The following is a 57,671-nucleotide window of genomic DNA, read 5'->3' on the forward strand; positions in this document are numbered from 1 at the left end:
ACTCCCCACTCCCCATTTACTCAGCCGCCCACTTACAAGACACTCGCAGGAGCAATCGAAACAAAAGATCAATCGCCAAACCAATCAAACCAATAACAATCAGTCCCGCAAAAATTTGATCGGTTTTTAGAAATCGTTGAGCAACACTGATCCGGCGTCCTAACCCTTCTGTTGCCGCCACCAACTCCGATACAATCACTAAGTTCCAAGAGGCTGCCATGTTAACTCGACAGGCATCAATAATTTTGGGCAGAGTAAAGGGTAAAATAACTTGCAATAAAACTTGTAGGCGTTGTCCTCCTAGGGTATAGGTTGTTTCAATCAACTCCTTTGGCACAAATTTCACCGAATCCATGACCATCAGGGTGTTAAAAAATAAAGTGCCGATGAAAATCAGTATAATTTTCGGCATTTCTCCCAGCCCAAAATATAAAATTAGCAGGGGGATGAAAGCAGGGGCAGGCATATACCGCACAATGCCAATAATCGGTTCCATCAGCGCCCGAATGCTGGGAAACGTGCCCATTAAGATTCCCAACGGAATCGAAATAATTGCGGCGAACAGAAACCCACTGAGAACCCGAAATAAACTAAACCCAATATCTTTCGGTAAATCGCCACTCACCCAAAGATTGTGAATCGCCTCCCAAACTTGAGCAGGAGTTGGTAAAAACAAAGGTTCTACCCAACCGGAATTAGAAAGCAGCCACCAAAATACAAATGGCACAATAATAGACAATGCCATTAGCATCCAAGTCAAGCGCTTGGGAATGTCTTCAGCAATGCGCCAAAAGACGGTGGGTTGCAGCATTTGGCGTAGCCCAGAGGTATCAGCGGATGTCAAATACTCCCTAGATTCATTCATATAATTAGTAGAATCCGAGATGGTCTTAATGTTCAGAATGAGTTAAGATTTCTGCTGTTCGGCATAAGCTTTAACGAATTGATCATCAAAGATAGTACTCACGTCCGGTGCATTTTCAGTCAACCCAACATCTACCAAAAATTTGCTGATTTCCTGAGCAGCATGGGGTAAGGACGTCATGTTATCACCGGGTTCAAACGCCTTTAAATTATCTTCAACAGTGAAAAGAGTCGTTCCGGAATTGTAGTCTTGATACTCTTTCACCGACACCCCAGCCCGTTTCGCCATAATGTCAAAGGACTTGGTTTTATTGGTTTCAATGAAGTTGAGAGTATCGAACCAGGTATTCACTAGTGCCTGAATATCTTGGGGGCGTTCTTCAATCATTTTGCGAGTCACCACTAAATGGTCAGGAATTGCACCCGGAAAGTCTGCTGAACTAAACAGTTCTTTACTCCCAGAACGCTGGAGTGCTTGAGTTGTGAAGGGTGCAAATACACCCACAGCATCCACCTGCCCTGCTACAAATGCGGCGGCGGCTGCCCCTGTTTCTAAGGGTTGAATTTTGACATCATCACCGGATAACCCTTCTTTTTGTAAGCCTAACAGTAAAAGGAAGTGGTCAACGGTTCCGGCTTCTACGGCAATGGTTTTGCCTTTCAAGTCAGCGATGCTATTAATTCCGTCTTTGACAATAATTTTGTCGTTGCCCGTTGAGTTATCATTAACTAATACAATAACCTGATCCGCACCCGCCGCCACTGAACTAATTGTATCGTTCAAGGTTTGGGTATTGGCATCTAACTGACCTGCTGCCAGAGCATTAATTGAATCTAAATAGCCGTCGAACCATTTCAAATTTACCTTGATATTGTTCGCTTCAAAGAGCTTTTCCTCTTGGGCGATTTGCCAGGGAATCCAACCGGGCCACGCACTAAACCCCATCTGCACCGCTGACGTGCTGGCTGATGGAGTTGAGGAAGAATCTGACGTTGAAGGTGTTTGAGACGGTGTACAACTAACGGCGAGCGTGAAACTGACTAAAAAAATGGTGAACCCGATTAAAATTTTACGAATACTCATGCCGTTTGCTCTTAATTGGATAAAGTCAGTTTGTTGTGTCAATTAACGCGAACAAGACGAATTTCTGTGCGTTGTTGGCGCAGATCATCTGGGGAAATACCAGACAGGGGTAGATTAAAGCCTTTGCCCTCCGCCACAAAGTTATGCTTAAGACCCAGATTGCGTAAATAGTTAACCACTACCTCAGCTCGCTGTTGGCTCAATTTTTGATTGAAATCAACAGAACCTGTCTTAGAGGTATGCCCAATCACCCGCACGGCAACCGTTTGGGGGTTGAATTCCCGCACTTCGTTGGCTAACTGATTCAGGGTTTGTTTGCCTTCATTCGTCAATGCGGCTGAACCGACGCTAAATTTCACGTCTCCCCGCACGTTCAAGTTGCCGATATTGGGGGCTGTGGTAATTTGTTGGGCAGGGACTTGGGGTACAGCAGCGACGGTTTCCCCTTTGCCTGCCAGTCGGTCTGCCAGTTCTGGGTTATCGGCACGCACGAGGCTAATTAAGGTTTCGGTGTTGCTAGCTGCCTTTGTAATAAACTCAGAGGAATATAAATCCTGCGGGGTTTGCGGAACGTCATTCATCCGACCCGCTAGCACCAGTACAGCGGCTGTAGAACCAATGCGTTTTTCGAGGGTGCCATCGGCAATCCATTGTTTGGCTTCTAGGGCTGTAAAAAAATCAATGCCCTGCAAAACAGCGGTAGCGTCATTCGCTGATAATTCGCCATCTTCCGCAATTTGGGTTTTTAACTGCGAGGGTTCCCGGACATTGGCATCGATGCGGCGGTAGTAGGATTCGAGTAATTCGGATATCTGATCGGGTTGAGACTCAATCAGGCGGTTGGAAGCAACCATCACATCTACAATCGCCCCCGGTGCATCATTACTCGATAGCACCACGGTATACCCCTGCTGTCGTGCTTGGGTGACATACGGCTCCCAAATCACGGCTACAGCGACATTCTGATTGGGGTCTTGTAGTAACTGCCATGCCTCGGATGCATCAGCGACTTTTTTCACTTGAAAATCAGCCAGCTTAAATGCCTCAAATTTAGTACTCAGCACTAATGCCAGGTATTCACTGGGAGTATCGCCAGCAAAGGTAATGGTTAACGGTTGTCCTTGCGATCGCTCCTGCTGTACCAGTTGGCTCAGATCAAGGAGTGACTTGAGATTAGGATACTTTTTCGTATTCAGAACAACAGCATCAGCCCCTACCGTGCGGTCGATTAACCCGACAATTTTTCCTTGCGGTTTTTGTTGGAGAAACTGATCGAGGGTAGTGACTAGTAGATCGGCTTTTCCCTGATTTAATAATTCAGCTCGTTTAGCTTGATCAAACTCATCTTGATAACGCAGTTTGATCCCAACTTCTTTAAGGGCATCCTGAAACGCGGCATTCCGAAAGGTGCTGTAACCACTAAAGGTATCCCCTAAGATAGTGAGTTCACCCGTTGCCGTTTTGGTTTCAGTCTGATTGGATAAGCTAGGTATCCATTCGGGAGCCATCTTGCCCAACACCCAAAGACTTCCTCCGACTAGACCCAGCGTAGCCACTAACGTCAAAACAAGTACAACTGGGTTATCGCGCTTATTCATAAGCCATCAGTGATCTGCCTTATTTCACCATGCTAATCATTACTTTTTTGTATGTTTTGCAACAGTTTTTTTTCGATTTTCTGTATCAGCCAAGCTTTGCTAACGACACACTGGCAGGAGAGCGGGTTAAATTTGCAACTTGACCCCGCACCCAATCTAACCAAATTGCTAATCCTTCGCCCGTTTTAGCAGAGATGGCAATAATATTAACATCAGGATTAATCTGACGAGCATTCGCAGCAATGCGACTCACCTCTATGTCTAAATAGGGCGCTAAATCTATCTTGGTAATCAATAAACAATCCGCTTCTCGAAACATCACTGGATACTTCAGGGGTTTATCTTCACCTTCCGTTACACTCAGAAGAGCAACTTTGATATGTTCTCCCACTTCAAATTCAGCCGGACAAACCAAGTTACCTACATTTTCTACTAGCACTAAATCAAACTCTGAAGGATTGTAATCCTGTGCCAGTTGGTGAATACCTCCCGCTACCATCTTGGAATCGAGGTGGCAAGAACGCCCAGTATTAATCGCAATTACAGGAACACCATAGCAACGCAAACGTTCGGCATCGAGTTCAGTTGTCATGTCTCCTTCAATGACAGCTATTTTCAAGGCGTCACTCAGCGCTGCCAAGGTTCGTTCTAGGAGTACCGTTTTACCAGCACCCGGGCTACTCATAATATTGAGACAGGTAATGCCCCACTCATCAAAATGTTCTCGATTATGGTCAGCTCCTGCTTGGTTGGCGTGGAGTAAATTAATGCCTAAAGCCGCGTCGAAAGTTTGATGCATTTTATATCTCCGTTTGCGTTTTTAAACTACCTGTGCAACAGGCTGAGTTAGCCGTATATTCAATTCGATCAATTTTTAATTCTCGTCCCGACCGAATATCTTCCATCGGCGAATGACAGTGAGGGCAGGCATACTGTAGTCCTATTTTTGGAGTGTAATTTTCTTGACAGCAATGGCAAAAGGCAATTAAAGGAGTTTCTTGAATAACCAGTTGAACTCCGTCTAAAAAAGTCGTGCGAGTTTGTACTTCAAAAGCAAATTGTAGGCTAACGGGTTCAACGCAGGTAAATTTACCCACCTTTAAATGAATACTCTGAATCGAGTAACTTTCTGGTTGGGATTCCCACCAGTCTTTTACTGTCAGAATCAGCGCTTTGGTCATGTCAGTCTCATGCATGATTCGTCATGGTTTATTCGTGATGGTTAGCAGAGGATGTATAGCTAATTTAAATCCACGGTTCAACTAATTCGTGTTGAATTTCTGGGTGAATGTAGGCAGGCTTTTCTTTTCTTGGAAGTTGACCAGATAAGACTAAGTGAGCCATAGTATCGCAGATGACGCGAGTTGCCATCAATGAAGTAATGTCGCTAATATCGTAGGGCGGCGAAACTTCTACCACTTCTAAACCACAAACGGGAGCCTTTCGGACAATTTTGCCCAGCATATAGAGGGCTTCTCTGGGTAGTAAACCACCAGGTTCAGGCCATCCAGTTCCAGGTACAAACCCGGCATCAATACAATCAATATCAAAGCTGACATACACGCAGTCCGTACCATCTAAGGCGTGTTCTAGAGCAAAATCGACGGCGGCATCCAAACCCATTTCTGTGATATCAGTAACAGTCAGAATATTCGATGCTTTTTCCCGGCAAACTTTCACACCCTGACGTGGAACTTGCCAACCGCCTATTCCCAATTGAACCAAGTTTTTAGCGGGAGCATTTTTGAGGTTGGTGGCATGAAACCAGGGACAGGTATGCATCCGTTCGTCTAAGTCGGTTTCTTGAGTATCGACATGGCGATCAAAGTGAATAATTCCGACTTTTTTGTCGCCTAAGTGACGGCATACTGCCCGAACGGTAGGAAAGCCAATAGAATGATCGCCGCCCAAAATAATGGGAAACGCACCGGAACTAAAAACGTGAGCTACCCCTTTAGAAATTTGGTCGAAGGATTTTTCGTTGTTGGCAGGAATCGTAAAGATATCGCCAACATCACAGAGAGTAATTTGCTCTCGTAAATCAATGCCTAGTTCAAAGTTGTAGGGGGTATAAAGGGCAGAGATGCGGCGAATGCCTTGGGGACCAAAACGGGTTCCGGGACGATAGGTTGTGCCAGAATCGTGAGGAACTCCAATAATGGCAACATCGTAGTTTCCAACTTGGCGCACATCTTCTAAGTAGGGGGCTTTGAGGAAGGTATTGATGCCCGCGTAGTGAGGGAGTTCCCCACGAGAGAAGGTGGAAATGGAGCGATCGCGGATGCTTTCAGCCGCTTCTAACCCGTACTCTAAGCCCCTAGAAACCTCCTGTTGCCAACCTGTCATCGGCAACTGCGCTTCTCGTTCTAAGGCGCGACTGGCTTCAGTCAAATGTCCGTTTAAATCAGCATTGGGAGGTTGAAAAAATGGCTGTTCGGTCATACTTTTACCCTGATAAAACCCCTAAAACACCAAAAATTCAGGATTCGAAAACACAAAAAAACCGGGAAAGTAACGATAGTCAGGCAACTATCATTTACTTCTCCCGGGCTTTTTTCCCGCCGTGTCGCCCCTTCATATAGTTTCTGGGATTCACCAAAAAACTCGTGACAAGGTGGCTTGCTTCTCTCGGACCAGCCGCTTAAGTGTTTAGTTCTTAAACCGGAACCCTAGAAGCCATTAATTATTAAGTTTTCCTACAAATTATTGGCTGTTTTTATTTTTATCAGCTCTTCATTTTTAATACTGTATAAAAAGCTACTCATCTATAGGGTTGCTCTATAAGGTGAGATAGAAAGTTTTTGATTTTTGGGAGTGGGGAAGATGGGGAAGAAATGGCAGCAAAGCCTATCCTCCCCTGCTCCCCTGCTCCCCCGCTCCCACTCCTTGTTACCTGTAGCAAGCATCCGCAGGGAAAACCCAACCCTCAAACAAGGAGGGCAAGGGTCATTAGAGATCCCGTTCGCTCAACTCACGGGTCATGTAGTCAAAGGGCTGATCGACAAATACGGTATTTGTGACTCCAGCCTCTGCCACTTGTTCTTTAACAATGTCTTTCATAAGCTGAATGCCCCGAACGGTTGGACCAATTGGCACTCCTAGAGAATTGTAAGTTTCTCGCAGACCTTGTAACACCCGCTCATCCAGTACATCACAACTACCTGCAACTAGGGCATAGCTGGCATAGCGCAGATAGTAGTCCATATCCCGCAAACAAGCGGCATAGCGACGAGTTGTATAAGCATTGCCACCAGGACGAAGAAGTTCTGGGACTTCTTCAAAAAGTTGTGACCCTGCTTGCTTGACAATTGCTGCTGCATTTGAATTAATCGCTGAAGCAGCTACGACTCGTGCTGTACCGCTATCAAAGTAGGACTTGAGCGAATCAATCGCATCGCGGTCTAAATAACGGCCTGTGATATCGTAATTCCTAATGAGGCTTGTAATCGCATCCCTCATGAAATAGCTCTCCCGACAACAATCTGTATTTCTTTATCTATTAATCATCACATAGGCTTGACCCGCAAAAGGATCGATTCCAGGGCAATTTCGCTATTTTAGCCCATGTTACTGTATTTTATAGCTTTTTGACTTATAGTTAATGATGTTTTGTTAATTTTGCTACATCTTAATATTTTTCTCAGAATAGCCAGAAGTTCGGAAAAGATATTCTGTAACTTTTAATACAAAAGCTCCTACTCCCTATCCATAGGATGAGTCAGATGCAGGGGAGCTGGGCTTAAGCCCCATAGCTTGGTTGAGGTAGACCTGACTAGGTACAGCGACACAACTCTCTCTAGCAGAGGGTCTCTGAACTCAAACGTACCTTCTCCCGCTAACTCGTACTTGGGTTAGCAACTGGGGGAATCGCTTCGAGTTCAATAGCCATACCGCCAAAAACTTACGGTTTCCCAATCGACCCAATTTCAGTGCGTGTAACACTTGACTGAATTACCCTCCATCAATCACTATCGTTAAACTATTTGTTTGTTCTTCTTTTATAAACAAGAGTCAAGCTGACAAAAGGAGTCATTCATGCCGGAAACCCCACAAGATGTCTTGAGAATGATTCAAGACGAAGACATTAAGATTATTGACCTCAAATTCATTGATATGCCAGGAATCTGGCAGCATTGCTCGTTCTACCAAAACCAAATTGACGAGAGTTCCTTTGATGAAGGGGTTCCCTTTGACGGGTCAAGTATTCGGGGTTGGAAAGCGATTAACGAATCTGACATGGCAATGGTGCCAGATCCCAAGACCGCTTGGATAGACCCATTCATGAAAGAAAAAACCCTGAGCATGATTTGCTCGATTAAGGAGCCACGCACAGGGGAATGGTACAGCCGCGATCCTCGCACTATTGCGAACAAAGCGTTTGAATTCCTGAGTTCGACAGGAATTGGCGATATGGCTTACTTTGGTCCAGAGGCTGAATTCTTCATTTTTGATGATGTCCGCTTTGACCAAACCGAAAGTAAGGGCTTCTATTATGTAGACAGCGTTGAAGGGCGCTGGAACTCTGGACGGGAAGAAGCAGGCGGCAACCTGGGATATAAACCCCGGTACAAAGAAGGGTATTTCCCCGTCTCACCCACGGACACCCTGCAAGATATGCGTACCGAAATGCTGCTAACCATGGCAGAGTGCGGTGTACCCATTGAAAAGCACCACCACGAGGTCGCCACAGGTGGACAGAACGAGCTGGGTTTCCGATTTGCCCCCATAGTCGAAGCGGCTGACTATTTGATGACGTATAAGTATGTCATCAAAAACGTGGCTAAGAAGTATGGTAAAAGTGCCACCTTCATGCCCAAACCGCTCTTTAACGATAACGGTTCTGGGATGCACACTCACCAGTCCATCTGGAAGGGTGGACAACCCCTCTTCTTCGGCGATGGCTACGCCAATCTGAGCAAGATGGCACTGAATTACATTGGGGGGCTACTCAGACATGCGCCAGCACTGTTGGCTTTGACTAACCCAACCACCAACTCTTATAAGCGCTTGGTGCCTGGGTTTGAAGCCCCTGTTAACCTGGCGTACTCTCAAGGAAACCGTTCGGCGTCAATCCGTATTCCCCTGTCTGGCAACAATCCTAAGGCGAAGCGGATGGAGTTCCGCTGTCCGGATGCGACTTGCAACCCTTATATTGCCTTTGCTGCCCTGCTCTGTGCTGGGCTTGATGGCATTAAGAACGAGATTGACCCAGGCGAACCCCTAGATGTGGATATCTACGACCTCTCTCCAGAGGAACTCAAGAAGATTCCCTCAACGCCGGGTTCCTTAGAAGGCGCTTTAGAAAGTCTGGAGAAGGATCATTCTTTCTTGACCAGCACGGGTGTCTTCACCGAAGATTTCATCGAAAACTGGATTGAGTACAAACTTGATAACGAAATCAACCCGATGCGGCTGCGACCCCATCCTTATGAGTTTTCCCTCTACTACGATTGTTAGTCTCAGCCATTAGCCAAAAAAATAGCGCCGCAGCCACCCCTAGGGGTGGCTTTTTTATGGGCTAAGTTAGGACGAGCTTTTCGGCTCATCCCACAAGAGTTTTAACAACAACAAGAATGGCAACTGGATAGGGTACAGGTATTAGGCTGTACCTTCCATCAAATCTGCCTTTTGACTTATGAATTTCTTCGGTTTTTTTGTTACAATTATTTACAATAAAACTTAACAACTATAAGACCAACTGACAAGTTCTATGTCCGATACCTTCACCCAACTGACTTATCAGGTATTTCAGCAGGGTAAGGCTCTTTTTGCCCTTGCCCACAAAAACGTGAGTTCGCAACTGCTGAATCTTATTGATCCTCCTGTTAATCAGCTTCAAACCAAACCAGTCTCCCCAGAGGTTATACAAAATTTGCGCCAAAGGCTTGATCAAATTCTGGAAACCGATTGGCAGGATGCAGAGCGGGGCGTGTATCCCAAAAGTTTGCTGTTTGATAATCCTTGGGAAGACTTCTTTCACTACTATCCAGAGGTGTGCCTAGATTTGGCAAAAACTTGGCAACGAAGGCACCAGAATCAATTTCAGGAGTTCTCGCCAGAGATTGATACGGAAGACTATCCCCAGTACTATCGGCGCAACTTCCATTACCAAACCGATGGCTATTTGAGTGATGCCTCCGCTAACCTGTATGACTTGCAGGTCGAAATTCTCTTCAGTGGCAGTGCCGACCCCATGCGGCGACGGGTTCTGGCACCCTTAAAGGAAGGACTGGTAGAGACGTTTCATGGAACATCTCCACATTCGGTTTCACCCAAGCAAATCCGGGTTCTGGATATCGCTTGCGGCACCGGTCGCACCTTGAAAATGATTCGGGCAACTCTACCTCAAGCTTCTCTATTTGGTGTAGATTTGTCACCCGCTTACCTGCGCAAAGCAAACCAGCTATTGTCCGAAATTCCAGGAGAATTACCGCAACTCGTACAGGGGAAGGCAGAGGAGTTACCGTATCGAGACAACTACTTCCATGGTGTTACTTGTGTGTTTCTCTTCCACGAACTGCCGCCTTCGGTGCGTCAGCGAATCATCAACCAAGGGTTTAGGGTTATGCAACCGGGAGGAGTCTTTATCATCTGTGACTCGATTCAGGCAATAGATTTTCCCGAGTTGATGCCGATGATGGAAAACTTCCCAGTGATGTTCCACGAACCGTACTACAGAAACTACATCACGGATGATTTGGTAGAACGTCTTGAGGCGGCAGGGTTCGAGAACATTACAACCCAGAACCACTTTATGAGTAAGTATTGGATTGCTCGTAAGCCTCCCGAAGCTACTGTGTAAAGAAAAGAGGGAGTGGGGAGTGGGGAGTAAAGAACTGGTTTTAATTAATAAAACTCATAATATCAAAGATGCGAAGAGGGGCATCCAGAGGCGATACTGAGTCATAAGTACACCCCAAGATGAGTCCCGAGAAAAGCGTATGACGACCCAAAAGCCGAACCCGGAAACGGTTTCTACTGAAGCCCTGTCAACCGAAGAAATAGTCTCCAATGAGTTAATCGAGGATATGGCTACTGCCAACTATGTAGAGACTATTGAAACGGTGATCTCCAGCTTAGAGCAAGACGACAGTGCCATGGTAAGTCACAATGATGAAGGCTATCTGTGGAAGTTCAAGTACGGTAGCGTTGAAGTGTTTGTGCAACTGACGGGTTCTACGGATGAGGATACCTTCACCGTTTGGTCATCGGTGCTTCAGCTACCGGCTAAGAGTGAGGCTCAATTGATGCGCAGGCTTCTAGAAATGAATTGGTCTGATACCTTTGAATCCAGTTTCGCCATTGTTGAGAATCAAATTGTGGTGGTATCATCTCGTACTGTAGCCGAACTCTCCCCAGGAGAAATTTCCCGCGCCGTTACCGTAGTAGCCACGATTGCTGATGACAACGATGAAGCATTGCAGGCTGAGTTTGGTGCAAGTTGACCTGCAATGGAATTGGGATTGCGATCACTTTTTCATTCCCAGTCCCAATTCCATTAATATAAATTTTCCATAAAGACTATATAAAGATTCTGTAAAGTTGTGGAAATCAAAAATTTGTAGAGTCCCTTTTTTTTGACTTTTAAAAAGTAGGAAAAGGTATCAGCCCTCATCCCCATCTTTCCTAAAAACGCTGAGTAAAAATACTTAATAGCTCCCAACCCCCACCCCAAGGAGTGATAACCGAACCGCCGTTCACTTAGCACTCCTTCCCTATGAGTGCTAAATTTGCTAATGGAGTTACGACCAAACAACCTCAACCTATGGCAAAAATCGTTTCGTTTAACGAAGAATCCAGACGAGCTTTAGAGCGGGGCGTCAACGCCTTGGCGGATGCCGTCCGCATTACCTTGGGACCTAAAGGTCGCAATGTGCTGTTGGAAAAGCCCTATGGCGCACCCCAAATCGTCAACGATGGCATTACCGTCGCTAAAGAAATTGAATTAGAAGACCCGTTAGAAAATACTGGCGCTCGACTCATTCAAGAAATCGCGTCCAAAACCAAAGAGATAGCCGGTGATGGCACCACAACGGCTACGGTTCTGGGTCAAGCGATGATCCGGGAAGGACTGAAGAACGTTGCCGCTGGTGCCAATCCGGTTGCCGTGCGCCGAGGCATTGAGAAAACGATCGCTTATCTAGTCAAAGAAATTGAGTCCATGGCACAGCCAGTGGTTGGCGGTGCGATCGCCCAAGTTGCCACGGTTTCTGCGGGTAACGACGAGGAAGTGGGCGAAATGATTGCCCAAGCCATGGACAAAGTGACCAAGGACGGCGTTATCACCGTAGAAGAGTCAAAATCTCTCTCGACTGAACTGGAAGTCGTGGAAGGGATGCAAATTGACCGGGGTTACATCTCGCCGTACTTCGTCACCGATCAAGAACGGATGACAGTGGAATTTGAAAATTCCCGTATCCTGATTACCGATAAGAAAATTAGCACGATTCAGGACTTAGTTCCCGTTTTAGAGCGAGTGGCTCGTGCGGGTGAACCCCTGCTAATTATTTCTGAAGATGTAGACGGGGAAGCCCTGGCAACCCTGGTCGTGAATAAAGCGCGGGGCGTCCTGAATGCAGCGGCAGTGAAAGCCCCTGGTTTTGGCGATCGCCGTAAGCAGATGTTGCAAGACATTGCCATTCTCACAGGTGGACAGCTTATTTCTGAAGAAATCGGTCTGAGCTTAGATACTGCGACCCTAGATATGCTGGGTACTGCCCGGAAAATCACCATCGATAAAGACAGCACCACCATTGTTGCCAGTGGTGAAACGAAAGGAGATGTTGATAAGCGAATTGCCCAAATTCGCCAGCAACTTCAAGAAACTGATTCCGACTACGATAAAGAAAAACTGCAAGAGCGGATTGCCAAATTAGCCGGTGGTGTAGCGGTCATCAAGGTGGGTGCTGCCACAGAAACAGAACTCAAAGACCGCAAACTGCGGATTGAAGACGCTCTCAACGCCACGAAAGCCGCTGTAGATGAAGGGATTGTGCCAGGTGGTGCAACCACGCTGATTCGGTTGATTCCCAAAATTGCCGAGGTGAAGAAGCACATGAATGCCGAAGAGCAAATCGGTGCTGACATCGTTGCCAGGTCATTAGAATCTCCCTTACGTCAGATGGCAGATAATGCTGGTGTTGAAGGTTCTGTCATTGTCGAGAAGGTAAAACAGAGCGAAGGCAACACGGGCTACAATGCTGCCACAGGTAAGTTTGAAGACTTGATTGCCGCTGGCATTATCGATCCTGCCAAAGTCGTGCGATCGGCGCTACAGAATGCAGGTTCCATCGCTGGTATGGTCTTGACAACGGAAGCTCTTGTCGTCGAGAAACCTGAGCCGAAATCCGCTGCCCCCGACATGGGCGGCATGGGCGGCATGGGCGGTATGGGCGGTATGGGCGGCATGGGTGGCATGGGCGGCATGGGTATGATGTAGTCTGCTACCGTTTAGTTATAAATTCTCAAAGCAGCTTGTTTATTTGGCAGGCTGCTTTTTTGGCAATTATTAATTTTGGCTCTTACTCCATCGGTAAGCAGGGTGATTTCATACACAGGAAGAAAGATGAGCAAACGCTGTATTGCCTAATATAGGGTCTGCTGAATAAGTCGGAGAAACACAACTGATGGATTAAGTAATTAATTTCTGCTTTTGTTTACCCCCCTAACCCCCCTTAGTAAGGGGGGAGGATAAGGATAAACTTTTATTCTGGGGGAAGAGGTGGAGTATCTAGGGAGAAAAATAGTAGTTGTTTTCCCTTTCCCCTTTTTCCTTTTTTAAGGGAGGCTAGGGAGGTTAACAAAAACCTTGGTTGTTGGTTGTTTGTATTTTTGGCTCTCTGGCGAGTATCAAAAACTCTCTGGTGAGTATTAGACTCACCGTTCGCTCAAATGGATAGCCCACTAGCTTTATCAGCAGCCACACAGTAGTCTGAGTAAGCAATTGCACCATTTAGGTTAAACAAAAGTTAGTTCAATAGAGCGAGTTTATGTCCGCGAGAGATTGACGCGAACAATTCGACAGTTAAACTCATTCGGGAACTAACACAGGGAGAGTATAAATAGGGCTTGCTGCACAAAGCTCTAATCTTTAGCCATCGGTACTTTGAGCCGCTTTGACAGTTGCTTAGATCCCCGAAAATTTGGTAAAATCCGTCAAAACCCTTGTACTTCCACCAGGGCAAATGTATCGAAAAGTTGAATCAACCCCGACCCCACCGTCCAAGTTCGAGTTACCCCATGGCGTGAAAGTTATCACAGGATAACCGTTGGGTAATCATGGCGGCTCTAGTACCTTGGGATGAATTTGAAGCAGAATACGCCCAGAATTTTTCTGTCGTTCTTTCCCCGACTGACACGCATTCAACACACAAACCGGAATCCCCTTCCCCGTCAGCAACCCCGCCAACTCCGACGCCTCCACCGGATCAGCCTTTCCCTGAGTTTCCCCCTCCAGAAACAGAAACGCCTTCACCCCCTCATACGGCTGAATATCCTCCCGCCCATACCGAGTCTGAAACAGATACCGCTTCTTTTCCACCCCTTTCTGTATCTGTTCATACGCCATCAACGCCCCATAAGCGTCAAAATGGATAATGTGATAGTATCCTGCCCCCTTGTCGTCCAAATGCTTGGATAACGCCTCAAAAGTCCCCGGACGCAGCAACTCCACATTCACCCGTAACCGCGCCGTTTCAATGGCTTCAATCAACGGACGAGAAATCGTGCGATACCCGACATCCTTCTCTTCATCCGGTCGCGCCGTCACTATCAGCAGATTAATTACCGGAAACGGCTGCACATTCGCCTGCACCGGAACAGGTTGCACCCGCTTCCGCAGCATCACACAATCCACCGCCAAGGGACGCGGCAAATCTGGATCACGCAACGCCTCCCAATGCAACGCCTGAAACTCCGGCGTCTGACTCTCTATCTCAATCTGTACCTGAGCTAAATTCCCCCGCAGTTGCCGATACTCGCTATAGGCATCAAAATCACGCTTAAAAACCTGCTCAAATAACTTTTCCCCATACCCCTTGACAGATTCCTCCGCTCGTGCTGCCTGCACCGTTCCCAGTTGCGGAAACACCAACCACTCTTCAAAATACCACTCTAACTGCTGTTCTTCCTTGGGCGTAAACGGGTCAGTAATCGTGATAGGATAATTCACCCGTCCATCAAAACTCAGCGTAGCCCTAAACCCGCTATCCGTTGACTGCTGTTCGCGAATGGTGATGAGAGACATCAGCAGAACTATCGATACGAATTGGACTTATTTTAATCTTACCCTTGGAGTACCTGTTGGTGTTTGAGTTGCTTTGGAGTCCACAGGTGGAAACGGATGCGCTGACGGCAGTGGAGATGGCAACGGAGTATGGTGACTTGATAGCGATCGCTTAGATTGGGGTAATTAGAAAACATCTCCAACAATTAATAACTGAACAGCTTTTACCTTAGTTGGCGAGGCTGAATGACCGATGAACCCGCGCAATCATTTTGATTCAACTCGATGGATTGTGTGACTCAATCAACGTACCATCTGGAGAATACACCTCCAAAGGAATTTCGGCATTATCACTAATCGCTTCTAAGGCTTCTCCTAAGGTCAAGATGTGATTGACAATACTGCTATGAGAATTTGAATCACCCTTCGCTCTAGCACTGAGTTCTCTTTGTCTCACCATTTCAACATAGGCGGGTGTTAGTCGGACTTTGATAGCCTTTTTATCGAGGGTGTAGCTACACACTTGCGGGCTTCCAGAGCAAGTCTGATTAAGATCGCTGCGGGCTTGTTGAAGTTTTACGGCTAACTGTAACTGCCCTTGAGCTTGCTTGAGAGCACCTTTGTAAGGTTCAACCAGAATTCGGGCTTTGCCGTAGTAATAGGTGTCCCTGGGCACTTGATTGACGTAGGTCAAGGCATTACGCCAGTGAATCAACGCCACTGACCATTGACTATCATTCTGAGAATCGGTTGCCAGTTGAGCTAGACGGACTCCCTGATTGTAAGCGTTGGCGGCTATTTGCTCCTGAGTTTTGCGATCGCGGGCACTTGTCATGTCGGGCAGGTACAGTGCCGATAACTCCTGGGCTTCCTTGTAGGCTGTCGTGCCTTGGGGAATCTGCTTGAGGCGCTTCATTATGGTTTGCCAAGTGGCATAAACCAACTGCCAGTCTGCCAAGGTTTGGGCAACACCTTGACGAGCTTGAGCCATGCGAGCTGCTTCTTTCGCCGCTTGCAAATGTCCTTGCGCCTGTCGCTCTTTGAGCAGTCGCTGATTAATTTCCTCTAAATTAGTTTTATATGCCTTAATTTTTTGTTTTGCCAGAGGCTGGAGATTGCTATCGGTGGGCAACTGTTCGAGTTTAGCAATTGCTTCTCGCCAGAGGTTCTGAATTTCGATCCACTTAGATTCTGCATGGGGGGGGTTTTGGCTTTGATAACCTGCCCTTGCTGCCGTTTTCAGCGCCTCTACCATGTCGGCAACGGTTTCTGCCTGCCCTTGATACGCCTCCGATAGCTCTCTGGCTTGGTTGTGATGACTTGACCAGGGCGGAATCGCTTCGACCAATTCAATTGCCTCCTGCAACTGAGCCTGCGCTTCTAGAACCGCTTTTCCCGATTCTGGGTTTTGCAAGGTTTTGGCTGACTTTTGGCTTAACTGTTCTGCTTCAGGAATCGCCCTGCACTCTCCAATCACACAGGGGCGAGTGAGAAGGTAAAGCGTGCCCAAGAAAACCACCAAACTTAACCCTGTACCCGCTGCTATCAATGGCAACCAGGAGGCTTTCAATCGGGTTTTCACCGATGGGGGGGTTTTCTCCGACGACTCATCCACTTCTGGGTTGGGAATCGGTTGATCCCAAGGGTGAGGCGATGTGTCTGCCGTTCCTGAATCCTGAGAGGGGGGTGGTGATGGAGCGTCTACAGCATCCTGTCCCTTGTTCGTTGCCTTAGCAGGGGAAGGCTCGGACTCCTTGAAGGGCGTTTCCGGCAATGGCTCAATCGGAGTAGCGTCTGCTTCTACGGGTTCGACAGGGAACGAGTGGAAGGCATAGGGCTGCTTTTGCCCTACTTTTTTCAAGTACAGTTGTATCTTTTTGCTGGCAGGGGGATTGTGGAGATGGATGTTTTGTTCGATGAAATCAAAGACTTGTTGTTGTTCTGGTATGGCATCCTCTGGATGTTGTACCCAAATCGCCAATATCTCATCTTTAAGCTGACAGCGAACCTGAACGGGAATCGACTCTGGCAGCTTTGACTGTAAGCCTTCCTGGAGACGGTTCCCTAATCGCTCTAATTCGTCTGGGCGCGTCGCTGTTTTCATCGGATTGGGGCGCTAGCGCTATACTGATACCTCAAACCCCATTTTTACACTCTCCTGCTATAATTCTGGCAGTTAGCAAGAGATTTTTTAGAGATTTTCACTAAAAAAGGCAGCGTGAGTTAGGTTAGACAGGCATCCTGCCTGTCCTACGGGATTATTTAGGGTTTGGAGTTCTCGTATTCCCTTAAAACTGCTCGTTTCCCCATCCAGGAGCTGTTTCTGCAGCTCTGAGTACGAATGCCGCTAACTTTTCAATTTGCTCCTGGGGCATCCAAGTTTCCGGCACTTGACGGCACCAAAAGCTTTCTTCGCTGCCATCGTAGGTCATGGGTTGTCTGAGGAACGTCACGATGCCGTTGATATTATCACGGGGAGGGGTGGCACCTGCCAGGGTATCGAGTGCTAGAGACTCGGTTGGGTTTGGCAAGGTTGATCCTCCTACATGGCAATTTAAGCAATGATTTTCAAATAGGACTTTTCCTTCCGATAAATCCTCCGCAGAAAATTCCTGGGTATGTCCTTGTCCGTCCATATCTAGAGCGACTGGATCTAGGGCTTTCAGGTAGCGTTTGACGTAGCTATCGATATCAGCGTAAGCGGGTGAGCTGACCGTAAACACTATTACTACAGCAATCAAAGCAACGGCTAAAAAGCGAAACGAAATAAGACGATGCTGTAATGAATGCCACCATTGAGCGATCTTAATGAAATAGGTCAGCATTAGTTCTTTGTCCTTCTTTCTTGCATCTCTCCTTCTTTGAAGGGCTGAACGTTAGCGGATTGAAAGTTGAACGTTCAAGCGCTACAGCCTTCTAACCTTCTAACCTCCAACCCTTCAGTAAAGTTTTTAAAAAAGCTCGGTCGTTAGTTGTAAACCTTGCCACCTCCCCACATAACGCCACGGATTTTGGGCTGGATGAGAATATGACCTGCGATCGCTTTCAGGTCATCTTCGGTCAAGTTTCTCATTTCTGGATAAATATCAGCACTCTTGGTACTGGGATGTAATTCAGAAATTTCAACTTCTCCATCATAGGTTGTGGGGTTTTGCATATAATCGACCAACGCCGCGATATTATCCCGTTCTGGCACAGCACCAGCCAGATCGTCTAAACTTAAACCCACATTGGGGTTAGTTTTGGTTCTGCCTCCCGCATGACATTGACTACAGGTATCGTTAAAGAGGCGTTTGCCCCCCTCGACTTCGGCGATGCTCAAAACAACGGTATCACCCGCTTCATTCAACTTGATTGTGCGAATATCCTTGTCTAGTTCGACGGCTGCTGCACTGGCAACCCCAATTTGAAAAGCAAATAATACACTCACCACAACCAGCACGATCAATCGCTTCATTCTTGGTTCTCCTTGGAAAAATTGGCTTATTCGTTTTAGGTGCGTTAGCAAAAAGCATTGACTTAATCTCTCGGCATTGCAGCCAACCTATATATAGGTCTATTAAGTCGCTTCAATATGAATATGATGCCACTCTAGGGACGCCTTTCCCTACATTAGTTACCGGATGGGGATCAATCAGCACTTCTGACGGTTAGGGTCATCGCTTCTGGTAGGGAAACGACTGGCGGTGGCGCTGGCAGGGGTTGGTGCAAGCGAATAAACTGGGCAAGGGTTTTCTTTAAGTGGGTGCGGGGTACGATCGCATCAACAAAGCCATGTCCCAGCAAATATTCTGCCGTCTGAAAATCGTCGGGGAGCTTTTCTCTGAGGGTTTGCTCAATGACTCGCCGTCCGGCAAACCCAATGGTTGCCTTGGGTTCTGCCAGAATAATGTCTCCAAGCATGGCAAAGCTAGCCGTCACGCCGCCGGTTGTGGGATGAGTCAGAACTGGGATGTAAAGCAGTCTGGCTTCGCGATGCCGCTCCAGCGCCCCAGATATTTTCGCCATCTGCATCAGGCTTAACATCCCTTCTTGCATCCTGGCTCCCCCAGAGGCGCAAACGATGACAACGGGCAAGCGCCGTCTTGTGGCTTCTTCAATCAGGCGAGTCAGTTTTTCACCCACCACAGAACCCATACTGCCGCCCATAAAGCGGAAATCCATAACCCCCAAAGCTACAGGTAAACTATCGAGCTGACCGAGTCCGGTTTGAACCCCATCGACAAGCTTCGTTTTTTCTTGGGTTTCTCGTAAGCGATCGCTGTAGGATTTGCGATCGCGAAATTTTAGGGGATCGGTAGGACGAAGTTGATCGTTTAGAGACATCCACGTATTGACATCAATGAGCTGGCGAATACGTTCGTCGCTATACACGCGCATATGATGGTCGCAGTCCCGACAGACCATTTGGTTAGCCCTCAGGTCTTTGGTGTAGGTGACAACCCCGCAAGCCTCACACTTCGTCCACAGACCATCCGCAATCTCACGTTCCTGTCGCTGTTGATGAATCGGTTCTGATTTTCGTCGATTTGCAAACCAGTCGAATAGAGACATGAAAAGTTTTGATTCCTTAGTTGTTATCCGATACGCCTGCTTGCTCCTCTGGAGAACTTAACAAAAGTAAAGCCGTCCATTGATCCTGAGAGCGAACTTGCAGCGCAGCCGGACTACCCGCACCAAAATAGGGACTCATTCCCCGGTCAATAATCCGACTGGGGATGTCGTGGGCTGCTAGCACCTGCTGCATTAGTTCAGCTTCCCAGCGAGCATTCGTTGTTTTCAGTGTTATCCAGGTAGTCAAAAAAAAGCAGGATATAGCGTTATTAGAGCTATCTTACTCTTTATCTGCGCTCATCAGAAGACCGTGGAGGTTATAATACGTGACATCCTCTAGACACCGATCTTACAGGTACGTTGCTGGTGCCATTATGAAACAAAATCCTTATTGAATGGCAGTTTCATGGGGCATCGTTGGCGCAGCCTGCCGTAGGTGTGCCATAGCGTTAAAATTTTATTCAATTCAGACGATGTAGATCGGTGCTTTGTTAATATTGATGGACTATGATCACCCTCTCCCCTTTGCCCCTAAACGCTATTGGTCAGCATTCTGCATCAGCGGTTTAGCCTAGCCGGAGAATACCGAAACCATGGCTGCAAAAGATCGTTTTCACAACACCGTTAGCCGTTGGTCAATGTTTCAGTTATCGAATTGCGTTAAAAGCACAATAACCCGAACGTAAACTTTACTTAGCCGTTCCCATTTTCGCCGCCCGTTTACCCAGCAAACGATTCAAGAAGCACAATTAAATATTCTGGTTTTCAATCCAATTCAAGAGACAATCATCTTCACCAATTAACGTAAATGCTGCCCAATCTCTGGGGTTGGGATGCTGTTTCATTGTGGTTAACATCGCTTGGCGTAAAGCTTGGGCTTTGTCGGGACTTTGCTGTAGCTTAGGCTTAATTTTTCTAGTTGGAATTTTGAACAAATCTAGAAATGCGATCGCTCTCCAGTTGCCTTGCTCTAGAGTAAGCTGTTGTGCATCTAATTGGCAACTCTTTACTCTCTCTCGTTTCTGTTTGATATCATCACTATTTTAAGAACCAATGGAAGCGCTAAAATAGTGACGATATAGATTACAGCTAGGCATCACCTGACTCCCTTGCAGATGCACTAGTCCCATACTGTGCAATTTTAACGCCTGCACCCGTTCTAATTCGATGGGGGTCGGCGAACTTGCAACCTGAGCAAATGCTTCATAAAGTTGGGGATGCTGTTGTAAATTCGCCAATTGCTGACGCAGGTATTCCCCATAAATTCTGCCTTTTTTAACGTATTGAGGCAGCAGGTGTTCTAGGGTAACATCTTGATGCCCAATGTGGTAAAGTGCCTTGTGGATCAGATAGGGATGACCCCCGACTAAAGACATGAGTTGTTCAACTTGAGAAGCATTCCAGTTCAGTCCCCGACGTTGTGCCAACTCGTGTACCTGTTCTCTGGTGAACTCTGGTAATTTAATCAAAAGTCCGATATTAAAGGGTGAGCGATTCCGACTTGAGGGTACATCCACGTCTGTAGAATAGACAACCACGACTCGCAGTTTTTGCCAAATCGCACTGCAACTATTTCCATATCTGGCTATTTCATGCCAGGTTCGTAGCAGGCTGAAAAAGTCTGAGGCAATGTCGGGGTATTGAAATAAGATATCTAATTCATCTAAGCCGATGACGATGGGACTATTCAGTTCAGCTAAGAGATAGTTCTCGAAATAATCAGTACTGCTAGCATTACTGCCGAGAATATCATCCCAATAGTCAGCTAACTGATTGGGTAATCCGAGGCTTTTCCCGACACTAGCACAGAACCATTGTAAGAATCTATCGAGGCTAGTAAAAACACTTTTCTCAGCAAGGTGCAAGCTTAAGGTAACAGTACGATAGCTTTGCACTCTCGCCTGATGCAGAATTCGTGCCATCAGAGAGGTTTTACCCATTTGCTGGGGAGAATGAATGCGAATTAAAGCTCCTGGTTGCAATATTGTGTCATAGCAGCGTTGTTCGATGGGGGGACGTTGGATATAGAAGGGAGAGTCGAGAGGAACTTGTCCGCTAGGTACTTCGGGGAGTGTGGTGGCAACGGTGGCAACGGTATTGAAAGCGGATGTAACGGATGGGTGGTGGGTGCAAGAGGGTATTTCTGGAAAAACCGATAACTTATCCGCTACATCCGTTACCCCATCCGTTGCCACATCTGTTGCCCATTCTTTCGCTTTGCGCTCCAGAACGACGGAAAAGTTCTTTTTATTCACTTTTGTACCCAGTATTTGGGAGAGAAAGTCCCATAACTTAGCGCCAAAAGTTTTAGCGTGGGCACTGGAAAAGCAGTAGGTTTCTGCTATTTGCTCGTAGGTTTGATTTTCCCAGGCTCCCCGCAGAACGGCAATTTGCAGAGTATTCAAGTGCTGGCGGGTTTGGGTAGACACGAAGAATTGCAGAAGTTCGAGTGCTTCCTCAAGACGCATGAGTATTTTTTCACTCCTTTAGACACACCTGTGGGCAAGTTGACCTGAACTTCATAAAACCTGCCTACCGTTTTACACAGGCTTGATAAATTCAACCTACTTCTTTATAAAAACTTCACAAAAGCCTGCCTACTATTTTACAAAAGCTTCATAAATGGGGTGACTGCTTCATGGAAACTTTATAAAACTCCTCTGGAATGTTCCTACTTTTTCCTACTGACAGCACTGAAGAGACAGCTTAACTTAAATATCACAGCGCATCCAAAACCTACGGAAGTACTAGTCTTTACCTTTTTAAGTAACATGAAAAATTCAAGATTTGTTTGCTCAACAATTATTGCTGCATCTTGTGGGCTATCAGTTTTAGCCTTAGTACAAGAGGCTAAAGCTATAGACACAGTAGATAACGGTGCCTTTGATACTGATATTCTTAGTCCTTTTAACTTTTCTTCTGGTACAACCATACCTCTTGGTGGATCTTGGCAGGAATTTTCTTTTACGAGTGCAGGTGTGCTAGCTATGGGATGTTCACCAGCAGATCCTAGTGGTCTAGGATGTGCGCCTAGTTCAGCAGGAAATTCTGTATTTGTGGGCTCTCCTAGCTGGAATTTTTTAGCACCATCCTCTGGCGTGAAGTTGACAGTAACTGATGCATTTTTACGTGGTGATGTATTTGATATTTTCGATTTTGGTAGTTTTATAGGAAGCACATCGGATGTATCTACAGGGGGAAGTTGTGTACCGAACGAAACCAACCCTGATGATTGCCTAGTAGACCCACTTACCAGTTCAGGCACATTTCTTCTCGAATCTGGAGAACATGAGATTACAATTATTCCTAAGGCTAGTCCCTTTGGTAGTGGTGCGGCTTACTTCCGGGTGGATGCCAGAGAGTCAGTTCCCGAACCCGCTTCTGTACTCGGACTCCTAGCCGTCGGCACTCTCGGTGCAACATCAACCCTAAAGCGCAAAAAGAAAGAGCAGGCATAGGATAATAGTCAAAAAAATAGAAAACTCAATCCAATAACTGCTGTGTCTGACTCGAATAGACACAGTTATTTTTTTTATCAAAGGTAGATTTCAGCCTTAACGCGATCGCTATTCTGCTTAAGTCCAAGCCCGGAAAAAGGTATTATCTTCCCAACTAGCAGCAGTGCGTTGCTCGATTGCTGCCAATTCCACCTCATTAAGAGGTTGGAATCCTCGCGCCACTTCTACATTCGACTCAAGTTGAGCAACATTTTCCGCCGCAATTACAGCACAGTGAACCCCTGATTGCGAGAGGGTGTATCCGAGGGCTTGGTGCATCCCATCCAGAATACCTGGTTTAAATAGACGCCCGTAGGCGGGGACTTTCATGGCAATGACACCGACTCCCTGCTGGCGGGCGACGGGTAAAACGGTGGGGATAAAGGGGCGGGGGTGGTGTTTGTCAGCGGCATTAATGCAAACGAGGGTAGTGTCGAAGGGATAGCGCTGCAACCCTTGGGCAATAATATCGGGTTCGTGATGTCCGGTAATACCGCTAAAGCGAATCAGTTTCTGTGCTTTGGCTTCTTCTAGGGCGCGGGCGGCTCCATTTTTACTGAAGATGGTATCAAGTTCTTGCTCAAAGGAGACGTGATGGAGTTGCCAGAGATCGAGATAATCAGTGTTGAGGCGTTTAAGCGATCGCTCTAACTCTCTCCACGCCCCATCGCGATCGCGGGCGGCGGTTTTCGTGGCGATAAATACCTGCTGTCGATAGTTAGGAAGTACTTTACCCAAATACTTTTCAGAAGGTCCATAACTTGCTGCCGTATCGAAGTAGCGGATACCTAATTCTAAAGCCCGTTGGATAATTGCCACAGCTTCAGCATCATGGTTGCCCCAGGATAACGGCGTTTTTCCCGCACCCCCCAAACCCAAAATCGGAATAGAAACGCCGGTGTTACCTAACTGGCGTTCTGGCATAGCTGTGGTTATTGGCGATCGCTCTTTAGAGGCAGAGATACGATTTTGTTGCCATGCTGCACTGCTTGCAATTCCACTTGCTACGGCAACGCTGGTTAACAGAAAGGTTCGCCTGGTTGTTTTGCCACTCATACCCAGTTGCAGTCAAAGATAGTACACTTTTGTTGTTCAGACGCGGTTACGCTTATAGCGTTTCTCTATCTGGTGAGGTACACCCTGATGAAGGCAGGGAGTGGGGAGTAGGGAGTGGGGAGTAGGGAGTAGGGAATGGGACTGTACCTCATGTACGTGATAAACGCTATATCTTTCTAAGGTTGTGTAATTCTGGTAAACGCTGCCGGAGAGGATAGAGTAACCCCATTCGGTGTGGTAATACTCACGAATGCAGTTGACGGAACTCTCGTGGGTAAATTTTTAGACTGCCAAGCATCTGGCGTGTAAATAAAGAAACCCAGAAAGGTGGTACTAAAAGGATTCGCCAGATTAAAATTACTGAAAGTATCAAAAATAATAATATCCCCACCCGGTCTACCGGGTGCTTGGAAATTATCTGCTACCACCATTGAGTTGGATGAACCCCGGAAGACTTTACCATCCACAGTGATGCTGAACGATGAACTGGCATTACGATAAAAACTCCCTTGGGGTGTTGCGATCGCTTTTACAGTCGGGTTGAATGTAAAACTACCACTCACCGGAGTTCTCGTCCCTTGATCATTGAAGGAAAATTGGAAATTATGGGACACTGCTTGTGCAGGCGTTATCCCCACCGTTGCCACGGCAATAGCGGCGGCGCTAGCAACCACCGATACCTGCTGCATCACTGAATTTGTCATATTAGATTCCGTTGAAAGAGCAACTCCTGTAAAATTTTAGGCTAATTTGTCCAAACCCCGTCCCAATTTTCAGGGGGAGGAGATTCTAACCAGTGCAAGCAACGCTGAATGTGTAACCGCGCTGCCCTATCGCTGTTGTCTATTTCCAACACTTGCGAAAACTTTCTCATCGCCAAAGCAAATTGGCGTTCTAGATAATACTGACGCCCTTGGTGGTGATGTTCAATAAGCTGCTGTTGCTGTTGAGAAATAGATTCTGAACGCAGCCCGATCAGTTCGTAGATGGCTGCAGGTTGGTTTTTCTCTTTGACGTGAATGCAGTCAAGTTCTCTTGCCCAAATGCGATCGCTACATTTTTGATAAATCGTTTCGCTAATAATAATATCACACTTATAATCTAAGTTAGCACGTTCTAACATAGAAGTAAAGTTAATCGATTCACTCAGATAACTTTGACTAGAATCCTTGGGATTAGGTGTTACTTTATCCGCATGAATGCCAATACCCATGCGCAGACAGTATTGTTTTTTAGGGAAGTGCTTGGTATTAAATTCTGTCAACCGTTGACGCATTTCTACGGCGGTTTGGATCGCTAACCATGCCTGCCCGTTTGGTGATAAAGATGTTTCAAAGATGGCAAGCAAGGCATCACCAATATACTTATCCAACGTACCTTGGTACTTAAATACCACCTCAACCATCAATTCAAAGTATTGGTTGAGTGTGGCAACAACCTTTTGAGCGTCCATGTCTGCAATCAAGTTGGTGTAGCCCCGAATATCGGAACACAAAATTGAAATATCCTTTTGCGGTGACGACTTAGACTCAAGTCCTTTGAGTAACTCTTGGGTCAATTCTTGACTAATTTGTCGATAGGAGTTGCGCTTGGAGTTTTTATCCTCGCTAACTTCCTGCAACCCGACTAAAAATCCTAAGATATTGTTGGCGTTGCTACTATCTGCGATCGCATTAATGGATAAATCAATCGGGTATTGCCGATCAGTAGCCATTAACTCCTGTTTAGAGTGATATTGCTGATGATTGCCAGATAAAGCCTCTTGAAACCACTCGATAAAATCACTGTCTTTGAGCTGAATTAAATCCCAAATCCAGCAACCTTCTAAGGATTTATCCTTACTACTATTTAAGAGCTGCTTGCCTTTTTCATTCAGCGTAATCACCCGACCTTCTAGATCAGTATAGATTGCGCCGTTATCCAAATTGCGGAAAATGTGACGCTGGATTTGTTCCTGTTGCTTGAGAGTGGTGAACAATTTGGCATTCTGCAACGCTATCCCCACTTGCAAACTAAATGCCCCCATCAGTTGTTGATCGGCTTGGCTAAAACTTGCTTTAAAGCCTTCGGGGGGTACGGGCCAGTTGTCTGGATCGTAGTCAGGAAAATGTCCCTGTTTCTTTTTATTGACTAATTCTATCACCCCCAGCAACTCACCCCCTGGACTGAATACAGGCAGACACAACAAGCTACAAGTGCGATAATGGTTCTGGCGATCCCATTGTTTCATGCGATCGGAATCGGGATGAATATAAAAGTCAAAGGGAACGTTGATAGGTTTGCCAGATTTCGCAACTTGCCCGACAAAACCAACACCGATGGACAGATGCAGCTCTTGAAAAGAACCATCGGCTATTAGTATTTTTGTACACAGTTGATTGCGTTCCCGATCAATTAGCCATAGCCGAGTGAGAGCGGCATTCATCAACTCTTTGGTTTCATCGACAACTAAAGTGAGGGTAGCGTCTAAATCTAAACCCCCCTGACTGATGGCGTGAATGGCTTTAATAAAGGCTACAACAGCCCGCTGTTTCTTAATTTCTGTGTAGAGAGACTGACATCGCTCGATTGTTTTTCGCATCGAAGCTACAGCTTTAGCGAAGCGTTTCTCATCTTGTTGAGTAAAACCATTAAGATCGACTCGTTTAGATAGTAAATACTCAGAATTGGTTTCGGGATTTAGTTTATTGAGAAATTGCACAAAGGCGATCGAATAGCCCTGGGAATTTGAGATGGGTAAGGCTAGCAGGTTATAGGTAATGTAAGACGTTGAAGATTTCAGATATTTTTTGCAGGACGCTGGAGAGAGTTTATAAACATCAAAAGGCTTGCCAACTATTTTTTCTAGACTAGCAACTTGATCAAGTCCAGGCTGAACTGGAATTCTCATCTCAATCAAATGAGGTGAATCACTGCAAAAAATTAGGCAGCATTCCAGATTCTGCTGATCTAGCAAAAAAATCGTTGTTCGATCTGTCCCAATTATTCGTTTGAATCCTTGGGCAATTTCCTTCAATATTTCAGTTAAAATTACATCTAAATCCTGGTGTTTTGCCATTGTTATAGTTCCTCAAGTCCCCTTACCAGGTAGTTGCAATTCACAGCGGTTTAGGAGAGTTTATCAGGTCAGACTAGGCTGAAATGGGACTGTCTGACTTAATCTCATACTAAATACAATCTTGACACGACCTCGAAACTATTTTCCATTTTGTCAGCTATTCTCCATATAACCTGCCTTGTGCGTCCTCAAGTGTCCTGTTATTTTAGGGAGTAGGGAGTAGGGAGTAGGAAATTCTAGAGGAATGCCTAGAACCTGTCCTGAAGAGGCGCAGAGAAAGCTCAACGGACAACACCCAGGCGCAGAGGGGGCCAAAATCGTTTTGATGCCTTACCAATTAGGTTTTTGCTGGGAAGGAAGCCCCAGTCGAAACTATCGTAACTGTGGTTGCGGTTATCACCCAGAACCATGAAAGCATTAGCTGGTACTCTGACGGGTAGAAGCTGGTATTGGGGTGCTGATGCAAGATAATTCTCTTGTAGAGGTTGGTGATTGATAAAAATCCTTCCCTGTTTAATTTCAACCTCTTCTCCAGGTAAACCAATTGCTCGTTGGATGAAGACATAGTGAAAATTGTGTTCCTCCAAGGTTTCGGTTGGAGAAAACGCTACAATGTCTCCCCGTTGGGGAGATTTTGAACGGTAAATCTGTTTGTCTACTAGTATGTGATCGCCTTTTTGTAAGGTCGGTATCATTGAGTTATCAGGAACATAATGAGCGTCTACAATAAATGTTTTCATCAAAAACACAGACATGGCTATACCAATAGAGGCACTAATGGATAAAATAGAAATAACAAGAATGGGAATTTGTTGTCTTTTTCGAGTACCACATGAAGCCATGTAAACGTGATAAATAATAAAAGATTGTAAAAGAATTGGAACAAGTTTAACTAATAAAGAACTAATGAAAAAAGTAAACAGTAAAATACTTAACCAAAATTGATTAATGTACAAATGACCTGCACCGGGAACGAATCTCGACAAGAATACAGCTAACCAAGGGTCTTTTTTTTTGGTTCTCCGCTTCTCAAAATGCAGACTGTTGGTTTGCTTGGCGCAGTGGTAAGAGTCAACAATCGTCCAGATACTTAAAAAGAAAGTTACCAGGAAGATGAGCAAACCAATGATAATATGTCCCGTCGGACTTACAATCAACCACCCACTCAACCCGTATAGCAAAAGTTGAACAAGGATTAAAAAAAAACCTTTCAGAAAATGACCGACATAGATTTGTCCCAGCCCAGGTAAAAATAAGGACAGATTTACGGCTAACCACGGTTCTTTGCTAGAGGAAGATAGAGTGGGATTCCGCTCGGATTGAGAGATCATTGTTTATTTTTTGCAGCAAGAAAATGCAGAATTTGCAGGTGCCAAACATTGCAGACGTTCAGGCTATTTTTTAGCCAGCGGGGAAAATAACAAGGAGGCAAACCCTGCCTTGTTCAGTAAAGCATACAGAACTTTATATTTAAAGTTTTATCCCTTTATGGCTAGGGAAATTCAGAACTTCTACACGTCTGTAGTCTGAACTCTTACAAGTATTCCCCGAACGTTAAGCTAAGTAACAAGAGCTAGCGCCAAACCCAAAATTTTCTTGAAAAGCTGACCCAATAATAGGTTAAGAACGTTTATCCGTCAAGGTCATTACTATTCCGAAGGAGTAAAAGGACTAACCTCTCACTCCGTTCTCCATAGTATCCTACAATCCTACTCAATTAACAGCAACCGTCTAAGCGAGGAGAAGACAGGGAAGCCGTGGGCAGTGTTAATTTCAATAGAATCTGCTGGCGGTAATTGGAAATTCATGAATCCAAGTCACATCAGGTTCTTCATTAACTTGGCGACGCGCCCTTATAAATAATCCACCAATGACATAAATTACGAATATAACAATAATTCCTAGGACGACTTGCATCAAGATATTGCTTGGTCTTTTTTTCATCAGTGAATCTCCCTATTCAGCCTTGGTTTTGTTGAAAATTTAAGTATTTTTATTGTTCAACTAACTTGCATTCGGTTCATCCATTTTTGTCAGATTTTCTTGTATCTTTTCCACCTCATCTAATCTCATGTTTTTTATTTCTCCAGACTTAGGGACATCTGCTTTCATTGTGAGTTTGACTAAGCCACTAATACCCAGACTGACCTCTAGGGCTACATTCTCAGTAGGTATCGTTCGTTCTCTAACTCGTTGACTGGCAAGTTGAATAACATCAATCGCTTGATCAACAGCCGTAGTGATTGCTTCTTCAGTGAGTTCTGAAACTTTTCCCTGAGTTGTGGCAGTAATCTTATCTTTTAAATCCTTTCCCTTTTCTTCAATGGCATGAGTTACCTTCTCTACTGCATTCTTCCCTTTTTCTTGAACGTTTTGTAAATTCATGACGATTTGTTTCTATCAAGACTAATTTAGTATTAAATTTAATGTTGAAGCTTGTCATTTTTTTTTGCATCACTCTAGAGTTATACTGAGATATCTAAAACTATTCCTTATTCCCTATTCCCTATTCCCTATTCCCTATTCCCTATCCTCTACTCACGAATCCCCTAAACTGGCTATACTGACGTACAGCAAAGAAATAACAGAGTGAATAATGAGTTCGTGGCGCGATCGCTTCAATCAATTGAGTGGTAAAACTCGAATAGTCGTCTGTCGGCTATTTGTTCATCTAGCTAGTGAAGAGGTGGCACCTCTATTAGGCATTCTCAATCGCGCGGCACGAGAGGCTGTCGAAGCTGAAGGAGAACTTGAGGTACTCGGAGAAGGACTGGTAGACATTTGCCAGAACCTTTTGCAGTACAATACCTACTGGCAATCTGCTGCCAATGAAGGAAATGTATTCTGGGATGAAGGTGAAGCGGGCGATTATGTCAACGAACTATTTACAGATTCCGCCGAACGCTATCTGAGCGAGCCAGACTTCAGTTCCCCTTTACCAGAACAAGAGGATCGGTTCTCCTTACCCATCACTCAGAATTTGGTTGTTATGATTACAGTAGCGTTTGAGGGAGATGTTCCAGAACTCGAAACTGATCTTGCCAGCATGGATGCACTCTTATCCGGTCTGAGAGCTTTGATTAATCTTCACTATCAAGAACGATTGCGAGCGATTCAAGTTCACTTTTCTCCAGCACAGTTGGGCGATCGCTTAACCACCGAGCAACTGTTAATCAATTTCCCAGAACTTATTCCCCTCTAGAGCATAGAGTTTCCCACAATCGCCAACAAAGAGCTAATCATTGTTTAAAAACGATCGCTATAATTCCTCAATTTATGCTACGCAAATTTATCATCCTTTTCATGTCTTTGGCACTGTGTGGGACTACCTTAGCCTGTAGTTCTCCTGCCCCAACCCAATCTCAAACTCAGAACACCAATACAACCTCTGCGCCTACCTCATTAAGTAATGGGAAATATCCGGTACAGCAGGCAACTTACAACGATGCCAATGGGGAATACACCCTCATGCTGCTCAATACCTCACCAGGTACTCCCCCAGTATTTCGCACAACAGATTTGCGGATGGCTCGTCTAACCGATGAAGAAATGTCTGCCGATGAAAAAACGTATCTGGCTGTTGAAAATGGTCAGGCAGATATGCACCTGAGTGAAGACTTCCGCATTGAATACGTCCATAACGTCACAGAAACCCAAACCAACCCTCAAACAGGTCAACCCCAAACGGTGATTGTGCGTCAACAATCTAGCTTTTGGACTCCCTTTGCTGGAGCATTAGCCGGTCAAGCTGTGGGTAGCTTGTTGTTTAGACCGAGTTATTATGTGCCACCCGTGTATCAACCAGGTGTGGTTCTAACGGGTTATGGCGGCTATGGCAACACCTACTCCCAGGCAGTTAATCGATACCAAACTCGTCATCAAGAACCACCACCTGCTGTTAAAAACCGTCAAGTTCTCCGAACCACAGGGGCTGTGAGAAAGTCACCCTCAAATCAACCGACAGCCGAGCGCAAAGCTTCACCGAATAGCAACCGCGCTACGGGTTCAGGTTTTGGTTCCAGCACCCTGCGCCAATCCAATCGCTCACGTCAAGCACCAGCTAAGACACCCAGTGGTTTTGGGAGTGGGCGCTCTAGGAAATCTAGACGCCGTTAAAATTAACGACCGATAATCCCCCTTTATAAGGGGGGATTAAGGGGGGTGAAAAAGGATTAAAGGTTTTTAACCCCGTTTATTTATTTCTGAATTTGTCTTTGACATTCTCCACTGAATGTCTAACTTGGGCTTCAACTTGTTTAGCTTTTCCTTCAGCTTTATCTTTTGGATCGCCCGTGATTTCACCCATAACTTCCTGGGCTTTTCCTTCAATATTTTTGGCAGTGGCTTTAATTCGATTTTCCATAGAATCATCTTTTCTGTTTTCCACTGAATGCCGAACATTCGCTTCAGATTGCTTCGCCTTTCCTTCTATTTTGTCTTCAGGATCACCGGTAATCTCGCCCATCGCTTCCTGGGCTTTTCCTTCGATGTTTTTAGCTGTGGCTTTCATTTTATCTTCAGTACTCATCTCAAGTCACCTTCTATAAACTGTATTTTGTAGTTACACGCCAGAGCAAAGGCTGTAAATTTTTTAAACAGTCTCGCTCTTTAGTTCTAAGCATATAGATAGATTGACATGTAGACTTCTATCGCAAGGCATAATCCTGCAATTTAAGTTACAGAGTTGGGACGGGCTTTTCGGCACATCCCCCAAGAGTTTTAACAACAACAATAGTGCAAACTAGATGATGTGGAGCAGCTTACCACTTCAAAAATGCCGCGTTTGAGCCCTGTTCACGCCGAATCTTCCCATCCTGCTCAAACCAACTAATCACCTGCTCAGGCGTCAACTCTTCAACGGCAATACCTGTGTCTTCGGCGATATGCTTTAACAGTCGCAGAGACGAAATCGTTAAGCGAGTTAAAAACTTTTCATGGGAAGAGAGTAGAGCTTTGTCTACATCCCCTGACTCTTCGAGCGTCAAAAACTGCATACCAGGTTGCTGAGATTCAGTCATTCGTCATTAGCCCTTAGTCATTAGACATTCGTCATTAGTCATTCGTCAGTAACCCATCCGCTACCAAATCCGTTACCAAATCCGCTGCCACTCACTATGATTTAATCAAATAACCGCACTGATGTTCCCCATGATTAATCCAGTGGGTACGCTCTACCGTACAATCGGGCAGTACTGCGGCAAACATTTCCAGTTCATGTCCACAGACACTAGGAAATGATTCGGCAACGTTGGAAATAGCACAGTTATGTTCTTTCAGGATAAACTGAGAACTGGCATTGTGGTTTAACTGGCTAGTTTCCACGGCATACCACTCTGCCATATACCCTTCGCTTCTGCGAATTTCTACTAGTCTGGCAACCCGCTCTTGCACAGAACCCGTTCCCACGCGATCGCGATATTCCAAGGCTTTGCGCTGCCACTGCTTGTGCAGGATAGTGCTAACTTGTTCTCTGCCGACCGTTTCTTCCAAGGTATCCAGCAGCGAAACCGCAAACTCGCCGTAACGATTGGGGAAGCGATCGCGTCCTTTGCGACTCAGGTGATAGACGTGTTGGGGACGCCCCATTCCCACCGATACCGATTGATAGTCTATCAGTCCTTCTCCCTCCAAATCCTTCAGGTGACGCCGAATAGCTTGGGGGCTAATTTCAAGAGCTTCAGCCAGTGCTTGGGCTGTCGCTTGCTCTTGCTTGAGTAAATGCTGCAAAATATCTTGCTTAGTAGAAGGGTGCTGAGTGGTCGTCATCGGTTCTGCTGTGAAATCAGTAGGGAACGGCGCGGGAAAAATCGAACTTGACTTTGACAACATCTTAGTTGTTAATATAACCTACAATAGAGTTAAACAACAAAAGTGTTGTTTTAGTTGGTCTTGCCAGTCAACCTGACGATACCCCTAGCTTAGACAGCTTTCAACCACCTCCCATCCTTAATAGAGATTCACGTTAAAAGCCAAAGAGAACACTAAAGTCAATGACTGCCACCGTTAAAAAGTTAGTCAACCAGCCCTACAAGTACGGCTTTGTCACCGATATCGAAGCCGATACGATTCCTCGCGGCATCAGTGAGGACGTAGTCCGTTTGATCTCGGCTAAGAAGAATGAACCAGAATTCATGCTGGAATTCCGTCTCAAAGCCTACCGACAATGGCAAAAGATGACGGAACCCACCTGGCCTCACGTCGCTTACCCGCCGATTGACTACCAAAACATTATTTATTACTCTGCCCCTAAAAAGAAAACCGAAAAGCTCAACAGCCTGGAAGAGGTTGATCCAGCCTTATTAGAAACCTTTGAAAAGCTAGGCATCCCCTTGTCCGAGCAAAAACGGCTGTCTAACGTCGCCGTGGATGCCATTTTTGACAGTGTTTCTATCGGCACCACCTTCAAAGAAAAATTGGCGGAAGCTGGAGTCATCTTCTGTTCTATCTCCGAAGCGCTGCAAGAACATCCAGAGTTAGTCAAAAAGTACCTGGGCAGCGTCGTCCCGGTGGGAGACAATTACTTTGCCGCACTCAACTCTGCTGTCTTCAGTGACGGTTCCTTCGTCTTCATTCCCAAAGGCGTCAAATGCCCTATGGAACTGTCTACCTACTTCCGCATTAATAGTGGGGACACCGGACAGTTTGAGCGCACCCTGATTATTGCCGAAGAAGGGAGTTCTGTCAGCTACTTAGAAGGCTGCACCGCTCCCATGTACGATACCAATCAGCTTCACGCCGCAGTTGTGGAACTGGTGGCACTTGATAATGCGGACATTAAATACTCCACCGTCCAGAACTGGTACGCCGGGGACGAAAACGGCAAAGGCGGTATCTATAACTTTGTCACCAAGCGGGGGTTGTGCAAGGGTGTCAACTCGAAGATTTCCTGGACGCAGGTGGAAACGGGTTCGGCAATTACTTGGAAGTACCCCAGTTGCGTACTAGTCGGGGATAATTCCGTAGGAGAATTTTACTCTGTGGCGCTGACGAATAACGCCCAGCAAGCCGACACTGGCACCAAGATGATGCATATCGGCAAAAATACCCGCAGCACGATTATTTCTAAAGGAATTTCCGCTGGACGTTCCCAAAATAGCTATCGGGGACTAGTAAAAATTGGTTCCAAGGCAGCAGGAGCGAGAAACTACTCCCAGTGTGATTCAATGCTAATTGGCGATACCGCTGAGGCGAATACCTTCCCCTACATCCAAGTGGAAAACAACACCGCCAAGGTAGAACACGAAGCATCTACGTCCAAAATTGGGGAAGACCAACTATTCTACTTCAGTCAACGGGGTATCTCAGAAGAAGATGCTATCTCGATGATGGTTAGCGGTTTCTGTAAGGATGTCTTTAATGAACTCCCCATGGAATTTGCCGCTGAAGCCGATAAATTACTGAGTTTGAAACTCGAAGGTGCAGTTGGATAATAAACTTTGCGAACCTCAGCGCTTCCTTGGCGCTACTCTGCGTTAAAAAAACGCAAAGGTACGCTGAGGATAACGCAGAGGTACGCTGAGGAGTTGTGAGGTGAAAAATGATTAAGGAAAATAGTGAAGTAATTCTGTCGGTTCGGAATTTGACGGCAGAGGTGGATGGGAATCCAATTCTCAAGGGATTTAATCTAGATGTGAGGGCGGGGGAAATTCACGCCATCATGGGTCAAAATGGTTCTGGGAAGAGTACCTTTTCTAAAGTGTTAGCCGGTCATCCCGCTTATGAGGTGACGGGCGGCGAAGTTGTCTTTCTGGGGCAAAACTTGCTGGAAATGGAGCCGGAGGAACGGGCGCTTGCTGGTATTTTTCTGGCGTTTCAGTACCCCTTGGAGATTCCGGGTGTCAGCAATCTAGACTTCTTGCGCGTGGCGTACAATTCCCGTCGCAAGCAGCAGGGATTGGACGAAATTGATACCTTTGATTTTGAAGATTTGGTACAGGAAAAGCTGGAAATTGTCAAGATGAATCCCAGCTTTTTGGAGCGCAGTCTGAATGAGGGCTTTTCTGGGGGTGAAAAGAAGCGGAATGAGATTCTCCAGATGGCTTTATTAGAGCCAAAGCTGGCTATTTTAGATGAGACAGATTCGGGTTTGGATATTGACGCCCTAAAGATTGTCTCCAATGGGGTAAATCAGTTGGCGAGTTCAGAGAATGCCATGATTTTGATTACCCATTACCAGCGGATGCTCAATTATATCGAGCCGGATTATGTCCATGTTATGGCTGCGGGTCGTATTCTGAAAACGGGTGGTAAGGAACTGGCGTTAGAACTGGAATCCCGTGGTTATGACTGGGTGGTAGAGGAAGAAGCGGCACTTCGACAAGGCTCAGTGACTACAGAGGTGAGTGTCTAATGAGTACGCAAGTTTCTGCCAAACCAGAGATTTCTTATCTGACGAGACTGCTGGAACAATCTCGCCAAGGCAAGACGGAATTATCTTCTTTACAAGAAGTACGCAACCAAGCGACGGCTATTGTTCAAGAATTGGCTATCCCTACCAAGCGGGATGAAGAATGGCGGTTTACTGATTTGTCGCCCCTTTTGCAGGTGCAATTTCAGGGGGTAGAGACGTGGGATGCAATGTCTCTACAGCAGATGGATATTACCCCGCTAACCTTGCCGGAAGCGGCTGACAGTCGATTGGTATTTGTTAATGGGATTTATGCGCCGGAACTATCCTCGGTTTCTGGGATACCCGATGGGGTGTATGTTGGGAATTTAACGGCGCTAGCACCGGAGTACGAAACCCGCATCGGCGACTATTTAGGTAAGCAACAGGGAACTTCAGAAGTCTTTACCGCCCTCAATACGGCTGGACTAACAGATGCAGCAGTGGTGTGGGTATCGAAAAATAAAATAGTAGAGACACCTATCCACCTGTTATTTGTCTCCACCACCAATGATGTACCCCTGATTTGTCAACCCCGTTGTCTGGTGGTTGCAGAAGCCGGCTCTTATCTGAATTTAGTCGAGCATTATGCGGCAAATGTGGAAGGATGTCCTGATATTCGTGTTAATCATCCCTATTTCAACAACCAGGTGACAGAGATTTGGGTTGAGGAAAATGCCCAAGTGATTCATACCCGGAATCAGCGGGAAGCGGGAGATGGATTTCACATCGGCAAAACTGCCGTAGCCCAAGGGCGGAATAGTCGTTACACCTGCAATGGGATTAGTTTGGGGGGCAGACTATCCCGACACAATTTGGAAATCTTCCAGATGGGTGAGGGAACGGAAACGTTCTTAAATGGTTTAACGGTTATCGGTGGCGAACAGTTGGCGGATACCCATAGCGTTATAGCGTTAAATCATCCCAATAGCACCAGCAACCAACTGCACAAATGTATTGTGGATAACCGCGCCCATGGGGTTTTCAACGGTAAAGTTTTCGTGCCTCGAGCGGCTCAATTCACGAATGCCGCCCAGTTAAATCGCAACCTGTTGCTATCTCCTAAAGCCCGTGTTGATACCAAACCTCAGTTAGAAATTACTGCCGATCAAGTAAAATGCTCCCACGGTGCTACTGTTAGCCAACTTGATCCAGAGGAAGTTTTTTATCTGCAAAGTCGGGGACTTAATGAAGCGAATGCCCGCAACCTACTGCTTGATGCGTTTGTGGCTGAGATTCTAAACCGCGTTCCCGTTCCTTCCCTGCGCCAACGGCTTTCTCAGTGTGCTGCCTGTAGAACCTCCGTTGCCACTGATAACCAATGAACCCTTCATTGCTGCCCAATGACTCTGATTAAAGAAAAAACCATTGCTGCCAAGGTGCGTCCTGATTTCCCCATTCTGCATCAGGAAGTCCATGGCAAACCTCTAATTTACTTTGACAGTGCTGCCACGTCTCAAAAACCCGTGGCGGTGCTGGACGCCCTGCGCCATTACTACGAACAGGATAATGCCAACGTCCACCGGGGTGCTCATACCCTTAGTGTGAAAGCCACAGAAGCGTATGAGGGGGCTAGAGATAAAGTAGCCCGCTTTGTGAATGCGGCATCGCGGAATGAGATTGTTTTCACCCGCAATGCTAGCGAAGCGATTAACTTAGTGGCGTATAGTTGGGGCTTGAACAATTTGCAGCCGGGAGATGAAATTATTCTCTCGGTGATGGAACACCACAGCAACATTGTTCCTTGGCAAATTATTGCCCAGAAAACAGGGGCAGTCCTTAAGTATGTGGAACTGACATCAGACGGTGAGTTTGACTTGGAACAGTTCCGGCAACTCATTACTGATAAAACTAAATTGGTAGGTGTGGTTCATGTCTCTAACACCTTGGGTTGTATTAATCCAGTCGAAGAAATTATTGCGATCGCACACCAATACGGTGCTAAGGTACTGATTGACGCTTGCCAGTCAGTACCGCATATGCCGATTGACGTTCAGGCAATGGACTGTGATTGGCTGGTGGCATCGGGTCATAAAATGTGTGCGCCTACAGGTATTGGCTTCTTGTATGGGAAATTAGACTTATTGCTAGCAATGCCGCCGTTTATGGGTGGCGGCGAGATGATTTCCGAAGTCTTTCTAGATCATTCCACTTATGCTGAATTGCCCCACAAATTTGAAGCGGGGACTCCGGCAATTGGGGAAGCGATCGCATTAGGAGCGGCGGTAGACTATTTAAGTGGGATAGGTATGGATAAAATCCATGCTTATGAGGAAGAATTAACTGCCTATCTCTTCGAGCAATTACGGCAGATTCCTGATGTGAAAATCTATGGACCCCAACCCACAGCAGAGGGGAAAGGAAGGGCAGCACTGGCGTCGTTTAGCGTTACGGGACTCGATTCTAGCGATGTGTCTACGTTGGTGGATCAAGAAGGTGTAGCCATTCGTTCAGGACATCACTGCACGCAACCGTTACACCGTGTTTTGGGCGTAGCGGGTACGGCACGGGCGAGTTTGTATTTCTACAATACGCGGGAAGAGATTGATGGGTTTATTAAGGCGCTGAAGGAAACGATTGAGTTTTTTAAGAGTGTCTTGGAGTAAAGGAACGCTGTAGAGTCTTTGGCAGCAATCTTCAGTTATGGTTGTAGGGTGGGCATTGCTCACCCTTTACTGTTCTAGAGGTTATCCCACCTTGAAATGATTAGTACCTCAACTCCTGCTGAACAACGAACCGTACTGCGAAATATTAGTTGGCAAACCTTTGAAACCTTGTTGAAAGAGACAGGTGAAGATAGAGGTTCACGGTTTGCTTATGACGGCGGTACCTTAGAAATTATGACTCCACTTTTTGAACATGAAAATCCTAAAATTCAATTGGATCGCTTCATTGTTGCCTTAGCTGAGGAATTAAAAGTTGAAATAAAAAGTGCTGGTTCTACGACTCTGAAGCGTGAAGCAGTAAAGCGAGGGATAGAACCAGATAATTGTTACTATATCCAAAATGAACCCGCTGTTAGAGGTAGGCAACAACTAGACTTAGAAACCGATCCGCCACCTGATTTAGCGATTGAAATTGATATTACTAGTAGTTCTATTAACAAGTCCGGGATTTACTCAGCGCTGAGTGTCCCTGAACTTTGGAGGTATAACGGGCGAGTTTTGAAATTTTATCAGTTAGTAGAGGGGCAGTATGTTGAGTGTGAGTTTAGCATCGCTTTTCCCCTGGTATCGGTGAGTGAGATGAGCCGATTTATTGAGCAGAGTAAAACAATGGGGGAAATTGCTTTGCTGAAATCGTTTCGAGCTTGGGTAAGGGAGAAGATGATATTGTAGGTTATTAATGAAGCTTTAGTCTTGCTTCAGGTTCCTATTTCTGTAAATTCAATTAAGGAAGAAGAACCTATTATTTCAATTATTTTAATTTGCATAATTTTCCCGTTGCAGTCTTCAAGCTGTAGCGGTTTGCCTAGAGTGAAATAAACAGGTTGTTGCTGACCACCTTCGATAGCGATATTGTCTGCATACAGGTATAAACGATCTGAGGTATCACGTATAGGATTTAAGCGACCCTGGAACTTAGGTAAATATCCTGTACCATCGGGACATATAATCGAGCCTGTGTTTTCTTTTTTTTGTACCTTTATTTCTAAATCACTCACAGGGTCAAAGCCTCGCTTAATGTAAGCAGGAAAGTTACTATGAGCAAAAAAAACTGTGAATATCCTTCCCTTGGGTATCTCAAAAAATGCTGTGCCTGCTGAATTAGTGCTTCCACCTAAATAGGTTTTATTTTCAGCAATAAGAAGAATAGTCGCATTAACAATCGGATTTCCAATTTCATCTTTGGCAATAACTTTAACAGTTTCTCTTAATCCTAAATTACTAGCAGTGCTTTCTTGATCTACTTCTTGTTCATAAACTTGCTTTTCTTCCTGCCGTACTTCCTCAACTACAGTTTCATTGGCTCCATACAACTGAAGAAGATGTGAAAGTTCAATGATATGAAACGATTGCCCTTCTGAGTAACGTCTGAATTCATCTACAAGTTCATATCGGGGATATAAAGCATCATTCCCTTTCTTGTGCCACCAGTCAGGCTTTTTGTCTCCAGACACAAAGATGACACTCTTCTTATGAATCTTGCCGATTTCCAGGATTGTATGCCATATCAGCAAATCACCTACACCTTTATCTGGCTTTGATGAGTCTTCATAGCCAGGAGGAATCTTACATTCTTGACGTATGTCTAGATCCTTTTCTATTTCTTTATTGTCAATTTTTGGGTTTCTAAATACATCCTTGCTGAATAATTCAGCATAGATTAAGCTTACAGGATCGTTCCAAGTCCATTTCTTTATGTGGGTCAGAACTTTTCCTATTGCTTTTCTATATTCTCGTAACTGTTTCTCAATTTCATCCTCTAGGCGTATAACTTCTTGATATTCGTCTAAAAACTCCAGTAGAGGATATCTACCCTTTTTTATTTGAGTATTTTCATCTCTTTCCTTGCAAAAATCTTGATACAAATCGATAAGTTTATTAGGTCTATTGTTGGCAAATTCACGAGCCACTTGTACAGGAACAATTAAACGAGATTCAGAAATTAAAGTCTCATAAGTAGTTCTGATCTGAGCAAGGCTTTCTTTACTAGTTGTATAAGGTATTAGTAGAACATTTGTATCAAGTACTATGTAGCAATCATCTTTGATTTGTTCTAAGCTATTTAAATGATTTTTAAAGATTGATTCGACTTCAGGATAAATAGAATCAGCAATAAAGATATTTTTATATACTTTATTTTTATTCTGTTCTGACATACTTATCAACTATTAATGATTAAACAAATCTTAAGTGTAGTGCTTGGTGGAGTTCTAGATATTCTCTCTAAGTAGCTACTACTCGCTTTTCCTAGCATACTCTTTGCTAAAAGTAAAATAAGAGCACACCCAACTCGTCCGGACAACAGTGATGGGTAATCAATACTCAGTTTACTGCTAGGGTACATTTGCTTAAAAGCTTAAGCCTACTATAGTCAATCCTATCACTAAAACCCATGCTGAAGAAGATGCATTTCAGCAAACGGCAGATGCAGGCATTATAGACTGGCTATAGAATAATTATAAATTATAACTGCTAGTGACAGTAAAACTCTAACAGTTCAATCACTAAAGAGAAGGAGGCAATAATGTTTGTATCAGACTTATCAGTTGAAAAATGGGTCGGTAACAAGAATGAAGGTGACTTAATCGAAAATCCCGGTTGGAGCCAGTTAGAAGCAGCTATCCGCGAGTTAGATGGCAAGAGTAAAACTCTAGTGACATTAGGAGCAGACGACGAAACTTACATGACTATTGGCGGGGGAAATGCCGAAAAATATGTTATCTCAGTCACCTTCGATAATCTAGACTTCTATAACTTAGTCGATTTATCCCAACCCGAAGAAACAGAAAAGCTAGTTGTTGGTGGACAAGAAGGGATTTATCCCGCTAAGATGTGCGTTGATTTATTACGCTGTCTGCTAGCGGCAAGAACATTTTCAGAATCGGGAGAACTCGATCCATTGCTGTCTTGGGAAGAAGATAAGTCATTAGTAGCAGTGTAAAATCAGGTTTGATTGTCAGGTTAAAGAATCTGGATTTACGCCAAGCGATCGCTCGATTATCTGTAGGTTGACACAAGGCACGATAGGTGAGTGATAACAGGACGCGATCGCGTTCGTGCAAAAAGGCAGGAGGCAGAAACCCGAACTAAACTGAGATAAGGTATCGGTGAGAGCGTCGAGGCGGTATGGATATTCTCATTGTTGAAGACGAACCGGAAATCGCCAAACTCATCCAACTTACCCTAGAACGAGAGGGGTTTACCTGTCAGGTATGCCGGGATGGACTCACGGCACTGCAAGCCTTTCAGTCGCAACAACCGGATGTCATTCTTCTGGATTTGATGCTACCTGGGCTCGATGGATTGGAGGTTTGTGCCAGAATTCGCCAAAAACCTGGAGCCAAAGACCCTTATATATTAATGTTGACGGCAAAGGGAGAAGAAATTGACCGGATTATCGGTTTATCCACTGGCGCAGATGATTACCTAGTCAAACCCTTTAGCCCCACCGAACTAGTTGCCAGAGTCCGGGCACTTTTGCGGCGCAGTCTGCGTCACGGCGGACAGTCTTTGGTTTACCGTACCTCCCATTTCACAGTCGATGTAGACCAGCATACTGCCAGCCGCCATCTAGAGTCTGGGGAGTTAGAAGTCCTAGACTTGACTACCTTAGAATTCAATCTCTTGGCAACCTTTATCAGTCAACCTGGGCGAGTTTGGAGTCGCACTCAACTGATTGATAAGCTTTGGGGCGATGACTTTTTTGGAGATGAGCGAGTTGTGGATACCCATGTGGCGCGGTTGCGAAAAAAGATCGAGCTAGACTCTTCTAACCCAACCTTTGTTAAGACAGTAATTGGCGTCGGCTACAAATTTGAAGACAGCACGAATTCTTAACGCCATGAAGACAGGTTTACGCCGGACAAAATCCTTGCCCTTGGTATCGCGCCTCTTTTTCTCCCATTTATTAGTCATGATTGCGGGAGTCAGTTCTTTTGTGATGATTAGTAAGCTGTCTTCCCCACGTTTTTTTATTTGGCATCTGCAACGACTCGAAGGTAGTGGCTTTAGTTTAGTGTATGCCCGTCCCTATCTCGTCAAAGGATTTCAAGCTGCTTGGAATCGTAGCACCCTTTGGTCAGTTCTTGTCGGTGCGACTGCGGCTGGAGGACTTAGCTATTGGGTTTCCCAGCGAATTGTGCAACCTCTGACGCAAATCGAGCAAGTGACGAAGAAGTTTGCCGCCGGACAGTTGGATGAGCGATTGCCTCCGAGTGACATTCCCGAAATTAACCAACTGGCGATTAGCTTTAATCGGATGGCGGTGAGTTTAGAAGATGTGGAACAGCGTAGGCGAGAATTAGTGAGTGACTTGACTCACGAATTGCGAACGCCTCTGACGGTGCTGCGAGGTTATTTAGAAGAATTAGCGGCGGAACGAATCGAACCAACACCGGAAGTTTACCAACGGTTGGCAAAAGAAACTCGGCGTCTGGAACGGTTGATTGGTGATTTGCAAGAACTATCTAAGGCAGAAGCGGGTTATTTGCCGATTAAACTTGTGTCGGTTAATTTGTGTCCTTTGTTGGACTCGTTGGTGCAGAAATTTTCTGATCAGTTGCTCGAAGAAGGACCTGAATTACGCTTGGAATGTCCTGACGAATTGCCACCTGTATTGGCTGATATCGATCGCGTTGAACAAGTATTGGTTAACCTTATTGGCAATGCGATTACTTATACCCAGACGGGTTCGATTATAGTGCGGGCGTGGACGGAATTGGCAGGGGAAAGCGATCGCATTCCTAGATTGTGGATTTCGGTGACAGACACGGGTGTGGGAATTGCACCGGCAGATTTGCCCCATGTGTTTGAGCGGTTCTGGCGGGCAGAGAAATCTCGCAATCAGAATACAGGGGGAACGGGAATTGGGTTGGCAATCTCGAAGCGGCTAATAGAATTGCAAGGTGGTGAGATTGAAGTAGAAAGTCAACTGGGAGTTGGCAGTACGTTTCGGTTTTATTTGCCCTTAGGATAAGGGGTAACGTTCTTAATACAGATATGCTAACATCTTGGGTGCTTTCCTTTAAAAAAATTCTATCGGTGATTGAAGAAGCCAGCGATTGCGTTGTTCTTCAACTCCCTCTCATTCCTTTAACACGTCCCCAACTTACACTTAACCTTGAGGCTGTATCACCAGGATTAATGGCAGCCATTCAAACCCTAGCGACTGATGGGGGTACTGAGACAGAGTTAACTAATTTAGTAATGCAGATTGATGGAGCCTCACAACTGCCTAACTTTTATTACTACTTAGAAAAATTCATAACGTTAGGACTCCTTTGCTATACCCTGGTTGAAGCCGAACGTCCCCTTGCCACATTAGTTCCCCTATCCCTCAATCCGCAATTGGAGTTACGACTGTTACGCTTCTCAGTCACCCAGCAAAGGTATCGGTTGTCTCGTTTTGCCTACTGCCACAGAAATCAAGAGGAGATGGTGTTGGAATCTCCCCTCTCCCATGCCCAAGTGATTTTAACGGATTCCCAATGTGCCATGCTGGTTGCAGAATTGGCGAAACCGCAGTCGGCTGAAACACTCTACCATAAAGTACCAACCCTTTCCCAACAGACCATTCAACAATTTCTTAACATCTTGTTAATGGCAAAAATGATTGGTGAAGCGACAGAAGAGGGCAAGCTTCCGGCAGACGAAAACTTGGCACTAACTCAATGGGAGTTTCACGACCTATTATTTCATTCTAGAAGTAGAGCGGGGAGGCACAGCAACTCAGCCGGAAAAACTCAGCGTTTTGTAGGGCAATTTTCACCACAGCCTGTCACAAAACCCCAGATGTCAAAGGATAGGATTGACCTTTACAAGCCGGATTTGCAAAAACTAAATGAGGAAGACGCTCCGTTTACCCTGATTGTGGAGAAGAGACAATCGGTGCGAAGTTATAACGATGAAGAACCAATAACAGCTCGGCAATTGGGTGAATTTCTGTATCGTACAGCTCGGATTAAACGAATCTTTGCCAAGGATTATGGGGAATGTAGCAATCGTCCTTACGTCAATGGTGGCACCTGTTATGAATTTGAGCTTTATCCAGTGATCAACCTTTGCCAAGGGATTCCTGCCAGTTTATATCATTATTGCCCCAAAGAACACCAGCTTGAACGGCTTTCGGGAAAAACGCCTCAAATTGAGGAACTGTTGGAACAGGCACGATTAACGAATTTCAAAGTCTCCATGCCGCAGATCTTAGTCGTGATTACTGCCCGTTTTTCGCGAGTCCTTTGGAATTATGAATCCATCGCCTACGCTACGATTCTCAAAAATCTGGGGGCTTTGTATCAAACCCTGTACTTAGTCGCAACTGCGATGAATCTCGCGCCTTGTGCGCTGGGTACTGGCAATACAGACTTGTTCGCCGCAACCGTTGGCACCGACTACTATACTGAATCATCGGTTGGAGAGTTTCTCTTGGGAAGCCGCCCCACAGACTACCATCATCTTGATCTGTAGACTATCTTTAGTGAGAGTATTTAGTATAGTTTCATAAAACAAAAGCAGGTTGGCAAAACAAGGGGTCAGGTTCAGGCTCTGAGTCTTTCCGTAAAGCTTCTACAGGGTACATCCTTCCCTCAGAACGTTGGCTAAACTGCACTCAGTTGACTTTGGAGGCAAAACGTGCTAATAGATAATTGGAAAGACTTTCAAAAAGAAGTATCTAGACTAATTGCCAAAGCCTGGTTAGATGAAGAATTTAAGCAACGCTTGATCTCAGATCCGGCGGCTGTACTGGCAGAACATAGTCTAACTGTAGCTAGTGGTGTGCAAGTCAGAGTGAATGAAACTATATTAGTCGGGTCGATTACGAATATCACGAATAGTCTAGACAGTGATGCAGTTTACGAAATTCCTCTACCTCCCAAACCCCCTGAACTCACAGATTCACAGATACAGTCGTGGTCTAGTGGGGGTGAAGCCGTAAATAGCATAGTAGGATGCATTTGACACACTGTTCTACCCTCGTCTAAGCAAGGATTAGTACAAGGGTGGGCAATGCTCACCCTTCATTCTTCTTTTACCTTTTCGATAGGAGATGAGTGAGTAAATACCGACTGGATTATTCTCAGTCGGGATGAATAGTTATTGTGCCTTTAAATCATTTTTGGAAAGAATTTCTTCTATTATTGCTGAGTTAAATATGTAAGTCCATGTTGTTAAATTAGGGCGGCTGGTTACTAATTTTTCTTTATTGAAATTTACTTCCATTGTACAACTTAAATAGGCAAGCTATAGTAGGAAAATATAGAAGTTAAATTATTTTTTTCCTATTCATGTACGTTTTTATTCATAATAGTTTACAACGTAGTCTCTATAAAATCAGCAATAAAACTTGGCAATGGCTTAAGACTTTATCTCTAACGCTAATCCTGACACTTCTCTTTATCTTTAGCCTACCAAACCATGTATATGCTGTAGAGAATTCCCTTCAGTTTGACCATATCACTGTCGATCAGGGTTTATCTCAAAGTGGTGTAATTTCAATCCTTCAGGATAGTCGCGGACTGATGTGGTTTGGCACACAGGATGGACTCAACATCTATGACGGATATAATTTTAAAATCTACAAATATGATGAACTGAATCCCCATTCCTTATCCGATAACTTTATTGCATCTCTGTATGAAGACCGTTCAGGGACAATCTGGGTTGGCACCGATGGGGGAGGACTAAATCGATTTAATCGCGCCACTGAACAATTTACTCATTACACCTACAACCCAAACGATCCCCATAGCTTAAGTAATAACCGAGTCTTATCCATTCACGAAGATCACTCAGGAACAATCTGGGTTGGCACTGATGGGGGAGGACTCAACCGATTTAATCGCGTCACTGAACAGTTCACTCATTACATTCACAATCCAGAGGACTCGACTAGTTTGGGTAATAATACAGTATTCGCAATTTATGAAGATAAGTTGGGAAGGCTTTGGATTGGTACAGGGGGGGGAGGACTCAACCAATTTAATCCGGAAACGGGTCAATTTAAACAGTACAAGCATGAACCCAACCAACCCCATAGCTTGGGGAACAATACAGTTTTATCTATCTATGAAGACCAGTCCAATCGGTTATGGATCGGTACGAATGGAGGTGGACTCAATCAATTCAATCGTGAAACCGAGCAATTCGTCCGTTACACGCACAATCTTAACAATCCCAATAGTTTAAGCCACGATACAGTCAGTTCAATTGCGGAAGACCAATTCGGCAATCTCTGGTTAGCAACGAGTAATTGGTATGTGAATTCCTATGGCGCAGGACTGGATAAATTCGACCCAGAAACCCAACAATTCACCCATTACACTCATGATCCGGCTAACCCCAATAGCCTCAGTGACAATATCATTTCTTGCGTTTTGAGAGATCGAGCGGGCATTATCTGGACAGCGAATGCATTCAGTGGTATCAATAAATTTGATGAGAAAGGATCGAAATTCAAGCATTACAAACATGAACCAACGAACCCTCAAAGTTTGAGTAGTAATCATGTAATGTCTATTGATGAAGACCGAAACGGTAGGATCTGGATTGGCACATCCGATGGTGGACTCAATCAATTTAATCGAAAAACCGGGCAATTCATCCACTACACCCATGACCCAAATAACCCCACCAGTTTAAGTAATAACGGAGTCTGGTCTACCTATGAAGACCAATTCGGAACATTCTGGGTGGGTACATTTGGGGGCGGACTCAATCAACTGAATCGAAAAACCGGGCAATTCACCCATTACACCCACGACCCAAATAACCCTACCAGCTTGAGTGATAATACTGTCGCCTCTATCTATGAAGACCATTTCGGCACACTCTGGATAGGTACATTTAGTGGCGGACTCAATCAATTGAATCGAGAAACGGGGCAATTCACCCATTACACCCACGACCCGAATAACCCCACCAGTCTGAGTGATAATAATGTCTGGGTTATCTACGAAGACCAGTCGGATACCCTTTGGATTGGGAGTTACGGTCAAGGCGGACTGAATCGGTTTAATCGCTCAACCCAGGAGTTTACCCACTATAAACACGACCCAAATAACCCGAATAGCTTGATTTACGATCGCATTGATAGTATCTACGAATACCCGGCAGGGACTCTCTGGATTGGCACCTTTGGCGGCGGACTGGATAAGTTTGATATTGCCACCGAAACCTTTACCCATTATACCGAAAAAGACGGTCTACCCAATAATTCGGTGATTGGCATCTTAGGGGATGATAAAGGAAACCTTTGGTTAAGTACGGGCAAAGGTTTATCTAAATTTAATCCTCAAACGGAAACCTTTCGGAATTATGATGTCGAAGATGGATTGCAAAGCAATGAATTCGATGGCGTGAAAGCCCATTTAAAAAGTAAAACCGGTGAACTGTTTTTTGGGGGATTAAATGGCTTCAATGTCTTTAACCCCAGCCACATCAAAGATAACCCTCACCTTCCTCCCCTGATTCTGACCGATTTTAAAAAATTTAATCAGAGCGTCAAACTCAATACCGCTATCTCAGAAACCCAAACGATTAAATTATCTTACAAAGACAACTTCTTTGGCTTTGAATTTGCTGCCCTCGACTATACCAACTCTGCCAAAAATCAATACGCTTACAAACTCGTCGGCTTTGACAAAGATTGGATTTATTCTGGCACAAGGCGCTATGCCACCTATACCAACCTGGATGGCGGCACCTATATCTTTAGAGTCAAAGGCTCAAACAACGACGGCGTTTGGAACGAAGAAGGCACGTCTATTAAGATTATTATTTCTCCTCCCCCCTGGAAAACCTGGTGGGCTTACAGCCTTTATATGATGGGTTTAGTTGCTGCTGTTATTGCATATACCCAATGGAGAACAGCCGCTAAGGAACGAGAAAATCAGGTACTGCGCGAGAGTGAAAGACGGCTGACGCAATTCCTAGAAGCCATGCCAGTGGGTGTGTTTATCATTGATGCCGATGGCAACACTTACTACGCCAACCAAACCGCACAGCAGTTACTGGGAAAAGGAATTGCCAAGGATGCGGCGGTTGCAGAATTTCCAGAGGTTTATCAGGCTTATATTGAGGGAAGCGATCGCCTTTACCCTACTGATCAACAACCCATTGTACAGGCGTTGAAAGGTCAAAGAACGACCGCCGATGATACCGAAATTCGCCAAGGCGACAAGACTATCCCCTTAGAAGTGTGGGCAACCCCCATCTTTGATGAAACGGGTAACGTTATTTACGCGATCGCTGCCTTTCAAGATATCACCCAACGCAAACAAGCCGAACGCGATCGCCTCCAGTTTACCCAAGAACTGGAAGCCAACAATAAAGCCTTGCAACGCCTCGACAAACTCAAAGACGAATTTTTAGCCAATACCTCCCACGAACTCCGCACCCCTCTCAACGGCATCATTGGCATTGCCGAATCCTTAATCGACGGTGCAGCCGGTTCTCTCACCGACAGGCAAATCGCCAACCTCTCCATGATTGCCTCCAGTGGCAAGCGTCTTTCCAACCTCGTCAACGATATCCTGGACTTCGCCAAACTCAAAAACGCCGACATCCAACTGCAACGCAAACCCGTAGACTTCCAACAAATCGCCGAAGTTGTCCTCACCCTCTGCCAAACCTTAGTCACAGGCAAACCCCTCAACCTGATCAACCAAATTCCACCCGACTTACCCGCCGTGGATGGCGACGAAGATCGCTTGCAACAAATCATGTACAATCTAGTCGGCAACGCCATCAAGTTTACCGATTCCGGGTCAGTCACCGTATCCGCTACGGTTGCAGAGGATTTCCTCAAAGTCACCGTTGCCGACACGGGTATTGGCATCTCTACCGACAAATTTGAGGATATCTTCAAATCCTTCGAGCAAGCCGATGCCTCCCTCTCCCGCGCCTATAGCGGCACCGGCTTAGGTCTGAGCATCACCAAACAACTGATAGAATTGCACGGTGGCACGATTCAGGTTGAATCTAAAGTTGGTGAGGGTTCCCGATTCATCTTTACCCTACCCATCACCTCCCAAACCCCCGAACCAATGTCACTCAGCAGTCAAAGGGTTGCTAGAGTCCAGCCGAATCAGACACAGCCATCCTTACCCCTCTCACCCAACCTCAATTTAAACAGCGCATTAACTATTCTGGTTGTAGACGACGAACCGATTAATTTACAAGTGGTGGTCAATCACCTATCCTTGCAAAATTATGCGATCGTGCAAGCCACCAATGGCATTGAGGCATTAGCAGCCCTGGAAAATGGTCTAAGACCGGATCTAATCTTACTCGATATCATGATGCCAAAGATGTCCGGCTATCAAGTCTGCCGAACCATCCGCGAACGGTTTCCAGCCTCAGCCATGCCTGTTGTAATGTTAACCGCTAAAAATCAAGTTTCTGACCTTGTAGCAGGTTTAGATGCGGGAGCTAATGATTACGTGACTAAACCCGTTCTCAAAAACGAACTCCTAGCGCGAATCAAAACCCATATTAATCTCTCTAAAATCAATATCGCCTACAGTCGCTTTGTCCCTCATGAATTTCTGCGCTTTTTAGGACGGGAAAGCATCATAGATGTACGTCTGGGCGACCAAGTGCAGCAGGAAATGTCTATTTTATTTGCAGACATTCGTAACTTTACCGCCTTATCGGAGGGGATGACTCCCACAGAAAACTTTAATTTTATCAATGCCTACTTGAGACGAGTCGGTCCCATCGTTCGCCAGCACAACGGCTTTATTGATAAATATATTGGTGATGCAATAATGGCACTGTTTCCAGAAAAAGCAGAAGATGCCTTGCACGCGGCGATTGCAATGCAACAACAAGTCACGCTCTACAATATCCACCGTCAAAAGTGCGGCTATCCACCCATTGCCATTGGCATTGGTTTACATACGGGTACGTTAATGCTAGGCACCATTGGCGAAGAACAGCGGATGGAAAGCACGGTTATTTCCGATACCGTTAACTTAGCATCGCGCCTAGAAGATTTGACCAAAGTCTATGGGGCATCCATTTTGATTAGCGGACAGAGTCTGTTTAGTCTAGAGCAGCAAATAAATTATAACTATCGATTTATCGGTCAAGTTGAATTAAAAGGCAAAAAATATTTGGTTCCAGTGTTTGAGGTGTTTGACGCCGATTCCATTGCGATGCGAGAGTTAAAGCAGGAAACAAAGACACGATTTGAAGAGGCAGTTATCCTTTATCACCAGAAAAAATTCACTGAGGCACAGCAAATTTTCCAAGAAATTCTGCAAATCAATGAGCAAGATCGAGGGGCGAAGCTCTATGTCCAACGGTGTGATACTACCCTCAGAAGTATTATTAGCGATGCAGGCAACTTACAGGGCTTTTCAGGTGAGTGAGGTACTCAAGATCCCCGACTTCTTCAAGAAGTCGGGGATCTTGCTTGGAGTCTCTATAGGACTTATCGATTCTGATTTGGAAAAGCCCCAGGTCGCACCGCTACCTCGATATCATTTTGATTGCGGCGCAATTCCACTTGCAACTCACTGCCAACGGGAGTGCCTTCAACTGCCCTTTGTACGTCCTCAGCATCATCCACAGACTGACCGTTGATTTGGCGGATAACATCACCAGCTCGCAATCCTGCCTTTTCTGCGGGTGAATTGCGCATCACTTTTGCAATCAGCACCCCTTTATCTTCGTTTACACTCAATCCAGAGTTAGGATTGCTGTTAATATTTTCCTTCAACTCTGGCGTTAACGTGACCATTTGAATGCCCAGGAAGGGATGTTCTACCTTGCCCTTCGTAATCAACTGGTCGGCAATTCCTTGGGCGGTTTTGATGGGAATCGCAAAGCCCAAACCTTGAGCGCCTTGAATGATTGCGGTGTTGATGCCAATCACTTGACCAGAGGCATTGAGTAGGGGTCCACCAGAGTTACCGGGGTTAATAGCGGCATCCGTTTGGATAAATTGAACTCGCTTATCGGGAACACCAACTTGTGAACTCGAACGACCTGTTGCACTAATGATACCCGTGGTGACGGTATTATCTAGACCCAAGGGGTTGCCAATTGCGATCGCCCATTCCCCAGGTCTAAGTTCATCAGAATTACCCAGGGTGACAATGGGAAGGTTTTCTGCTTGAATCTTGATTACAGCGACATCTGTCACAGAGTCAGTTCCCAATACCTCACCTTCAAAGGTGCGACCATCTTTGAGGATAACACTGACCTTATCAGCACCATCAATAACGTGAGCATTGGTCAGAATATGACCGTCGGTGTTGAGAATGAAACCCGATCCGGTTCCCCGTTCCACTCGCTCTTGGGATTGATCCGGAAATTGTGATCCAAAGAAATCCCGGAAAAATGGATTGTTAAACGCCTCTGGAATTTCAGTGGTAACGGTTCTAGAGGCATTAATCCGCACCACTGCCGGTCCAACGTTTTCGACAACGTTGGTGACAAAGTTGGCATTTTGCATCATCAAGGGGTTGCCAGTCGGCAGGTTCTGCCCCAAGGTATCGGGTGAAGCTTGAGCCGGAGTGCCTACTAAGGTGTCAGCATTACGAGTCGCCAAGTAACTGCCTGAAAAGGTGACGCCGGCTCCCAGCAACATCAGTGATAAATAGGTGACTGCCTTTTTGAAGGGAGAAGAAGCGGTGTTAGGAGAATTGGGGGTTTGGGTGTCTCGTGTCATAGTGATTCTGCGAACAGTGAAGTTGATTTATTTAAATGACGTGACTGTAGCTAATGAAGGTTCAACTCAGCAGGCAAGTCCGCGTCATACTCGCTTGAGCAATGCCAGCTAATCGGGGAGTCAACAGAATCATCGAGTACCGATCGCTGACATTTACCACTGTAGAGAGTCGTTATGACAGGGGCATGACAGAGATGTTTCGCTTCTGTGAAAGTTGGTGATAAGGGCGATCGCTTTTACTGTGATGGGTTACAGCGGATCGAGAGGCGCGATCGCTCCTCTTGCATAAGGGGAAGTGAACGAGCCATAAGTTGACTCACATCTTGCACCAGTCTCAACAAGCATTGTTCATGTAAGGTGGGCAGTGCTTTGAACACCTTTGGACACTAGCAATAGCGTTGGTAGGCACTGCCCACCCTACGTTTACCGATTTCAAAATACCACCCTCTAACTGGTCAATCGCTGCCATAATGCCATTTTCAGGATTATCCAACAACGAAGCCTTGACCTCCTGCAAATAATCCCGAATCGCTTCCTGGAGGATGGGGCGTTCTACCTTAACTGTATGCTGATAATCCCACACATCCCAAATAATAATCCCTACCGCCACAATCGGATCGAGAAACTGCGCTCCCAATTTGCCAGCCACTGTACCCCCGGTTTTTGCTGCCATCTTTGCCGCCGATTTCCCAGCAAAGGATACGGCAACTTTACTGCCGATTTTTGCTGCAACTGGAATCATTGCTTTGGCGAATAGGTAAGTACTGCCCCCAACTAATACCTTCAACGATAAGTTAGAAATATTTCCCTCTGTATCAGCAATGGTAATGGCAATATCTTCCAGATAACGTTCCCACTGTCCTTGCGGAATCTTGTAACTACTTTGAATCCTCGAAATATTTTTTCCGAGTTCAGCGACATACAGATTAATCGTATCCCTGGTGATTCTTTCTAATTCAAGTTGGGCAATTTTCGGTCGGAGAACTCGTTTGGCAAATTCCGTTTGGAAATCTTCCGTCACTTTTTCAGCAACGACTTGACTAGGAGGTGGGTTAGTGGTATTAATCCAGTGGGCTGCGGCTGACGATAACCAGATAAAGGGCGTAGTGAATTCAAGTTTCTTTTGGTTAAAGTAATCAAAATACCAATTGAGAAAACTACTATCTACGCGAGTCATTAACCCATCAACCCATTCATCCAATCGCTCTGATGCCAAGTGTTCTGCCTGGGTATGGGCATCGGTAATGGCTGTTGCGATCGCTTGATCGATTTGGGTAGAGTCTGGCAAAGTTTTTTCAATAACAACAATTTTACTCGTTTTGTTACTTGAAGTTTCTAAATCTGCCGTCATTGACTTACCAATAAACCCTCGACCGATTAGAGGAATAATCACAATCAGGATGACAGCAACCCATACAAAGGGAATCACTGATTTAAGTAACTCGCTCAAGGCTTGGATTCGATTAGTTTTTTCCCCATACGTCGCCTTTTCATTCGTGCTATTTACTGAGGGTAGTACTGGCGTAGGTTCGGATACAGACTCTAAATTCTGGTGTGGCTGGGAATCCATCGTAATTCCTAAACTGAATAATAAGGCTAATCCTCTTTTAACCTATTTGCTGTTTTTGGGTATTAATTTTTTGTAAATACACGGCATTGCCGTGTATTTACGTCCCCTCAAACTATGCTATTATAACGCACTAATTTTTATTCCCTCTAGGGATAGATGAAAGCAGGTATAGTTCCTCAACTACAGTAGAGCAATAAGCAATTTTTGTAGAAACTTATGACTCTGATAGCTGGAAAACCCGCTTCATTTTGGATTGATTCAACAGCCAAACTGACCTTTTCTCCCTTTGTCAATAACACAGTAGTCGATGTTGCCATTGTCGGTGCAGGTATTGCTGGATTGACGGCTGCCATGCTACTCAAGCGAGCAGGTAAAACCGTTGCTGTGATTGAGTCCCGACAGGTATCGACAGGTGTAAGTGGTCATACCACTGCCAAAATAACATCCCTTCACCAATTAATCTACGCCAATTTGATTAAAGAATTCGGTGCAGAAAAAGCACGACTCTATGGGGAGTCAAACCAGGCGGCAATCGAGCAAGTTGCTAAATTGGTTGAAGAAGAACAAATTGACTGCGAATTTAGCCGTCAAAGTGCTTACACTTTTTCTGACTCTCCAGAGCATTTAGATAAAATCGAAGCCGAAGTAGAAGCGGCTGTCAAATTGGGACTGCCAGCATCTTTTGTCAAAGATACCTCACTACCGTTTCCCATTACTGGAGCGGTGCAATTTGAGAACCAAGCTCAGTTTCACCCTCGAAAGTACCTGTTGCACCTAGCTCAAACTCTTCCTGGTAATGGCAGTTATCTGTTTGAGGAGACGCGAGTAGAGGGAGTTGAGGAAGGTTCTCCTTGTCAGATTACAACGAACCGAGGAGTGGTTAAAGCTGCCGATGTGATTGTAGCCACCAATCTGCCTATTTTAGACCAGGGACTATTCTTTGCCAAAACCTATCCCAAGCGTTCTTATATTGTTGCGGCACAGATCGAAACATCAAAAGCACCGGAGGGAATGTATATTGGTGTCGGTGAAAATTACCGCTCGATTCGCACGACTCCCTACGAGGGGGGTACGCTATTACTGGTTGGTGGCGAGGGTCATAAAACGGGTACAGTAGATGATACTGAGCAACGATACTTGCGGTTAGAAGACTACGCCCGCGATCGCTTTGGGGTTGATACCTTTGAGTACCGTTGGTCAACCCAAGATATGGTTTCTTTTGATAAGCTGCCTTACATCGGCAAACTCACACCCCTTAACAATCATATTTATGTGGCAACTGGGTTTACCCTCTGGGGAATGAGTAAGGGAACCCTATCTGGAATGCTGCTTTCAGACTTGATTTTAGGACGAGAGAATCCTTGGGCTGAACTTTATGATGCGACTCGCGCCACACCCTTTGTCTCTGAAACGTCTCTCAAGGAAAATAGTAATGTGGCGAAACATTGGGTAGGCGATCGCTTGAAGGGTTTAGATAACTCGTCCTTCTCTGAAGTGGCTAGAGATGAAGGGAAACTGGTTACTATCAATGGTAACAAAGTTGCTGCTTACCGAGATGAGCAAGGAACAGTTCACGCTGTTTCTGCTGTTTGCCCTCACCTTGCTTGTATTGTAGATTGGAATAGTGCTGAGAAGAGTTGGGATTGTCCCTGTCATGGTTCCCGTTTCACCTACGATGGAGAACTGATCCAAGGACCAGCGGTTAAAGATTTGGAGAGTTAGCAACGGATGTGATAACGGATGTAACGGATAAGTTATTGGTGAGAAATCCAATTATTTGCAGAAACTAATAACCTATCCGCTACAAAATCCGCTGCTAACCTACCTCTGCCATCACCATTCCCATCAGTGCGATCGCACTCAGGCAAGCCTTACAGGGGTAAATATTCTACCTGGTTAGCATAATCTTCTAAATCGGTAGCTTTAGCAATCAGTTCCAGATCGCGCACGCAAATGCCAATAGTAACCAACAACTGATGGGCATAAATAACGCCAGCAAACGTTATTCCTTCCACTTGACGACATTGCGCTTCAATCAGCAAATCTCTATCTTGAGAAAACATGACGCGCCCCAGTTCCATTGCCCGGTCAAGTAAAATATCATCGGGTGTGTTCCGCCTGTCATCATCCTGAACTGTCAAAACATCCACACCACGCCGACGTAATCCTTCAGTAATGGCTTTATGGACGTGTTCATCCATATATAAAGCTACACTCACACGAGTAGCCCTTTTGCTCGGAGTTTAGCCGCTACAGGAGATATCCCCGCCTCTTTTCTGACTTGTTTTGCCCACTGCAAGCTTTCCTCTATTTCCGCATCAATTACTTCTTTATAATCCCAGTAATAAGCCAGTGCCGAGTAAATTTGGCTCATCGATAAGTAAGGATGCTGAACCTGCAATTCATCAGGACTCCAGCCATAAGCTATCTGAGCCATCACTAACTCAATCACTTTCAGGGTTGTCCCAGCAATAACAGGCACACCCTTATCATTGAGCTGCACATACTTATACTCAGTCGTCGTTGGCATTGTTCTAATGGATTTAGATATTGACCCATCTTATCGCTTTAGTAGGACGACTTCAAATGGAGTGGGTTAGCAACGGATGTGATAACGGATGTAACGGATAAGTTATTGGTGAGAAATCAAATTATTTGCAGAAACCAATAACCTATCCGCTACAAAATCCGCTGCTAACCTACCTCTGCCATCACCATTCCCATCAGTGCGATCGCAGAGGCATTATAATCAATGGCATATTCATTTGTAGCATAGGACTGCGCATCATCAATATAACTCAACAGTCCCAACCCTTTTGGTGCAATTCCATCCTGGGCTTCTGTATTCGGTCCCCCTACCATTAAACCAGGAATAACAATCTTTTTCGCCTGGGCAACTCGATGATGCACGTTCTGCACGGAATTTGAACCCACTCCTGTAACAAAAGAAAGATTAAACGGATTGCGTCCTAATAAATAATCCAACTGGTCAACGGCTGCATTAAAATACTCTGGATTGCCTGTTATTCGATAGGCATACAATAGTGTAATTCCTTCTTCCGCTGTTAACTTATTGGACGCCCATATAAACTTGTCATTTGCCAAACGGTAGCCACTCCCAGCCACCTTTGGCAGCAAAGTATCTGCCCGTTCCAGCAACTTTTCCTTAATCTGTTGGTTCAGACTATCCGAGCCTTTGCCATTGGTTTGCATTAGATAATCTATCATACCCAGCGAGGACGGGTCTTTCCATTCGAAAAGAGTATAAAAGAAGGACGGGATTTGTTGCTTTAGGTAGTCCTCAAACCTTGCATCCCCAGTAGTAATAAACAACTCTGCCGCCGCCCACAAACGGTCATCTTTATCCGTTGTTAATGCTTCATCCGTATCCCATTCCCCTGCCAAATATTTCCCAGAACCACTGTCATCCCCCTCAACCCAATCGACTCGCATCGCAGGTTCCGATTGCAAAAAGTCCCACGATTTTTGCGCGGCTTTTAAATAGTTTTTTGCCAACAAAACATCATGGGGGGTGTAAATTCTTGCTGCCATTGCCATCGCTGCGGCAAATTTGGCTGTTTCTGGTGTAGAAATACCGTAAATTAACCGGGGTTGGATATCTTCATTCGGCAGAATCATTCCGGGCCATTCTTTCCCCGACAGCTTGCGGTAGACAGCACCGTCTCGCCGCTGCATTGCCAGCATCCAATCTAGCCCTATCTTCATCTCATCTAGCAAATCCGGTCTGCCATTGCCGCTTTCAGGAATGGTGAGTTGTCGGTCAGAAAATAAATTGGGATAGTGTTCGTACAAGCTTAACAATCGCCCCACTGTCACCGCTGTAGGTCCGACATACTTGCCAAAATCTCCCGCATCGTGCCAACCCCCTCGGGCAAATTTTACCTCACCCGCCCGATTCACTTCATCGGTATGAGCGATCGCGCCGTCATTCAAATGGCAGGGAGAATGCCCAATCCCATTCACCGAATCCCGTACCACAACGCCGCACCGTTGCAGATAGTAAGACCGCAGCATTTTTACAAATGAATCCTGATAAATATTATTACCAATCTGAAATGGGTAAGATTCAACTGTACCGTATTTTAAGTAATATCTACCCTCCCGATTAAACGGTGTAAAATCAATAATTTGGATTACATTCTGACTGGCTTCATCATTACAAGCTTCTCCTAAGTTAGCCACAAAAACCGTGCGTTTATTTTTTGCATTTACCAGTTCTACTTGGCGGGTTTCAGGATTACTGAAATTAATTAAAAAAGCAGACTTAGGACTCGTTGGAGAGTATCCAACTTGATTAATGAGAAGTTTAGCCCGAGTCTCTCGCTCCACCGTTTGCGCTTGCCCCTTCCCCAATAACCCAGAGGCTATAGAAATAGTCCAACCCAAGAAAAATCTTCTACCCATTCTCATCATGCTTT

47 protein-coding genes, 5 pseudogenes and 1 riboswitch are annotated in these 57,671 nt (G+C 45.4%); of the genes and pseudogenes, 22 read left to right on the top strand and 30 right to left on the bottom strand.

The window, feature by feature from the left end:
* Nucleotides 1-16: 16 nt before the first annotated feature.
* The 7 genes from IQ257_RS08130 to apcB form a co-directional block, all read right to left on the bottom strand.
* The gene (locus tag IQ257_RS08130; RefSeq protein ID WP_416207924.1) at nucleotides 17-811 is read right to left on the bottom strand and encodes an ABC transporter permease; all 795 of its coding nucleotides are present in this window, start codon (nucleotides 809-811) and stop codon (nucleotides 17-19) included.
* 96 nt (nucleotides 812-907) lie between these two features.
* Nucleotides 908-1,948, bottom strand: coding sequence for an ABC transporter substrate-binding protein (locus IQ257_RS08135; protein WP_193881808.1), 1,041 nt, complete (start codon nucleotides 1,946-1,948; stop codon nucleotides 908-910).
* A gap of 38 nt (nucleotides 1,949-1,986) precedes the next feature.
* Nucleotides 1,987-3,546 carry an OmpA family protein gene (locus IQ257_RS08140; RefSeq protein ID WP_193881805.1) on the bottom strand — a complete coding sequence of 520 codons (1,560 nt, stop codon included), beginning with the start codon at nucleotides 3,544-3,546 and terminating at the stop codon, nucleotides 1,987-1,989.
* Nucleotides 3,547-3,631: 85 nt separating this feature from the next.
* On the bottom strand, nucleotides 3,632-4,345 hold the full coding sequence (gene hypB, locus IQ257_RS08145; RefSeq protein WP_193881802.1) for a hydrogenase nickel incorporation protein HypB: 714 nt from the start codon (nucleotides 4,343-4,345) through the stop codon (nucleotides 3,632-3,634).
* Between the two features lies 1 nt (nucleotide 4,346).
* Nucleotides 4,347-4,742 (bottom strand): hydrogenase maturation nickel metallochaperone HypA, encoded by a 396-nt coding sequence (gene hypA, locus IQ257_RS08150; protein ID WP_193881799.1) that lies wholly within the window; start codon nucleotides 4,740-4,742, stop codon nucleotides 4,347-4,349.
* Between the two features lie 49 nt (nucleotides 4,743-4,791).
* Nucleotides 4,792-5,988 carry an agmatinase gene (speB, locus tag IQ257_RS08155; protein WP_193881796.1) on the bottom strand — a complete coding sequence of 399 codons (1,197 nt, stop codon included), beginning with the start codon at nucleotides 5,986-5,988 and terminating at the stop codon, nucleotides 4,792-4,794.
* 98 nt (nucleotides 5,989-6,086) lie between these two features.
* Nucleotides 6,087-6,230, bottom strand: a riboswitch (guanidine-I (ykkC/yxkD leader).
* Nucleotides 6,231-6,495: 265 nt separating this feature from the next.
* Nucleotides 6,496-7,005 (bottom strand): allophycocyanin subunit beta, encoded by a 510-nt coding sequence (apcB, locus tag IQ257_RS08160; protein ID WP_193878702.1) that lies wholly within the window; start codon nucleotides 7,003-7,005, stop codon nucleotides 6,496-6,498.
* A 576-nt stretch (nucleotides 7,006-7,581) separates the two neighbouring features.
* Between apcB and glnA the strand changes: the two genes are divergently transcribed.
* From glnA to IQ257_RS08185, 5 genes and pseudogenes are all read left to right on the top strand, one after another.
* On the top strand, nucleotides 7,582-9,003 hold the full coding sequence (gene glnA / locus IQ257_RS08165; protein WP_193878700.1) for a type I glutamate--ammonia ligase: 1,422 nt from the start codon (nucleotides 7,582-7,584) through the stop codon (nucleotides 9,001-9,003).
* A 253-nt stretch (nucleotides 9,004-9,256) separates the two neighbouring features.
* Nucleotides 9,257-10,348: a class I SAM-dependent methyltransferase gene (locus IQ257_RS08170; protein ID WP_193878698.1), complete on the top strand. Its 1,092-nt coding sequence runs from the start codon at nucleotides 9,257-9,259 to the stop codon at nucleotides 10,346-10,348.
* 139 nt (nucleotides 10,349-10,487) lie between these two features.
* The gene (locus tag IQ257_RS08175) at nucleotides 10,488-10,991 is read left to right on the top strand and encodes a YbjN domain-containing protein (RefSeq protein WP_193878696.1); all 504 of its coding nucleotides are present in this window, start codon (nucleotides 10,488-10,490) and stop codon (nucleotides 10,989-10,991) included.
* 320 nt (nucleotides 10,992-11,311) lie between these two features.
* A complete protein-coding gene (gene groL, locus IQ257_RS08180; protein WP_193878704.1) occupies nucleotides 11,312-12,985 on the top strand; it encodes a chaperonin GroEL in 1,674 nt (557 codons plus the stop codon).
* A 745-nt stretch (nucleotides 12,986-13,730) separates the two neighbouring features.
* A pseudogene (locus IQ257_RS08185) lies at nucleotides 13,731-13,881 on the top strand (IS5/IS1182 family transposase); the annotation flags it as partial.
* Between the two features lie 4 nt (nucleotides 13,882-13,885).
* Here the strand turns inward: IQ257_RS08185 and IQ257_RS08190 are convergent.
* A pseudogene (locus tag IQ257_RS08190) lies at nucleotides 13,886-14,791 on the bottom strand (CHAT domain-containing protein); the annotation flags it as partial.
* A gap of 44 nt (nucleotides 14,792-14,835) precedes the next feature.
* Here IQ257_RS08190 and IQ257_RS08195 point away from each other — a divergent pair.
* Complete coding sequence (locus IQ257_RS08195; protein WP_228062074.1) at nucleotides 14,836-14,946, top strand: DUF1517 domain-containing protein; 111 nt, start codon at nucleotides 14,836-14,838, stop codon at nucleotides 14,944-14,946.
* A 101-nt stretch (nucleotides 14,947-15,047) separates the two neighbouring features.
* On the opposite strand, the gene IQ257_RS08200 is transcribed toward IQ257_RS08195, so the two are convergent.
* From IQ257_RS08200 to IQ257_RS08230, 7 genes and pseudogenes are all read right to left on the bottom strand, one after another.
* Entirely contained in the window at nucleotides 15,048-16,874 is a 1,827-nt protein-coding gene (locus tag IQ257_RS08200) for a hypothetical protein (protein ID WP_193878690.1), read from the bottom strand.
* A 184-nt stretch (nucleotides 16,875-17,058) separates the two neighbouring features.
* Nucleotides 17,059-17,595 (bottom strand): photosystem II cytochrome PsbV2, encoded by a 537-nt coding sequence (gene psbV2 / locus IQ257_RS08205; RefSeq protein ID WP_193878688.1) that lies wholly within the window; start codon nucleotides 17,593-17,595, stop codon nucleotides 17,059-17,061.
* Nucleotides 17,596-17,738: 143 nt separating this feature from the next.
* On the bottom strand, nucleotides 17,739-18,227 hold the full coding sequence (gene psbV / locus IQ257_RS08210; RefSeq protein WP_193878686.1) for a photosystem II cytochrome c-550: 489 nt from the start codon (nucleotides 18,225-18,227) through the stop codon (nucleotides 17,739-17,741).
* Between the two features lie 173 nt (nucleotides 18,228-18,400).
* Nucleotides 18,401-19,324 carry an acetyl-CoA carboxylase, carboxyltransferase subunit beta gene (accD, locus tag IQ257_RS08215; protein ID WP_193878684.1) on the bottom strand — a complete coding sequence of 308 codons (924 nt, stop codon included), beginning with the start codon at nucleotides 19,322-19,324 and terminating at the stop codon, nucleotides 18,401-18,403.
* 16 nt (nucleotides 19,325-19,340) lie between these two features.
* Complete coding sequence (locus IQ257_RS08220; protein WP_193878682.1) at nucleotides 19,341-19,571, bottom strand: DUF2007 domain-containing protein; 231 nt, start codon at nucleotides 19,569-19,571, stop codon at nucleotides 19,341-19,343.
* A gap of 502 nt (nucleotides 19,572-20,073) precedes the next feature.
* Nucleotides 20,074-20,223, bottom strand: a pseudogene (locus IQ257_RS08225) (CHAT domain-containing protein); the annotation flags it as partial.
* A gap of 144 nt (nucleotides 20,224-20,367) precedes the next feature.
* Nucleotides 20,368-21,792 carry an AAA-like domain-containing protein gene (locus IQ257_RS08230; protein WP_193878680.1) on the bottom strand — a complete coding sequence of 475 codons (1,425 nt, stop codon included), beginning with the start codon at nucleotides 21,790-21,792 and terminating at the stop codon, nucleotides 20,368-20,370.
* Between the two features lie 303 nt (nucleotides 21,793-22,095).
* Between IQ257_RS08230 and IQ257_RS29925 the strand changes: the two genes are divergently transcribed.
* Entirely contained in the window at nucleotides 22,096-22,782 is a 687-nt protein-coding gene (locus IQ257_RS29925; RefSeq protein ID WP_228060528.1) for a PEP-CTERM sorting domain-containing protein, read from the top strand.
* Nucleotides 22,783-22,899: 117 nt separating this feature from the next.
* Here IQ257_RS29925 and IQ257_RS08240 read toward each other — a convergent pair whose 3' ends face one another.
* From IQ257_RS08240 to IQ257_RS08265, 6 genes are all read right to left on the bottom strand, one after another.
* The gene (locus tag IQ257_RS08240) at nucleotides 22,900-23,877 is read right to left on the bottom strand and encodes an aldo/keto reductase (RefSeq protein ID WP_193932993.1); all 978 of its coding nucleotides are present in this window, start codon (nucleotides 23,875-23,877) and stop codon (nucleotides 22,900-22,902) included.
* A 176-nt stretch (nucleotides 23,878-24,053) separates the two neighbouring features.
* On the bottom strand, nucleotides 24,054-24,581 hold the full coding sequence (locus tag IQ257_RS08245; protein ID WP_193874282.1) for a hypothetical protein: 528 nt from the start codon (nucleotides 24,579-24,581) through the stop codon (nucleotides 24,054-24,056).
* 41 nt (nucleotides 24,582-24,622) lie between these two features.
* On the bottom strand, nucleotides 24,623-26,935 hold the full coding sequence (locus IQ257_RS08250) for a GAF domain-containing protein (protein WP_193874284.1): 2,313 nt from the start codon (nucleotides 26,933-26,935) through the stop codon (nucleotides 24,623-24,625).
* A 281-nt stretch (nucleotides 26,936-27,216) separates the two neighbouring features.
* On the bottom strand, nucleotides 27,217-28,266 hold the full coding sequence (gene lepB / locus IQ257_RS08255; protein WP_228060529.1) for a signal peptidase I: 1,050 nt from the start codon (nucleotides 28,264-28,266) through the stop codon (nucleotides 27,217-27,219).
* A 442-nt stretch (nucleotides 28,267-28,708) separates the two neighbouring features.
* Complete coding sequence (locus tag IQ257_RS08260) at nucleotides 28,709-28,879, bottom strand: hypothetical protein (protein WP_193874286.1); 171 nt, start codon at nucleotides 28,877-28,879, stop codon at nucleotides 28,709-28,711.
* A 60-nt stretch (nucleotides 28,880-28,939) separates the two neighbouring features.
* Nucleotides 28,940-29,320, bottom strand: a complete 381-nt coding sequence (locus IQ257_RS08265; protein ID WP_193874288.1) for a hypothetical protein — start codon at nucleotides 29,318-29,320, stop codon at nucleotides 28,940-28,942.
* Between the two features lie 211 nt (nucleotides 29,321-29,531).
* On the opposite strand from IQ257_RS08265, the gene IQ257_RS08270 reads away from it, so the two are divergent.
* Together IQ257_RS08270 and IQ257_RS08275 are read left to right on the top strand one after the other, a co-directional pair.
* Complete coding sequence (locus IQ257_RS08270) at nucleotides 29,532-30,137, top strand: DUF1517 domain-containing protein (protein WP_193874290.1); 606 nt, start codon at nucleotides 29,532-29,534, stop codon at nucleotides 30,135-30,137.
* 74 nt (nucleotides 30,138-30,211) lie between these two features.
* A complete protein-coding gene (locus IQ257_RS08275) occupies nucleotides 30,212-31,051 on the top strand; it encodes a hypothetical protein (protein WP_193874291.1) in 840 nt (279 codons plus the stop codon).
* A gap of 76 nt (nucleotides 31,052-31,127) precedes the next feature.
* Here the strand turns inward: IQ257_RS08275 and IQ257_RS31115 are convergent, their stop codons facing one another.
* From IQ257_RS31115 to sufR, 3 genes are all read right to left on the bottom strand, one after another.
* Nucleotides 31,128-31,463 carry a CsbD family protein gene (locus tag IQ257_RS31115; RefSeq protein WP_322744250.1) on the bottom strand — a complete coding sequence of 112 codons (336 nt, stop codon included), beginning with the start codon at nucleotides 31,461-31,463 and terminating at the stop codon, nucleotides 31,128-31,130.
* 232 nt (nucleotides 31,464-31,695) lie between these two features.
* The gene (locus IQ257_RS08290; protein ID WP_193874293.1) at nucleotides 31,696-31,953 is read right to left on the bottom strand and encodes a hypothetical protein; all 258 of its coding nucleotides are present in this window, start codon (nucleotides 31,951-31,953) and stop codon (nucleotides 31,696-31,698) included.
* A 94-nt stretch (nucleotides 31,954-32,047) separates the two neighbouring features.
* Nucleotides 32,048-32,701 carry an iron-sulfur cluster biosynthesis transcriptional regulator SufR gene (gene sufR, locus IQ257_RS08295; protein WP_193874295.1) on the bottom strand — a complete coding sequence of 218 codons (654 nt, stop codon included), beginning with the start codon at nucleotides 32,699-32,701 and terminating at the stop codon, nucleotides 32,048-32,050.
* 224 nt (nucleotides 32,702-32,925) lie between these two features.
* Here sufR and sufB point away from each other — a divergent pair, with 224 nt between their 5' ends.
* The 5 genes from sufB to IQ257_RS08320 all read left to right on the top strand — a co-directional run bounded on the left by sufB (nucleotide 32,926) and on the right by IQ257_RS08320 (nucleotide 38,659).
* A complete protein-coding gene (sufB, locus tag IQ257_RS08300; protein WP_193874297.1) occupies nucleotides 32,926-34,365 on the top strand; it encodes a Fe-S cluster assembly protein SufB in 1,440 nt (479 codons plus the stop codon).
* A 107-nt stretch (nucleotides 34,366-34,472) separates the two neighbouring features.
* A complete protein-coding gene (sufC, locus tag IQ257_RS08305) occupies nucleotides 34,473-35,285 on the top strand; it encodes a Fe-S cluster assembly ATPase SufC (RefSeq protein ID WP_193874299.1) in 813 nt (270 codons plus the stop codon).
* Nucleotides 35,285-36,646: a Fe-S cluster assembly protein SufD gene (gene sufD, locus IQ257_RS08310; protein ID WP_193874301.1), complete on the top strand. Its 1,362-nt coding sequence runs from the start codon at nucleotides 35,285-35,287 to the stop codon at nucleotides 36,644-36,646. Before sufC ends, sufD begins: the two co-directional genes overlap by 1 nt.
* 18 nt (nucleotides 36,647-36,664) lie before the next feature.
* Entirely contained in the window at nucleotides 36,665-37,927 is a 1,263-nt protein-coding gene (locus tag IQ257_RS08315) for a cysteine desulfurase (protein ID WP_193874303.1), read from the top strand.
* 96 nt (nucleotides 37,928-38,023) lie between these two features.
* Entirely contained in the window at nucleotides 38,024-38,659 is a 636-nt protein-coding gene (locus IQ257_RS08320; protein WP_193874305.1) for a Uma2 family endonuclease, read from the top strand.
* Nucleotides 38,660-38,685: 26 nt separating this feature from the next.
* On the opposite strand, the gene IQ257_RS08325 is transcribed toward IQ257_RS08320, so the two are convergent.
* Complete coding sequence (locus IQ257_RS08325; protein ID WP_193874307.1) at nucleotides 38,686-40,143, bottom strand: PIN domain-containing protein; 1,458 nt, start codon at nucleotides 40,141-40,143, stop codon at nucleotides 38,686-38,688.
* Nucleotides 40,144-40,511: 368 nt separating this feature from the next.
* Between IQ257_RS08325 and IQ257_RS08330 the strand changes: the two genes are divergently transcribed.
* The 7 genes and pseudogenes from IQ257_RS08330 to IQ257_RS31435 form a co-directional block, all read left to right on the top strand.
* A complete protein-coding gene (locus IQ257_RS08330; RefSeq protein WP_193874309.1) occupies nucleotides 40,512-40,928 on the top strand; it encodes an Imm1 family immunity protein in 417 nt (138 codons plus the stop codon).
* Between the two features lie 185 nt (nucleotides 40,929-41,113).
* Nucleotides 41,114-41,824, top strand: coding sequence for a response regulator transcription factor (locus IQ257_RS08335; protein WP_193874311.1), 711 nt, complete (start codon nucleotides 41,114-41,116; stop codon nucleotides 41,822-41,824).
* Between the two features lie 4 nt (nucleotides 41,825-41,828).
* Complete coding sequence (locus tag IQ257_RS08340) at nucleotides 41,829-42,962, top strand: sensor histidine kinase (protein ID WP_193874313.1); 1,134 nt, start codon at nucleotides 41,829-41,831, stop codon at nucleotides 42,960-42,962.
* Nucleotides 42,963-42,985: 23 nt separating this feature from the next.
* Nucleotides 42,986-44,452 (top strand): SagB family peptide dehydrogenase, encoded by a 1,467-nt coding sequence (locus tag IQ257_RS08345; RefSeq protein ID WP_193874315.1) that lies wholly within the window; start codon nucleotides 42,986-42,988, stop codon nucleotides 44,450-44,452.
* A 165-nt stretch (nucleotides 44,453-44,617) separates the two neighbouring features.
* Entirely contained in the window at nucleotides 44,618-44,944 is a 327-nt protein-coding gene (locus tag IQ257_RS08350) for a hypothetical protein (protein ID WP_193874317.1), read from the top strand.
* A 326-nt stretch (nucleotides 44,945-45,270) separates the two neighbouring features.
* A pseudogene (locus tag IQ257_RS31430) lies at nucleotides 45,271-47,751 on the top strand (two-component regulator propeller domain-containing protein); the annotation flags it as partial.
* 129 nt (nucleotides 47,752-47,880) lie between these two features.
* Nucleotides 47,881-50,358: pseudogene (locus IQ257_RS31435) on the top strand (ATP-binding protein); the annotation flags it as partial.
* A 62-nt stretch (nucleotides 50,359-50,420) separates the two neighbouring features.
* On the opposite strand, the gene IQ257_RS08360 reads toward IQ257_RS31435, so the two are convergent.
* Nucleotides 50,421-51,662 (bottom strand): HhoA/HhoB/HtrA family serine endopeptidase, encoded by a 1,242-nt coding sequence (locus IQ257_RS08360; RefSeq protein WP_193874321.1) that lies wholly within the window; start codon nucleotides 51,660-51,662, stop codon nucleotides 50,421-50,423.
* Nucleotides 51,663-51,996: 334 nt separating this feature from the next.
* The gene (locus IQ257_RS08365; protein WP_228060530.1) at nucleotides 51,997-53,232 is read right to left on the bottom strand and encodes a hypothetical protein; all 1,236 of its coding nucleotides are present in this window, start codon (nucleotides 53,230-53,232) and stop codon (nucleotides 51,997-51,999) included.
* Nucleotides 53,233-53,448: 216 nt separating this feature from the next.
* Between IQ257_RS08365 and IQ257_RS08370 the strand changes: the two genes are divergently transcribed.
* Nucleotides 53,449-54,954: an FAD-dependent oxidoreductase gene (locus tag IQ257_RS08370; protein WP_193874323.1), complete on the top strand. Its 1,506-nt coding sequence runs from the start codon at nucleotides 53,449-53,451 to the stop codon at nucleotides 54,952-54,954.
* Between the two features lie 149 nt (nucleotides 54,955-55,103).
* On the opposite strand, the gene IQ257_RS08375 is transcribed toward IQ257_RS08370, so the two are convergent.
* The 3 genes from IQ257_RS08375 to IQ257_RS08385 all read right to left on the bottom strand — a co-directional run bounded on the left by IQ257_RS08375 (nucleotide 55,104) and on the right by IQ257_RS08385 (nucleotide 57,666).
* The gene (locus IQ257_RS08375) at nucleotides 55,104-55,451 is read right to left on the bottom strand and encodes a DUF5615 family PIN-like protein (RefSeq protein WP_193874326.1); all 348 of its coding nucleotides are present in this window, start codon (nucleotides 55,449-55,451) and stop codon (nucleotides 55,104-55,106) included.
* Entirely contained in the window at nucleotides 55,448-55,762 is a 315-nt protein-coding gene (locus IQ257_RS08380; protein ID WP_193874328.1) for a DUF433 domain-containing protein, read from the bottom strand. Before IQ257_RS08380 ends, IQ257_RS08375 begins: the two co-directional genes overlap by 4 nt.
* Before the next feature lie 164 nt (nucleotides 55,763-55,926).
* Entirely contained in the window at nucleotides 55,927-57,666 is a 1,740-nt protein-coding gene (locus IQ257_RS08385; RefSeq protein ID WP_228060531.1) for a glycoside hydrolase family 9 protein, read from the bottom strand.
* Between the last annotated feature and the right edge of the window lie 5 nt (nucleotides 57,667-57,671).

Origin of the sequence: Coleofasciculus sp. LEGE 07092, from assembly GCF_015207375.1 — a bacterium.
Classification (GTDB): Bacteria; Cyanobacteriota; Cyanobacteriia; order Cyanobacteriales; family Coleofasciculaceae; genus LEGE-07092.

Coding starts and splice junctions, on each gene's coding strand:
- IQ257_RS08130 (WP_416207924.1), bottom strand. CDS start 811: ATGCTGCAACCCACCGTCTTTTGGCGCATTGCTGAAGACATTCCCAAG.
- IQ257_RS08135 (WP_193881808.1), bottom strand. CDS start 1,948: ATGAGTATTCGTAAAATTTTAATCGGGTTCACCATTTTTTTAGTCAGT.
- IQ257_RS08140 (WP_193881805.1), bottom strand. CDS start 3,546: ATGAATAAGCGCGATAACCCAGTTGTACTTGTTTTGACGTTAGTGGCT.
- hypB (WP_193881802.1), bottom strand. CDS start 4,345: ATGCATCAAACTTTCGACGCGGCTTTAGGCATTAATTTACTCCACGCC.
- hypA (WP_193881799.1), bottom strand. CDS start 4,742: ATGCATGAGACTGACATGACCAAAGCGCTGATTCTGACAGTAAAAGAC.
- speB (WP_193881796.1), bottom strand. CDS start 5,988: ATGACCGAACAGCCATTTTTTCAACCTCCCAATGCTGATTTAAACGGA.
- apcB (WP_193878702.1), bottom strand. CDS start 7,005: ATGAGGGATGCGATTACAAGCCTCATTAGGAATTACGATATCACAGGC.
- glnA (WP_193878700.1), top strand. CDS start 7,582: ATGCCGGAAACCCCACAAGATGTCTTGAGAATGATTCAAGACGAAGAC.
- IQ257_RS08170 (WP_193878698.1), top strand. CDS start 9,257: ATGTCCGATACCTTCACCCAACTGACTTATCAGGTATTTCAGCAGGGT.
- IQ257_RS08175 (WP_193878696.1), top strand. CDS start 10,488: ATGACGACCCAAAAGCCGAACCCGGAAACGGTTTCTACTGAAGCCCTG.
- groL (WP_193878704.1), top strand. CDS start 11,312: ATGGCAAAAATCGTTTCGTTTAACGAAGAATCCAGACGAGCTTTAGAG.
- IQ257_RS08200 (WP_193878690.1), bottom strand. CDS start 16,874: ATGAAAACAGCGACGCGCCCAGACGAATTAGAGCGATTAGGGAACCGT.
- psbV2 (WP_193878688.1), bottom strand. CDS start 17,595: ATGCTGACCTATTTCATTAAGATCGCTCAATGGTGGCATTCATTACAG.
- psbV (WP_193878686.1), bottom strand. CDS start 18,227: ATGAAGCGATTGATCGTGCTGGTTGTGGTGAGTGTATTATTTGCTTTT.
- accD (WP_193878684.1), bottom strand. CDS start 19,324: ATGTCTCTATTCGACTGGTTTGCAAATCGACGAAAATCAGAACCGATT.
- IQ257_RS08230 (WP_193878680.1), bottom strand. CDS start 21,792: ATGCGTCTTGAGGAAGCACTCGAACTTCTGCAATTCTTCGTGTCTACC.
- IQ257_RS29925 (WP_228060528.1), top strand. CDS start 22,096: ATGAAAAATTCAAGATTTGTTTGCTCAACAATTATTGCTGCATCTTGT.
- IQ257_RS08240 (WP_193932993.1), bottom strand. CDS start 23,877: ATGAGTGGCAAAACAACCAGGCGAACCTTTCTGTTAACCAGCGTTGCC.
- IQ257_RS08245 (WP_193874282.1), bottom strand. CDS start 24,581: ATGACAAATTCAGTGATGCAGCAGGTATCGGTGGTTGCTAGCGCCGCC.
- IQ257_RS08250 (WP_193874284.1), bottom strand. CDS start 26,935: ATGGCAAAACACCAGGATTTAGATGTAATTTTAACTGAAATATTGAAG.
- lepB (WP_228060529.1), bottom strand. CDS start 28,266: ATGATCTCTCAATCCGAGCGGAATCCCACTCTATCTTCCTCTAGCAAA.
- IQ257_RS08260 (WP_193874286.1), bottom strand. CDS start 28,879: ATGAAAAAAAGACCAAGCAATATCTTGATGCAAGTCGTCCTAGGAATT.
- IQ257_RS08265 (WP_193874288.1), bottom strand. CDS start 29,320: ATGAATTTACAAAACGTTCAAGAAAAAGGGAAGAATGCAGTAGAGAAG.
- IQ257_RS08270 (WP_193874290.1), top strand. CDS start 29,532: ATGAGTTCGTGGCGCGATCGCTTCAATCAATTGAGTGGTAAAACTCGA.
- IQ257_RS08275 (WP_193874291.1), top strand. CDS start 30,212: ATGCTACGCAAATTTATCATCCTTTTCATGTCTTTGGCACTGTGTGGG.
- IQ257_RS31115 (WP_322744250.1), bottom strand. CDS start 31,463: ATGAGTACTGAAGATAAAATGAAAGCCACAGCTAAAAACATCGAAGGA.
- IQ257_RS08290 (WP_193874293.1), bottom strand. CDS start 31,953: ATGACTGAATCTCAGCAACCTGGTATGCAGTTTTTGACGCTCGAAGAG.
- sufR (WP_193874295.1), bottom strand. CDS start 32,701: ATGACGACCACTCAGCACCCTTCTACTAAGCAAGATATTTTGCAGCAT.
- sufB (WP_193874297.1), top strand. CDS start 32,926: ATGACTGCCACCGTTAAAAAGTTAGTCAACCAGCCCTACAAGTACGGC.
- sufC (WP_193874299.1), top strand. CDS start 34,473: ATGATTAAGGAAAATAGTGAAGTAATTCTGTCGGTTCGGAATTTGACG.
- sufD (WP_193874301.1), top strand. CDS start 35,285: ATGAGTACGCAAGTTTCTGCCAAACCAGAGATTTCTTATCTGACGAGA.
- IQ257_RS08315 (WP_193874303.1), top strand. CDS start 36,665: ATGACTCTGATTAAAGAAAAAACCATTGCTGCCAAGGTGCGTCCTGAT.
- IQ257_RS08320 (WP_193874305.1), top strand. CDS start 38,024: ATGATTAGTACCTCAACTCCTGCTGAACAACGAACCGTACTGCGAAAT.
- IQ257_RS08325 (WP_193874307.1), bottom strand. CDS start 40,143: ATGTCAGAACAGAATAAAAATAAAGTATATAAAAATATCTTTATTGCT.
- IQ257_RS08330 (WP_193874309.1), top strand. CDS start 40,512: ATGTTTGTATCAGACTTATCAGTTGAAAAATGGGTCGGTAACAAGAAT.
- IQ257_RS08335 (WP_193874311.1), top strand. CDS start 41,114: ATGGATATTCTCATTGTTGAAGACGAACCGGAAATCGCCAAACTCATC.
- IQ257_RS08340 (WP_193874313.1), top strand. CDS start 41,829: ATGAAGACAGGTTTACGCCGGACAAAATCCTTGCCCTTGGTATCGCGC.
- IQ257_RS08345 (WP_193874315.1), top strand. CDS start 42,986: ATGCTAACATCTTGGGTGCTTTCCTTTAAAAAAATTCTATCGGTGATT.
- IQ257_RS08360 (WP_193874321.1), bottom strand. CDS start 51,662: ATGACACGAGACACCCAAACCCCCAATTCTCCTAACACCGCTTCTTCT.
- IQ257_RS08365 (WP_228060530.1), bottom strand. CDS start 53,232: ATGGATTCCCAGCCACACCAGAATTTAGAGTCTGTATCCGAACCTACG.
- IQ257_RS08370 (WP_193874323.1), top strand. CDS start 53,449: ATGACTCTGATAGCTGGAAAACCCGCTTCATTTTGGATTGATTCAACA.
- IQ257_RS08380 (WP_193874328.1), bottom strand. CDS start 55,762: ATGCCAACGACGACTGAGTATAAGTATGTGCAGCTCAATGATAAGGGT.
- IQ257_RS08385 (WP_228060531.1), bottom strand. CDS start 57,666: ATGATGAGAATGGGTAGAAGATTTTTCTTGGGTTGGACTATTTCTATA.